The 51,169-nt window shown below is 71.1% G+C and carries 50 protein-coding genes; 23 read left to right on the top strand and 27 right to left on the bottom strand.

Annotated elements, in window-relative coordinates; all coding sequences use genetic code 11:
• The 6 genes from GXY85_00775 to GXY85_00800 all read left to right on the top strand — a co-directional run.
• Positions 1-1,061: ABC-F family ATP-binding cassette domain-containing protein (locus tag GXY85_00775; GenBank protein ID NLW49361.1), on the top strand; the 1,061-nt coding region annotated here is incomplete at its 5' end.
• A 273-nt stretch (positions 1,062-1,334) separates the two neighbouring features.
• Positions 1,335-2,243, top strand: coding sequence for an AsmA family protein (locus GXY85_00780; protein ID NLW49362.1), 909 nt, complete (start codon positions 1,335-1,337; stop codon positions 2,241-2,243).
• A gap of 54 nt (positions 2,244-2,297) precedes the next feature.
• On the top strand, positions 2,298-2,546 hold the full coding sequence (locus GXY85_00785; GenBank protein NLW49363.1) for a GlsB/YeaQ/YmgE family stress response membrane protein: 249 nt from the start codon (positions 2,298-2,300) through the stop codon (positions 2,544-2,546).
• 39 nt (positions 2,547-2,585) lie between these two features.
• Positions 2,586-3,974: a YihY family inner membrane protein gene (locus tag GXY85_00790; GenBank protein ID NLW49364.1), complete on the top strand. Its 1,389-nt coding sequence runs from the start codon at positions 2,586-2,588 to the stop codon at positions 3,972-3,974.
• A 9-nt stretch (positions 3,975-3,983) separates the two neighbouring features.
• Positions 3,984-4,457, top strand: coding sequence for an SsrA-binding protein SmpB (gene smpB, locus GXY85_00795; protein ID NLW49365.1), 474 nt, complete (start codon positions 3,984-3,986; stop codon positions 4,455-4,457).
• A gap of 35 nt (positions 4,458-4,492) precedes the next feature.
• Positions 4,493-5,185 carry a PIG-L family deacetylase gene (locus GXY85_00800; protein ID NLW49366.1) on the top strand — a complete coding sequence of 231 codons (693 nt, stop codon included), beginning with the start codon at positions 4,493-4,495 and terminating at the stop codon, positions 5,183-5,185.
• Between the two features lie 25 nt (positions 5,186-5,210).
• On the opposite strand, the gene GXY85_00805 is transcribed toward GXY85_00800, so the two are convergent.
• From GXY85_00805 to GXY85_00820, 4 genes are all read right to left on the bottom strand, one after another.
• The gene (locus GXY85_00805; GenBank protein ID NLW49367.1) at positions 5,211-6,173 is read right to left on the bottom strand and encodes an aldo/keto reductase; all 963 of its coding nucleotides are present in this window, start codon (positions 6,171-6,173) and stop codon (positions 5,211-5,213) included.
• A 13-nt stretch (positions 6,174-6,186) separates the two neighbouring features.
• Complete coding sequence (locus tag GXY85_00810; GenBank protein ID NLW49368.1) at positions 6,187-7,374, bottom strand: hypothetical protein; 1,188 nt, start codon at positions 7,372-7,374, stop codon at positions 6,187-6,189.
• Between the two features lie 28 nt (positions 7,375-7,402).
• Positions 7,403-8,353 (bottom strand): MoxR family ATPase, encoded by a 951-nt coding sequence (locus GXY85_00815; GenBank protein ID NLW49369.1) that lies wholly within the window; start codon positions 8,351-8,353, stop codon positions 7,403-7,405.
• A 98-nt stretch (positions 8,354-8,451) separates the two neighbouring features.
• A complete protein-coding gene (locus tag GXY85_00820; GenBank protein NLW49370.1) occupies positions 8,452-9,471 on the bottom strand; it encodes a Gfo/Idh/MocA family oxidoreductase in 1,020 nt (339 codons plus the stop codon).
• 273 nt (positions 9,472-9,744) lie between these two features.
• Between GXY85_00820 and rpsO the strand changes: the two genes are divergently transcribed.
• The 4 genes from rpsO to GXY85_00840 all read left to right on the top strand — a co-directional run bounded on the left by rpsO (position 9,745) and on the right by GXY85_00840 (position 15,178).
• The gene (rpsO, locus tag GXY85_00825; protein NLW49371.1) at positions 9,745-10,008 is read left to right on the top strand and encodes a 30S ribosomal protein S15; all 264 of its coding nucleotides are present in this window, start codon (positions 9,745-9,747) and stop codon (positions 10,006-10,008) included.
• 291 nt (positions 10,009-10,299) lie between these two features.
• Positions 10,300-12,396 (top strand): polyribonucleotide nucleotidyltransferase, encoded by a 2,097-nt coding sequence (locus GXY85_00830; GenBank protein NLW49372.1) that lies wholly within the window; start codon positions 10,300-10,302, stop codon positions 12,394-12,396.
• Positions 12,397-12,515: 119 nt separating this feature from the next.
• Positions 12,516-13,880, top strand: a complete 1,365-nt coding sequence (locus GXY85_00835; GenBank protein ID NLW49373.1) for a sigma-54-dependent Fis family transcriptional regulator — start codon at positions 12,516-12,518, stop codon at positions 13,878-13,880.
• Positions 13,881-14,338: 458 nt separating this feature from the next.
• Entirely contained in the window at positions 14,339-15,178 is an 840-nt protein-coding gene (locus tag GXY85_00840) for an ATP-binding cassette domain-containing protein (protein ID NLW49374.1), read from the top strand.
• A gap of 85 nt (positions 15,179-15,263) precedes the next feature.
• Here GXY85_00840 and GXY85_00845 read toward each other — a convergent pair whose 3' ends face one another.
• The 6 genes from GXY85_00845 to GXY85_00870 form a co-directional block, all read right to left on the bottom strand.
• Positions 15,264-15,791: an adenine phosphoribosyltransferase gene (locus tag GXY85_00845; protein NLW49375.1), complete on the bottom strand. Its 528-nt coding sequence runs from the start codon at positions 15,789-15,791 to the stop codon at positions 15,264-15,266.
• 32 nt (positions 15,792-15,823) lie between these two features.
• A complete protein-coding gene (locus tag GXY85_00850; GenBank protein NLW49376.1) occupies positions 15,824-16,657 on the bottom strand; it encodes an RNA polymerase sigma factor RpoD/SigA in 834 nt (277 codons plus the stop codon).
• A gap of 119 nt (positions 16,658-16,776) precedes the next feature.
• Positions 16,777-18,798, bottom strand: a complete 2,022-nt coding sequence (locus tag GXY85_00855) for a 30S ribosomal protein S1 (GenBank protein ID NLW49377.1) — start codon at positions 18,796-18,798, stop codon at positions 16,777-16,779.
• A 108-nt stretch (positions 18,799-18,906) separates the two neighbouring features.
• Positions 18,907-19,560: a 1-acyl-sn-glycerol-3-phosphate acyltransferase gene (locus GXY85_00860; GenBank protein NLW49378.1), complete on the bottom strand. Its 654-nt coding sequence runs from the start codon at positions 19,558-19,560 to the stop codon at positions 18,907-18,909.
• An 18-nt stretch (positions 19,561-19,578) separates the two neighbouring features.
• On the bottom strand, positions 19,579-20,256 hold the full coding sequence (locus GXY85_00865) for a (d)CMP kinase (GenBank protein NLW49379.1): 678 nt from the start codon (positions 20,254-20,256) through the stop codon (positions 19,579-19,581).
• Positions 20,257-20,414: 158 nt separating this feature from the next.
• On the bottom strand, positions 20,415-21,194 hold the full coding sequence (locus GXY85_00870; protein ID NLW49380.1) for a TIGR00730 family Rossman fold protein: 780 nt from the start codon (positions 21,192-21,194) through the stop codon (positions 20,415-20,417).
• A gap of 278 nt (positions 21,195-21,472) precedes the next feature.
• On the opposite strand from GXY85_00870, the gene GXY85_00875 reads away from it, so the two are divergent.
• Complete coding sequence (locus GXY85_00875) at positions 21,473-21,724, top strand: hypothetical protein (GenBank protein NLW49381.1); 252 nt, start codon at positions 21,473-21,475, stop codon at positions 21,722-21,724.
• Positions 21,725-21,821: 97 nt separating this feature from the next.
• On the opposite strand, the gene GXY85_00880 is transcribed toward GXY85_00875, so the two are convergent.
• Both GXY85_00880 and GXY85_00885 read right to left on the bottom strand, forming a co-directional pair.
• On the bottom strand, positions 21,822-22,457 hold the full coding sequence (locus tag GXY85_00880) for a DUF4230 domain-containing protein (protein ID NLW49382.1): 636 nt from the start codon (positions 22,455-22,457) through the stop codon (positions 21,822-21,824).
• A gap of 112 nt (positions 22,458-22,569) precedes the next feature.
• Entirely contained in the window at positions 22,570-23,085 is a 516-nt protein-coding gene (locus GXY85_00885) for a nitroreductase (GenBank protein ID NLW49383.1), read from the bottom strand.
• Positions 23,086-23,246: 161 nt separating this feature from the next.
• On the opposite strand from GXY85_00885, the gene GXY85_00890 reads away from it, so the two are divergent.
• The 12 genes from GXY85_00890 (at position 23,247) to GXY85_00945 (ending at position 34,993) form a co-directional block, all read left to right on the top strand.
• Complete coding sequence (locus GXY85_00890; GenBank protein NLW49384.1) at positions 23,247-24,449, top strand: hypothetical protein; 1,203 nt, start codon at positions 23,247-23,249, stop codon at positions 24,447-24,449.
• Positions 24,450-24,677: 228 nt separating this feature from the next.
• Positions 24,678-25,322: a 50S ribosomal protein L25 gene (locus tag GXY85_00895; GenBank protein ID NLW49385.1), complete on the top strand. Its 645-nt coding sequence runs from the start codon at positions 24,678-24,680 to the stop codon at positions 25,320-25,322.
• A gap of 35 nt (positions 25,323-25,357) precedes the next feature.
• On the top strand, positions 25,358-25,930 hold the full coding sequence (locus GXY85_00900) for an aminoacyl-tRNA hydrolase (GenBank protein NLW49386.1): 573 nt from the start codon (positions 25,358-25,360) through the stop codon (positions 25,928-25,930).
• Between the two features lie 93 nt (positions 25,931-26,023).
• Entirely contained in the window at positions 26,024-26,476 is a 453-nt protein-coding gene (gene rpsF, locus GXY85_00905; protein NLW49387.1) for a 30S ribosomal protein S6, read from the top strand.
• Between the two features lie 60 nt (positions 26,477-26,536).
• On the top strand, positions 26,537-27,007 hold the full coding sequence (ssb, locus tag GXY85_00910; GenBank protein NLW49388.1) for a single-stranded DNA-binding protein: 471 nt from the start codon (positions 26,537-26,539) through the stop codon (positions 27,005-27,007).
• Positions 27,008-27,048: 41 nt separating this feature from the next.
• A complete protein-coding gene (gene rplI, locus GXY85_00915) occupies positions 27,049-27,507 on the top strand; it encodes a 50S ribosomal protein L9 (GenBank protein NLW49389.1) in 459 nt (152 codons plus the stop codon).
• A gap of 58 nt (positions 27,508-27,565) precedes the next feature.
• On the top strand, positions 27,566-28,927 hold the full coding sequence (dnaB, locus tag GXY85_00920; GenBank protein ID NLW49390.1) for a replicative DNA helicase: 1,362 nt from the start codon (positions 27,566-27,568) through the stop codon (positions 28,925-28,927).
• Between the two features lie 11 nt (positions 28,928-28,938).
• Complete coding sequence (bamA, locus tag GXY85_00925; GenBank protein NLW49391.1) at positions 28,939-31,308, top strand: outer membrane protein assembly factor BamA; 2,370 nt, start codon at positions 28,939-28,941, stop codon at positions 31,306-31,308.
• A 124-nt stretch (positions 31,309-31,432) separates the two neighbouring features.
• Complete coding sequence (locus GXY85_00930) at positions 31,433-32,068, top strand: OmpH family outer membrane protein (GenBank protein NLW49392.1); 636 nt, start codon at positions 31,433-31,435, stop codon at positions 32,066-32,068.
• 1 nt (position 32,069) lies between these two features.
• On the top strand, positions 32,070-33,383 hold the full coding sequence (gene fabZ / locus GXY85_00935; protein NLW49393.1) for a 3-hydroxyacyl-ACP dehydratase FabZ: 1,314 nt from the start codon (positions 32,070-32,072) through the stop codon (positions 33,381-33,383).
• Between the two features lie 42 nt (positions 33,384-33,425).
• On the top strand, positions 33,426-34,259 hold the full coding sequence (lpxA, locus tag GXY85_00940; protein NLW49394.1) for an acyl-ACP--UDP-N-acetylglucosamine O-acyltransferase: 834 nt from the start codon (positions 33,426-33,428) through the stop codon (positions 34,257-34,259).
• Between the two features lie 14 nt (positions 34,260-34,273).
• Positions 34,274-34,993: a TrkA family potassium uptake protein gene (locus GXY85_00945; GenBank protein ID NLW49395.1), complete on the top strand. Its 720-nt coding sequence runs from the start codon at positions 34,274-34,276 to the stop codon at positions 34,991-34,993.
• Between the two features lie 22 nt (positions 34,994-35,015).
• Here GXY85_00945 and galE read toward each other — a convergent pair whose 3' ends face one another.
• The 15 genes from galE to GXY85_01020 form a co-directional block, all read right to left on the bottom strand.
• Positions 35,016-36,011 (bottom strand): UDP-glucose 4-epimerase GalE, encoded by a 996-nt coding sequence (gene galE, locus GXY85_00950; GenBank protein ID NLW49396.1) that lies wholly within the window; start codon positions 36,009-36,011, stop codon positions 35,016-35,018.
• Positions 36,012-36,021: 10 nt separating this feature from the next.
• On the bottom strand, positions 36,022-37,107 hold the full coding sequence (locus GXY85_00955; GenBank protein NLW49397.1) for a glycosyltransferase: 1,086 nt from the start codon (positions 37,105-37,107) through the stop codon (positions 36,022-36,024).
• Positions 37,108-37,112: 5 nt separating this feature from the next.
• Positions 37,113-38,504, bottom strand: coding sequence for a sulfatase-like hydrolase/transferase (locus GXY85_00960; GenBank protein ID NLW49398.1), 1,392 nt, complete (start codon positions 38,502-38,504; stop codon positions 37,113-37,115).
• Positions 38,497-39,738, bottom strand: coding sequence for a glycosyltransferase family 4 protein (locus GXY85_00965; GenBank protein ID NLW49399.1), 1,242 nt, complete (start codon positions 39,736-39,738; stop codon positions 38,497-38,499). The genes GXY85_00960 and GXY85_00965 overlap by 8 nt, the downstream gene beginning before the upstream one ends.
• The gene (locus tag GXY85_00970) at positions 39,731-41,755 is read right to left on the bottom strand and encodes a glycosyltransferase (protein NLW49400.1); all 2,025 of its coding nucleotides are present in this window, start codon (positions 41,753-41,755) and stop codon (positions 39,731-39,733) included. Before GXY85_00970 ends, GXY85_00965 begins: the two co-directional genes overlap by 8 nt.
• Positions 41,752-42,735 carry a glycosyltransferase family 2 protein gene (locus tag GXY85_00975; GenBank protein NLW49401.1) on the bottom strand — a complete coding sequence of 328 codons (984 nt, stop codon included), beginning with the start codon at positions 42,733-42,735 and terminating at the stop codon, positions 41,752-41,754. Before GXY85_00975 ends, GXY85_00970 begins: the two co-directional genes overlap by 4 nt.
• The gene (locus GXY85_00980; protein NLW49402.1) at positions 42,732-43,856 is read right to left on the bottom strand and encodes a glycosyltransferase; all 1,125 of its coding nucleotides are present in this window, start codon (positions 43,854-43,856) and stop codon (positions 42,732-42,734) included. The genes GXY85_00975 and GXY85_00980 overlap by 4 nt, the downstream gene beginning before the upstream one ends.
• A 26-nt stretch (positions 43,857-43,882) precedes the next feature.
• Positions 43,883-45,577 (bottom strand): methyltransferase domain-containing protein, encoded by a 1,695-nt coding sequence (locus GXY85_00985; GenBank protein NLW49403.1) that lies wholly within the window; start codon positions 45,575-45,577, stop codon positions 43,883-43,885.
• A gap of 27 nt (positions 45,578-45,604) precedes the next feature.
• The gene (locus GXY85_00990; GenBank protein NLW49404.1) at positions 45,605-46,903 is read right to left on the bottom strand and encodes an ATP-binding cassette domain-containing protein; all 1,299 of its coding nucleotides are present in this window, start codon (positions 46,901-46,903) and stop codon (positions 45,605-45,607) included.
• An 89-nt stretch (positions 46,904-46,992) separates the two neighbouring features.
• The gene (locus GXY85_00995) at positions 46,993-47,868 is read right to left on the bottom strand and encodes an ABC transporter permease (GenBank protein NLW49405.1); all 876 of its coding nucleotides are present in this window, start codon (positions 47,866-47,868) and stop codon (positions 46,993-46,995) included.
• A gap of 69 nt (positions 47,869-47,937) precedes the next feature.
• Entirely contained in the window at positions 47,938-49,047 is a 1,110-nt protein-coding gene (locus GXY85_01000) for a DegT/DnrJ/EryC1/StrS family aminotransferase (protein ID NLW49406.1), read from the bottom strand.
• A gap of 10 nt (positions 49,048-49,057) precedes the next feature.
• Positions 49,058-49,684, bottom strand: coding sequence for a transcriptional regulator (locus tag GXY85_01005; protein ID NLW49407.1), 627 nt, complete (start codon positions 49,682-49,684; stop codon positions 49,058-49,060).
• A gap of 192 nt (positions 49,685-49,876) precedes the next feature.
• Positions 49,877-50,236: a hypothetical protein gene (locus GXY85_01010; protein ID NLW49408.1), complete on the bottom strand. Its 360-nt coding sequence runs from the start codon at positions 50,234-50,236 to the stop codon at positions 49,877-49,879.
• On the bottom strand, positions 50,217-50,396 hold the full coding sequence (locus GXY85_01015) for a hypothetical protein (protein ID NLW49409.1): 180 nt from the start codon (positions 50,394-50,396) through the stop codon (positions 50,217-50,219). The genes GXY85_01010 and GXY85_01015 overlap by 20 nt, the downstream gene beginning before the upstream one ends.
• Position 50,397: 1 nt before the next feature.
• Positions 50,398-51,169 (bottom strand): hypothetical protein (locus GXY85_01020; protein ID NLW49410.1); only part of this gene is annotated, 772 nt, incomplete at its 5' end.

The raw sequence follows: 51,169 nt of genomic DNA on the forward strand, positions 1-51,169 counted from the left end.
AGAAGCTCGTTCAGCGGTTCGCCGACATCGCCCGCGGGCGCAGCGATCCCGCATGGGGCAAGCGGCTGCGCGCACGCCGCAAGCAGCTCGAACGCGAGAAGGCCCAGGCCGTGGAGCGGCCGACGCTCGGGCCGTCCGGCATCAAGCCCGACTTCAGGACCGAGGGCAGCCGGGCCGACATCGCCCTGCAACTGCGCGGCTACAGCAAGGCGTTCGGCGAGCGCCGGCTGTTCGACGCTGTCGACCTGCTCGTCTCCTGCGGCGAACGCGTGGCGCTGGTCGGCCCGAACGGCTGCGGCAAGACCTCCCTCCTGCGCGACGTCATCGAGCAGGGCGACTGGCAGAACGCCACCATCCGCGTCGGCCCCAGCCTGACCATCGGCTACTGCGCCCAGCAGCAGGAGGTCCTGCGCGCCGATCGCCGCGTGGCCGACGAGGTCATGTCGCTCGGCGTGGCCCGGCGCGACGCCTACGGCATCCTGGCCCGGTTCCTGTTCAGCCGGGACGACATGAACAAACGCGTCGGCGACCTGTCGGGCGGCGAACGCAACCGCCTGCAGCTGGCGCGCCTCATGGTGGACCGGCCGAACTTCCTCATCCTGGACGAGCCGACCAACCACCTGGACATCCTGGCGCGCGAGGCCGTCGAGGACGCGCTCGGCGACTATCAGGGGACGCTGCTGGTGGTCTCGCATGACCGCTACTTCCTGGACAAGATCGTCGAGCGGGTCGTCGAGGTGCGGGACCGGCGCCTGCATTCCTACACCGGCGGATTCACCGAGTTCTGGGAGGCTCGCCGGCGCATCTCCCGGACCTCCGGCCGGATCGCCACCCGGGCAAAGGTGCGCGAGCGAGCGGCCAGGGGACGGTCCGCGCCGACGGCCGTGCTGGAGAAGCAGATCGGCGAACTTGAACGGGACAAGGTGTCCCTGGAAGGACGGATGGAGAACGCCTTCCGCCACCGCAACCGCCGGGAGGCGCGGCGGCTGGCCGCCGAACTGGAGCAGTTGCAGGAACGCCTGGACCGCCTCTACCAGGAGTGGCTGGCCGCGAGCGAGTGAACGGCCGGCGGCCGGGGGGGCGCAGCGGCAGGGACCCCCGCCCCCCGGCCGGGCGAACACGCGCGGCGTGCCGGAACGGCGCCGGTCACCCATTGAAGAACCGCCGCGAATCGCATATCCTCATGGGAGTCGATTCTGCGCGGACCGCCCGGTGGTCCCGTCCGGGCGATGCTTCGGAGCCGGGGGGGGGCACCGTGTCGTCTGTCCCCGCAAGAAAGTGCACATCTGCCGGCATGGGCCGGGGAACTGACCATTTCAGGGGGAGGACCGGACGTGAAGAAGAAGCTGCTCATTGCGTTCGTGGTCGTTCTGGTCGTCATCGTGGCCGGGGGGCTCCTTGTCTACTCGAATCTGGACAAGATCATCAAGGTCGGCGTCGAGAAGGGCGGCACGATGGTCCTGGGCGTGTCGACGACGTTGGAGGGGGCGACGGTGGACGTCCCGAACGGCACCGTCGGCCTGGACGGCCTGCTGCTCGGCAGCCCGGAGGGCTTTTCAGAGCCCGGCATGTTCAAGCTGGGCCATGCGCACACGACGGTGGACCTCGGGTCGATTCGGAAGGACGAACTGATCATCCGCGAGGTTGTCATCGACGGCCCCGAGATCACGCTGGAGTTCGACGGCACCCGGACGAACTGGGGCACGTTGCTGGAGAACCTGGAGAGCGAGCCGAAGCAGGAGGAGGCCAGGAAGAAGAGCCAGAAGAGCGTGCGGGTGGACCGGATCGTGTTCTCGAACGGCAAGGTGCGCATCGCGGGCGTGCCTGCCGTGGGCGGCGCGACCGTGCCGCTGCCGCGGCTCGAGATCACCGACCTCGCCCCGGCTGACGGCACCGTGCAGACGGTCGGCGGCGTGCTGGCCGACGTAGTCAGGTCGCTCTACACGTCCGTGGTCGGCGCCGCCGGGAGCGTGCTGCCCCTGGAGCAGGTTCAGGCGCTCGGCCAGGAGGCGCTGGCCGTGGCCGGGCAGGCGGCCCAGGCCGCGACGGAAGCCGCCGGAGCGGCCGCATCAGCGGCCAAGGACGCGGCGGGCAGCGCGGCCGAGGCGGCGAAGGACGCCGGGGCGGCCGCCGCCGGCGCGGCAAAGAGTGCAGGCGACAAGGCGACGGGGCTCATCCGCGGCGTCCTGCCCGGCGGCAAGGACGAGCCGGCCGAGGCGGATGGTGCGGACGAAGGAGAGTGAGCAGCCTGCGGCCGCCGTCGGGGCCGCCCACTGCGGAGGAGAAGATCCGTGGACATGAGCGAGATCATCAGCTTCCTGCTGATCGGGATCGTGGCGGGCTGGATCGCCGGCAAGCTGATGAAGGGCCGGGGCTTCGGCCTGGTCGGGAACATGGTCGTGGGCGTGCTGGGGGCCGCAGCCGGCAGCGTCCTTTTCGGACTGGTGGGCCTGAGGAACGACGGCAGCCTGATCGGCGTGCTGATCACGGCCGTGGTCGGCGCGGTCGTGCTCCTGTTCGTCATCGGCGTCCTGCGAAAGGCGTAGCACGCCCGGCAAGCGTCGGCTCGCATGGGAGAGGGGATGGTGCGGCGCAAGGTCGGTCGTGTGGTGCGGTTCCTGAAGGGCGACGTGTGGCGGGTCCGGTCCAGGGACCTGCCGCCGAGCCGTTCGTTCCTGATCCGGCAGGTCCGCATCGTCCTCCTGGCCCTGCGCGGCTTCCGGACGGACCGCTGCAGCCTCCGGGCGTCGGCGCTGACGTACTTCACGGTCCTCTCCATCGTGCCCGCCGTGGCCATGACGTTCGGCGTGGCCAAGGGGTTCGGCCTGGAGGCGATGCTGGAGGAGCGGATCCGCACGGCGCTGCACGGCCAGCCGGAGGTCGCCGACCACCTCATTCGGTTCTCGCAGTCGCTCCTTGAGAGCGCGCGCGGCGGCGTGATCGCCGGCGTGGGCATCGCGGTGCTGTTCTGGACGGTCATCAAGGTGCTCACGCACGTCGAGAAGTCCTTCAACGCGATCTGGGGCGTGGAGGAGCAGCGCCCGCTGCCGCGCCGCTTCGCCGACTACCTGTCCATGATGCTCATCGGCCCCGTGCTGCTGATCGTGTCCGGCGGCGTGACCGTTCTGGTGGCCGGCAAGGTGCAGGGCTTCGTGCAGGGCGTGAGCCTGCTGGGCTTCCTGGCGCCCGTGGTCACGCGGCTGCTGCGGCTGCTGCCCTACTGCCTCGGCTGGGGCCTGTTCGCGTTCGCCTACATCGTCATGCCGAACACCAGGGTGCGGTTCCGATCCGCGCTGCTGGGCGGCGTCGTGGCGGGCACGCTCTACCAGATCGTGCAGTGGGTCTACATCGCCTTCCAGGTGGGCGTGGCGAAGTACAACGCCGTCTACGGGAGCTTCGCCGCCCTCCCACTCTTCCTGGTCTGGCTGCAGCTCAGTTGGCTCATCGTGCTCTTCGGGGCGGAACTCTCGTTTGCGTCGCAGAACGTGGAGACCTACGAGTTCGAGCCGGACTGCCGGCTGGCCAGCCGCTCGTCCAAACGGCTCGTGGCGCTGCGCATCGTCCAGGTCGTCGTGCAGAGATTCGCGGGCGGCCTGAACCCCCTGACGGCCGCCGAGATCTCGCGCCAGGTGGGCGTGCCCATCCGCCTGACCACCGAGATACTGCACGAGCTGGTCGAGGCCCGCGTCCTGTCGGAGACGCCCATCGAGAACGCCAAGGACCTCGCCCACCTGCCCGCCCGCCCGCCGGAGCAACTGACGATCGCGTTCGTTCTGGAGGCGCTGGACGACCGCGGCGGCGACACGCTGCGCCCCGCCGAGTCGCCCGAACTCGAGGAGCTGGCCGACAGCCTCCGCGCGTTCCGCGAGGAACTCCGCCGCTCGCCCGCGAACACGCCCCTTCTGAGGGCGGCGGCCGGGCCGGACGCAGCACGCCCCGCCCCCCCCTTTGCCCCCCGTCGGCCCCGGCAGTAGAATGCGTCCATGGCCAGACAGGAATCAGGCATCGCGGTGGTCGCGCACAACCGGCGCGCCCGGCACGACTTCGTCATCGAAGACAGCTACGAGGCGGGGATCGTGCTCCAGGGCACCGAGGTGAAGAGCCTGCGCGAGGGCACCTGCAGCCTCAACGAGGCCTACGCGCGGCCCAAGGGGGATGAGGTCTTCCTGTTCGACATGCACATCCCCCCCTACGGCCCGGCCAGCCAGTTCAACCATGACCCCAAGCGGCCGCGAAAGCTCCTGCTCCAGCGCCGTGAGCTGGACCGCATCATCGCCCGCTGCACCGAGCGCGGGTATACGCTGGTGCCGATGCGGCTCTACTTCAAGGGCGGCTACGCAAAGGTGCAGATCGGGCTGGCCCGCCGCCGCAAGCACTGGGACGACCGCGACAAGAAGGAGGCCCGACAGCGCCGCAAGGACACCGCCGCCGAACTCGGCCGGCGGGGCCGCCGGTAAGCGGCCGCGCACAGGACCCCACCAGGAGACTCCCCATGACCGACTCCAGGCCGAACATCGTGTATGTGACCGCCCACCCGGACGACTCCTCCAACGCCATGGGCGCCACGGCCCTGCTGCTCAAGGACCGCTACGACGTCCACGTGCTCTGCGCCACGCGCGGGGAGCGCGGCATCCGCGGCAAGACGTACGCTGAGGCGGGCGCCATCCGGGAAAAGGAAGAGGCCGCCGCCTGTGCCCTGATGGGCGCGCAACTGACCTTCCTGGACAGGGTGAACGGCGAGCTCTACGCCGACAAGGCCATCTGCGACATGGTGGCCGGCATCCTGACCGACCTGCGCCCGGCCGCCGTCTTCACCCTGTGGCCGATCAACGAGCACGAAGACCACACGGCCGTCTACGAGATCACCATGAAGGCGCTGCTGCTGTCCGACCTGCGCGGGACGACCGAGGTCTACATGGGGGAGAACGACATCGGCGGCCAGACGAACCAGTTCGTCCCGGACATCTACGTCGACATCTCCGGCGTGATCGAGCAGAAACGGGCGATGGTCGCCTGCCATCGGTCGCAGTACCCGAGCGAGGAGCGCCGGGAGTACATCATCCGGCGCAACGCGATTCGGGGCATGATGGCGCGGTGCCCCTTTGCGGAGGCATTCAAGACGCTCTACCCCGTGACGACCGGCCGCTGGGGCCGCCCGTCGGGGGCGCTCCTCCTGGACCTGTAGGCCGCACCGCGGCCGCCCGGCCGGTTCAGACGTCCGCCCGCTCCAGGTCCAGCCAGGCGCATTCCTCACGCGTCAGTCTGAGTTCCATGGCCGCGACGTTCTCCTCGAGTTCGCGCGGGGCCATGCAGGCGCAGATGGGGAAGACGTTCAGCCCCTGGCTCACGACGAAGGCCATGGCGATCTGGGCGACCGTGACGCCCTTGCGGCGGGCCAGTTCCATCGCGCGGTCGAGCCGGCGGAAGTTGACCTCGTGGCAGAACCCCCTGCGCGTCGCCTCGTCGATCGCGCCGGGGTCGTGTTCGTACGCCTCCCGCGTGATGCGGCCGGCCATGAAACCGCGGGCCATGCTGCTCCAGGCAAACACGGGCATCTGCGTGCGCCGGTACCACGCGCGCGCATCGGCGCCGGCCGCCCCGCCGATGCTCAGGCAGCCCGCCCAGGTCTCCTCGATCTGCTCGGCCAGGCTGTAGTTGGGGCTGCTGGCGACCAGCGGCGTCAGGCCGTGCGCCTCGGCGTATTCGTTCGCCTGCTGCAGCCGCTGATGGGTCCAGTTGGAGCCGCCGAAGGCGCGGATGAGGCCCGCCTCGCGCTCCCTGTTCAGGGCGTCCACGATCGGGCCGACGGGCACGTCCGGGTTGTCGCGGTGCAGCAGGTAGAGGTCGATGTAGTCCGTGCCCAGCCGCTCGAGGGACTCGCGCAGGTCGGAGGCGATGTCCTCCGGTGTGACCCGCTGCCGATTTGTGGGATGCGCGCCCTTCCCGATAATGACCACCTGCCGGCGCACGCCGCGCTCGGCGATCCACCGCCCGAGTGTCCGCTCCGCCTTCTCTCCGTACACGTGCGCCGTGTCGAACGCCGTGGCGCCGCGCTCGAACAGAGCGTCCATCAGCGGGAACGGTTCGCCGCCATCGGGCCGGCGGGCGACCTCGATGCCCATCACCAGACGCGAAACGTCCTTGTCGATGCCCGGTATCCTGCCGTACTGCATGCCCCACACTCCTTCAACTCGGCCCGGAACGGGCAAGCGCCGCGTCCTGCGCCTCCACGAGCGCGGCCAACTCGGCGTCCCTGTCCGGGGCCAGTCCACAGTGGCCCGCGAGCACCTCCCGCAGTCCCTGATGCGTCTGGCCCGTCTCTCGGGCGATCCGAACGGCCGCTGCCAGGCCCGTGGCGAAGGCGACCGGCTCGACGCCCCGGGCGGCGACCGTCCGCAGGCCATAGACGATGCGCTCGCCCGGTTCGAGCTTGCGCATGATCGCGCGCACGCCGCGCGCGATCGGGTCGTTCAGCAGCGGCGACGTGATCCGGCGCAGGATGGCGTCGCAGTAGTTCATGTACTCGCTGCGCCCCAGCGCCGCCCCGTGCCGGGCCTGCAGGGCGGCCCCCGCTTCGTCGATCAGCAGGCGCCGCCCCAGTTCCAGCAGGTCCGGCTGCACGCGAAGCTCCGGGAACGTCTGCACGCCCCGCAGCCGGCCCAGGCAGGCGAGCACAAAGTGGAGCCCGTTGTGCGAGAGCATCTTCACGTCCTCGGACGCCCGGAAGCGGGCGGGCGCCTGGGGCTCCAGGGCGGCTGGCAGGTTGTCCAGGCCGTCCAGAACATGCTCCTGCACGGGAATGCCATAGAACGGCTCGGCCACGACCGCCCAGTCGAGCCCGGGGGCCGGCGGCTGCAGGGGCGGCCGGACGGGCTGGACGATCGTGCACATCCGCCCCATGACCGTGTCGCCGATCAACGGGGCGGCCGCGAACCCGCCGCCCGCCGCCTGCTCGATGGCGCGGCGCAGCCCCGCGGCGATCTCGACGCCGTTCTCGGCACAGGCGATGCGCAGCGGACGACGGGCCGGGCGCTCGGCCGCCGCACGGGACAGCAGCGGCACCAGGCGGTGCAGATTCGACGCGCCGACGGCCGTGATGACCAGGTCGGCGCCTTCCAGCACCCCGAGCACCTCGGGCGTGGTGCGTGCGTCCAGGCAGAGAGCGTCCACGTTGCCGACCCGGACGGTCCGGAGCGACAGCCCGGCCTCGTTGAACACGTAGCACCCGGCCGCGCGCAGCGGGGCCGCCAGGTCGGCCCGGGCCGGCACGTCCACGAAGACGACCGGGGCCTCGGGGGCCAGTTCCGGCCCCAGGAACCCGAGCCCGAGCGCTCCCGCTCCGAAGACGACGCATCTGAAAGACGTGGCTGCCATGGGGACTCCGCGCGCAGCGCAGACGGCGCTATTCGTACTTCTTGACGTCGGGCTCGGGGATCTCGTCCAGGAGCATGCGCACGATATCGACACTGTCGACCGACTCGGCCTGGGCCTGGAAGTTGCACGCGATTCGATGGCGGAGAACGGGGACGGCCACGGTGCGGATGTCGTCGATGGCCACGTTGAGCCGGCCGTCCATGGCGGCCACGGCCTTGGCCGTCAGCACCAGGTGCTGGCCCGCACGGGGGCCGGCGCCCCAGTCGACCATCTCCCGCACGAACGGCGGGGCCGTGTCGGACGACGGCCGGCTGGCGCGGATCAGGGCCGTGGCATAGCGCATCACGTAGGGGGAGGCGACGATCTCCTCCACCAGGTCCTGCATGGCGAGTATCTGCTGGCCGCCGATGACCTCCTCGAGCCGGGGTCGCCGGCCGCGCGTGGTCTCCTCCAGGACGCGCTGCTCCATGGCCTCGTCCGGGTAGCCCACGTGGATGTTGAGCATGAAGCGGTCGAGCTGGGCCTCGGGCAGGGGATAGGTGCCTTCCTGCTCGATGGGGTTCTGCGTGGCGATGACGAAGAAGGGGCGCGGCAGGTCGTAGGTGGTCTGCCCGACGGTCACCTGGCGTTCCTGCATCGCCTGGAGCAGGGCGGCCTGCGTCTTGGGCGGTGTGCGGTTGATCTCGTCGCCCAGGACGATGTGGGCGAACAGCGGGCCGGGCACGAAGCGGAACTCGCGCTTGCCGGTGCTCTCGTCGAGCACGTTCGTGCCCGTGATGTCGCTGGGCATCAGGTCCGGCGTGAACTGCACGCGCCGGAAGGTCAGCGACGTGATCTGCGCCAGCAGGGAGACCATCATGGTCTTGGCCAGCCCCGGCACCCCGACCATCAGGCAGTGGCCGCGGGCGAGTATCCCGGCCAGAAGCTGCCGCAGGACCTCGTCCTGACCGTAGACGGCGCGCGTCAACTGGCCCAGCATCGCCTCCACGTGCACGCTGAACTCGTCCAGCCGTCTGGCGAAGCCGCTTTCTTTGGACGCCACGTCGGGGCACGCTCCGTGTGCAGGTGTGGGGGGGCCTACGGGGTTCGGTCCGACGCCTCCAGCAGTTCGGCAACCGACACCGGCCGGCGCTCCCGGGACGACTGCGCCACGGCCATGGCCGTGGCCAGGCTGACCAGGTTGTCGCGCCCGCTGGTCTCGGGTTCCCGGCCCTCGGCCACCGCCCGCCGGAACTCGGCCAGGACGGCCGCCTGCCCGCTGACGGGCCCCGGGTCGAGTTCCACCTCGCTGTCCGTGTCCGGGTGCGCCGACGGCCGGACGTGCACCCGGCCGTCGCAGAACTCCAGCAGGGCGTCGCGGCATTCCACGGACCAGTGGCCGTCCCACGCCGTCTGCGGCCCGCGCGAGACCCAGCTCCCTTCGTAGACGACCTTCAGGCCGTCCTCGAACTCCAGCAGCGCGGCCGCGCACGCGTCCTCCTCAAACGGGCTCCAGGAGGGCTGCCACGTGCGCGCGTACACCGTCACCGGGTCCCGGCCCGTCAGGGCGCGCATCAGGTCGAAGTGGTGGATGCTCATGTCGCGCACGAGGGGGCGGTCCAGCCGGGCGCGCAGGGCGTCTCGGAAGCTGACCGACCGCGCAAACCGCACGGAGAGGGCCTCGGGCCGGCCGAACTCGCCCGAACGGATGATCCGGCGCATCGTGCGGGCCCAGGGGCGGAAGCGGTAGTTCTGGCTCACCATCAGGGCGCGCCCCGCCCGGCGCGCCGCCTCTACGACCAGACACGCGTGCGGCATGGAGTCGGCCAGCGGCTTCTCGGTCAGCACGTGCAGCCCGCAGTCGAACGCCGCCAGGGCCACCTCGTGGTGGAGGGGCGCCGGCGTGACGATCAGCACGGCCTCGGCCTGGACGGTCCGGAAGGCCTTGCGGAAGTCCGTCAGGCACGCGGACGGACTCAGGCCGGTCGCCTCCCGGGCGGCATCCAGCGTCGCCTCGTCGACATCGACGAGGGCGGCCAGGGAGACCGTGTCGTCGCTCCGGACGCGGGGCAGCCACGTGCGGCCGAACCCGCCTGCGCCCACCTGGATCACCCTCACGGTCGCGCTCCTGAGTTGGCGGAAATGCGCGCGCGATTCTACCCAAGCCTCGCCCCTGTGGCAAGCAGGCAGCGGACTTCCGGCCGGCGGGACGCCTCCCGACGCCCCCCGTCGGGCAGCGTGGCGGTCTCGGCCGCGCGTGCGGGGGCCTGCCGGATCCGGGGCCGGCACTTGCGGCGCCGTGCATATCCCGCTATAATCGTCGAAGATAGGGCGGCCAGGGAGCCGCCGGGGGTTGGAGCGTCGCCAGAGAGAAGGCGAGTTGCGTCGCAGATGGAAAAGGACCGCAAGACGGCAATAGTCGAGCAGTTTCGGACGCACGAGACCGATACCGGTTCGCCGGACGTGCAGGTGGCCCTGTTGACGGAACGCATCAGGGAGCTGACCGAGCACCTGCGAACCCACAAGAAGGACCACGCATCGCGTCAGGGCCTGTTGAAGATGGTCGGGAAGCGTTCGGCCCTGCTGAAGTACCTGATGCGCGAGAATCCGACCCGGTATCGGGGACTGATCGAGACGCTGAAGTTGAGGAAGTGAGGGAAGATAACTCCGGTTGTCCCACCTGCGCAGTCCGTCGGCGCCGGCAGGCGTAGCGCGTTCGACAGAACGCGGACGGTGCGCACTACGCATTCCCCAGAGTCACCTCACTGCCCCGCACCCGCGGCGGACCGGCTGGTCCGGCGTGTGCGCGCGGGGTCTGCGGGTCGTATGGAGGGCGCACCAGGGCTACTTTCCGGCGGCCGAGCCGCTCCCCTGCGCAGACAGCGACGTCATTGGACGTGTGTGCCGAGTCGGGTCGATTTCCGTTTGTCATCCGAGGGATGAGCATTGAAGACGAGAGTGGAGAAAAGGATCGCGGAGCGCGTGTTGAGCATTGAGACCGGCGAGCTGGCCAAGCAGGCCGATGGCGCCGTGCTGGTGCAGTATGGAGATACGGTCGTGATGGCCGCCGTCATGGCAGTGCCGGACGCGCGGGGCGTGCCGTTCTTCCCCCTGGGGGTCGAATACCGCGAGAAGCAGTACGCCGCCGGGCAGTTCCCGGGCGGCATCATCAAGCGGGAGGGGCGCCCGACCGAGAAGGAAGTGCTGACCTGCCGCATGGTCGACCGCCCGCTGCGGCCCCTGTTCCCCGAAGGCTATCACGAAGAGGTACAGGTCACCGCCTGGGTGCTCAGCAGCGACGGCGAGAACGACCCCGACGTGCTGGCCATGATCGCCTCCTCGGCGGCCCTGGCCATCAGCGACATCCCCTTCCACGGCCCCATCAGCGGCTGTCGCGTGGGCCTGGTCAACGATGAGTTCGTCATCAACCCCACGCACGAACAGCGCGACGGCAGCGAGTTGGACATGGTCGTCGCCAGCGTGGCCGACAGCGTGGTGATGGTCGAAGGGGCGGCGCGGGAGATCCCCGAGGACGACGTGGCAACCGCCATTCAGTGCGCGCACGACGTCAACGCCGAGATCCTCGCCCTGATCCGGTCGCTGGTCGATCAGTGCGGCAGGCCCAAGCGGGAATGGGAGCCGCGCGTGCAGTACGACAGGGCGCTCGAAGCGCTGCGCCCCCGTTACGGCGACCGCTTCGTCGAGGCGCATCGGACCTCCGGCAAGCTGGAACGAGCCCGCGCCGTGCGCGCCCTGCGCGACGAGGCGATCGAGGCACTGGTCGACGACGAAGACCCCGAAACCATCACGGGCGGGGAGGTCTACGCGGCATTCGACGCGCTCGAGAACCGCGCCATGCGCGACCAGCTCGTGGCCGAAGGCCGCCGCGCGGACGGACGGGCGCCGAACCAACTGCGCCCCATCTCCTGCCAGGTCGGCCTGCTGCCCCGCACCCACGGATCGGCCGTCTTCACCCGCGGCGAGACGCAGGTCCTGGCCGTCGCCACCCTCGGCACGGTGCAGGACGAGCAGCGCGTGCTCGATCCGCTGGTCGAAGAACCGTCCAAGAAGTTCATGCTCCACTACAACTTCCCGCCCTTCAGCGTCGGTGAGGTCAAGCCCGCCCGCGGCCCGAGCCGCCGCGACCTCGGGCACGGGGACCTGGCCGAGCGCGCACTGGAGCCGATCCTGCCCGACGGCGAGGCCTTCCCCTACACGATCCGGATCGTGTCCGACGTCCTGGAGTCCAACGGGTCCTCCTCCATGGCCAGCGTCTGCGGCGGCACGCTCTGCCTGATGGACGCCGGCGTGCCGATCACCAACCCCGTTGCCGGGATCGCCATGGGACTGGTCAAGGAAGGCGACAAGACCTTTATCCTGACCGACATCGCGGGCGCCGAGGACCACCACGGCGACATGGACCTGAAGGTGGCCGGCACCCAGCACGGCATCACGTCCATGCAGATGGACCTCAAGGTGCGGGGCATCGGCCTGGACCTGCTGCGCAAGGCGATGGACCAGGCCCGCGAGGCCCGGCTGGAGATACTGCGCGCCATGCTGCGCACGCTGCCCCAGCCGCGCGCCGAGATCTCCCCCTACGCGCCGGTGCTCGTGCAGGTCAAGATCGCCCCGGACATGATCGGCAAGCTCATCGGCCCGGGCGGCAAGACGATCAAGGGCCTCGAAGAGAAGTACGAGTGCAACATCGAGGTGGAAGACGACGGCAGCGTCACCGTCTCCAGCGAACGCGGCGGCCGCGCCGCCGAGGCGGCGGAGTACATCCGCATGCTCGGCCAGTCGGTCACCGTCGGGGCCGTCTACGAAGGCACGGTCACCGAACTGAAGGACTTCGGCGCCATCATCGAGCTCTTCCCGGGCGCCGACGGCCTCTGCCACATCAGCCAGCTCGATGACGGCTACGTCAAGGAGGTCTCCGAGGTCTGCAAGGTCGGCGACCGGATGAAGGTGAAGGTCATCAGTGCGGACGATGGCCGGGTGCGGCTGAGCCGCAAGGCCGCCCTGAAGGACGAGGCGGACGCCTGATCCCAGGCGTTCAGGGGCCGCGTCGGGCCGCCGGGCGCCTGCCCTGCGGCCCGTGCCCACCGGCCGAGACGTCGCCGTCCGGGCGGGCGATCCGTGAGCCGCGGTCAGGGGACGCGCACATGGACGACCACGCAAACGTGCTGGTGGCCGCCGAAGACAGCGAAACGGCCCAGGCGGCCGGCCGGGCACTCCAGGAGGCCGGCCACGCCTGTACGGCCGCCCCCGGCCTGGACGCCGGAATCGAGGAAGCCCGCTCCGGCCGCTATGACGTCGTCGTGGTCGCCCTCGAAGCCGCCGGCGAACGAGGCTTCGCCGTCCTGGCCGCCGCCCGCAACGGCAACCCCGACTGCCAGGTGATCGTCATCACCCCCCATGGCCGGGCCGACGAGGCCGTCGCCGCCATGCGCGCCGGCGCCCTCTACTACCTGGAAGCCCCCGTCAATCCCGCCGAACTGACGATGATCGTCGACCGCGCGGTCGAACGCGTGGCCCTGACCCGCGACCGCGCCCTCATGCAGAGCGAACTGACGCGGCGCTACGGGTTCGACAACATCATCGGCAGCAGCCGCCCGATGCAGAAGGTCTTCGGGCGCGTCGCGCAGGTCGCACGCACCAACGCCACCGTGCTGATCCAGGGCGACACGGGCACCGGCAAGGAGCTGATCGCCCGCGCGATCCACTACAACAGCGACCGCCGCCACAACCGCTTCGTGCCCCTCAACTGCGCCGGCCTGGTCGAGACCATCCTGGAGAGCGAACTCTTCGGGCACGAAAAGGGCGCCTTCACCGGGGCCGTCAGCGCGCGCGTGGGCCTGTTCGAATACGCCAACCACGGCACGCTGTTCCTCGACGAGATCGGCGACATGCCCCTGGCCAGCCAGACCAAGCTGCTCCGCGTGCTGGAACACGGCGAGATCGTCCGCGTGGGCAGCAACGAGCCGATCCGCGTGGACGTCCGCCTGGTGGCCGCCACGAACCAGAATCTGCACCAGAGCATCGCGGACGGCACGTTCCGGCGCGATCTGTTCTACCGCCTCAACGTCGTCACCATCCGCCTGCCCGAACTCAGGGAACGCCAGGGCGACATCCCGCTCCTGGTCGACCACTACCTGCGCGAGTTCGCCCGCGCCTACGGCAAGTCCATCCGCACCCTCAAGCCGTCCGTGCGCAAGGCTCTCTACCGCTACGCATGGCCGGGCAACGTGCGCGAACTCCGCAACTGCATCGAGCACATGGTCGTGGCCACCACCGACGACATCCTGGGCGAGGACGACCTGCCCGACTACATGCTCGAACAGGCCGGGGCGAGCCTTGCCGAACCCTCGCTGGCCGCCCTGGCCGGCCAGCCCCTCGAAGAGGTCGAGAAACGCCACATCGCCCGCACCCTGGAACTGGTCGACGGAAACCGGGAGAAGGCCGCCGAACTCCTCGGAATCGGCGAGCGTACCCTCTACCGGAAGATCGAGAAGTACGGCCTCCGGTGACCTCCGGCGTGCGCAAAATGTTCCGACTCTTCGGCCCGCATCTGAAAAAAAGGGACACACGCTTGCCGAGCGACCCCGGATGTGGTAGTCTATGAATAGCGGAACGGCGATGACGAAATCGCCCTAAGTCGCACGCTCATTGATGCTTAGGCAAAACGCGAGAAGAAGAGGTGGCACGGGACAGTGGCTCGTCTTGACACTGGCATGCTCTTTGCTCTATTCTGCATCAGCTGCCTGTCTCTTAGTCACGACGCTCCCACCTAATGATACAGCGTCGTGAGCTGTCGGGTGAGCGCCCCCCTCCCCGACAGCAGCCCCTCTTGCGGGTGGGCTCACCCCAGCCCACCCGCATTTTTCTTTGGCGCGTCCCGCGACCCCCCCACGCCCACCGGCATGCACGGGCATGCCCGCACACGATGGCCCCTTCGTCGTCCTCAAGCCGCCACGGGAGCACCCCGATGGACCGCGTCGTGCTCAGCCTCGAAGAGGTGACCTTTCGCCGCGCCCATGCCCGGGTCCTCCACGGCGTCTCCTGGACGGTCCGCCGGGGCGAGCACTGGGCCGTCCTCGGGCCGAACGGCGCCGGCAAGACGTCCCTGATCATGATCGCCACCGGATACCAGCCCGCCAGCACCGGCCGCGTGTTCCTGCTGGACGGCTACTTCAGCGAGATCGTGCTCCCACGCGCCCGCGAGCGCGTGGCGCTGGTCAGCGCCGCCCTCGGTGACGTGATGCTCAAGCACCGCGGCGCCACAACGGGCCTGGAGGTCGTCCTGAGCGGCCGCTATGCGTCCCTGGGCTTCTACGCACGCCCGGAGCCGGAGGAGATGGAAAGGGCCCGCGCCGTCCTGCGCCGCATGGGCCTCGAGCACCTGGCCGACGTCCGATACAGCCTGATGTCCACCGGACAGCGCCAGCGGTGCCTGATCGCCCGCAGCGCCATGGCCGACTGCGAACTGGCCATCCTGGACGAGCCCTGCGCCGGGCTGGACGTGGCCGCCCGAGAGGACCTGCTGGCCGCCCTGGAGGCCGCCTGTCGCGAACGCCCCCACGTGCCCCGTGTGCTCGTGACGCACCACCCGGAGGAGATCGTGCCGAGCATCTCGCACGTGCTGCTGCTGCGCAGCGGACGGTCGGTCGCCGCCGGACGCAAGGAGGACGTGCTGACCGAACCGAACCTGGAGGCCACCTTCGGCATCCCGCTGCGCCTCGTGCGCGAACGCGGACGCACGTGGATCATCCCGCGCGGGGGTGACGGGCGCCCCTGCCCCGAGCCGGACCCACCGCGGCCCGGGTAGGCGCCCGGACGCCTTTCACTCCTGCCCGCCGCCCTCCCACTCGGTCACGCCGAAGCGCGCCATCCCGTCCCCCGCCGCGGCGGGCTTACGGTTCCTCGGTCGGGTAGTCCAGGAGTGCCACGACGCGGCGGCCGGCGAGCTTCTCGCGGCCGGGCAGGAAGCTCAGCTCCACCAGGAAGGCGCAGGCGACGACCTCGCCGCCGAGTTCCTCCACCAGGTCGCAGCAGGCGGCGGCCGTGCCGCCGGTCGCCAGCAGGTCGTCCAGCACCAGCACCCGCTGGCCGGGCCGGATCGCGTCGCGGTGGACCGTCAGGGTGTCGGTGCCGTATTCGAGTTCGTAAGACCGCTCCACGGTCTCGGCGGGCAGCTTGCCGGGCTTGCGGACGGGCACGAACCCCGCGCCGAGCCGGCAGGCGACGGCCCCGCCGAAGATGAAGCCGCGGGCCTCGGCGGCCATCACGACATCGACCTGTTCGCCGGCAAACGGCTCGGCGAGGGCGTCGACGGCCGCCTGGAACCCGCTGGCATCCTTGATCAGTGTCGTGATGTCGATGAACACGATCCCGGGCTTCGGGAAGTCGGCGATCTTGCGGATGCGGCTCTTCAGATCCATGTGTTCTCCTTCGTTAGGGCTGGTCCGACACCTCACCCCTGGCCGCCAAGCGCTTCCTTCAGCTTGCCCAGGGCTTCCTTCTCGATCTGCCGGACGCGCTCGCGGCTCAGGCCCATGCGGCGCCCGGCGGCCCGCAGCGTCAGGGGGCCGTCCTCGCCCAGTCCGAAGCGCAATGACAGTATGCGGGCCTCCCGCTCATCGATGGCCTCCAGAACACCGCGCAGGGCCTCCATCTCCATGCGCTCGAACACGAGGCGGTCGGGCCGGTCGGACTCCGGGGCGGCCAGCATGGCGGCCAGGGACATGTCCGACTCAGGGCCGTCGCCCAGGTTCTCATACAGGCTGGCGGGCTCCGCCGCAAGGGCCCTCTGCAGGAACAGCGCCCGCGGGCCGCTGAGGGCCATCTCGTCGGCGAGTTCCTCCATGGAGGGCTCCCGCCCGAGCCGGCCCTGAAGCTCGGCCTGCGTCTGCTTGGCCCGGGCCACGATGTCCGCCATGTAGGCGGGGATGCGGATGGTACGGGCGCTGGAACGGACGGCCCGGCGGATGGCGCGGCGGATCCACCACGTTGCGTGGGTGCTGAAGCGCACGCCCCGCTCGGGGTCGAACCGGTCCACAGCGTGCAGAAGGCCGAGGTTGCCCTCCGCGATCAGGTCCGTCAGCTCCACGCCCCGGCCGGCATACTCGCGCGCGATGCTGACGACGAGGCGGAGGTTGGACAGGATGAGCCGTTCGCGGGCGCCGGCATCGCCGTCCCGCCGGTGGGCGACGGCCAGCTCGCGCTCACGGTCCTTGGTCAGAAGCGGGTGGGCGGCAACCTCGCGCAGGTAGGCCGCCAGTGCGGACTCCTGTCCCTCCGGCCGCATGGCACACCCCCTCCCGGCTCGGGCACGCACAGGCCCCGAAGGCGTCCGCTCCCGCGACGGTGCGGAAGCGGACGCTCGGGCACTCGGCACTGCTGCGGACGCCGAGGCGGTCGCTTGCGTCAGACCCCCTCGGTCCGTCCGGGTTCATCCTCCTCGCCCGGCTCATCGACGACGGTTTCGGACTCACCGCCTTCGCAGGTCTCGTCCTCGACCCCGTCGGCCAGGGCTTCGAGTTCCTCCGTGAGGAAGGAATCGTCCTCCTCCGGGTCCTGCTCCTCGGCCGTTTCGGACGGCGCAGCCTCCGGCGCCTCCTCGTGCCGGGACACAACGCTCAGCGGGATGTTCAGACCGGTGGCGGGCCGTGCGGCCGGCCCGACGCCCTCGCGTCCCCGCTCGAACTGCGGCGCCTGCGACATGGCGTCCTGCACCATCTTGGCGGGGTCCTCGGCCTCCTCCAGCTGGTCGCTGCGGATGACGATCCTCGGGGCGCCCTCATCCTCGACGGGGCCGTCGGTGCGCAGGCTGAGGCCGATCTTGCGTGCCTCGGCATCGACGCGGATGACGCGCACGTCGAGCACGTCGCCGACGTCCACGATCTCCTCCGGAGACGGGATCTTCTTCTCGCTCAGCTCGCTGACGTGGAGCAGGCCCTCCAGGCCTTCCTCGACCTCAACGAAGGCTCCAAAGCTGGTGAGCTTCGTGACACGGCCGCGCACCAGGTCGCCGGACTGGTAGCGGGACGGGATGTCCTGCTCCCAGGGGTCCGCCTCGAGCTGCTTCAGCCCCAGCGCGACGCGCCGCTTGGCCGGGTCGACCTCCAGCACGACGGTCCGGACCGTCTCGCCCTTCTGCACGACCTCCGACGGGTGCGAGACCTTGCGGGTCCAGGACATGTCGCTGACGTGGAGCAGACCGTCGATACCCTCTTCGATCTCGATGAAGGCACCGTAGCTGGTCAGGTTGCGCACACGGCCGACCACCTCGGTTCCCGGCGGGTAGTTCTTCTGGACCAGCTCCCAGGGGTTCTGCTCGGTCTGCTTCATCCCCAGGCTGATCTCCTCCTTCTCCTTGTTGATGCCCAGCACGACCACGTCCACGGCGTCGCCGATGGCCACCACCTCGCTGGGGTGATTGATGCGGCGGGTCCAGGACATCTCGCTGATGTGCACGAGCCCCTCGACGCCCTCCTCGATCTTCACGAAGGCCCCGTAGCTCATCAGGTTGACGACCTCGCCGCTGACCTCGGCGCCGACCGGGTACTTCTGCTCGATGTTCTCCCAGGGGCTGGCCGTCTTCTGCTTCAGCCCGAGGGCCACCTTCTCCTTCTCCACGTCCACGTTGAGGATCATCACCTCGATCAGGTCGTCGATGGCGACGATCTCGCTGGGATGGCTGATGCGACCCCAGCTCATGTCCGTGATGTGCAGCAGACCGTCGATGCCGCCCAGGTCGACGAACGCGCCGAAGTCGACGATGTTCTTCACCTTGCCCGGGCGGATCTGGCCCTTGGCAAGCTGCCTGAGCATGCGCGCCTTCATGATCTTGCGCTGGTTCTCGATGAGCTGCCGGCGCGAGACGACGATGTTGCGGCGGTCTTCGTCGACCTTGAGGATGCGGCAGGTCAGCTTCGTGCCGATGTAGTCGGCAATCTCGCCCGGCCGCCGGATGTCCACCTGACTGGCCGGCAGGAAGACGGGCACGCCGATGTCCACGAGCAGGCCGCCCTTGATCTTGCGCATGACGGCGCCGGTGACGACGTCGCCCTCGTCGTAGCGGGCGACAACTCGCTCCCAGTTCCGAATGCGGTCGGCCTTGCGCTTGGAGAGCTGCACCAGGCCCGCATCGTCCTCGATGGCCTCCAGCAGCACCTCGACGACGTCGCCGACCTTCGGCTCCTCACGCTCCCACTCGTGCCGCGGCACGGCTCCTTCGCTCTTGTAGCCCACGTCCACCATCACTTCGTCGCCGCTGACACCGATCACGCGGCCCTCCAGGATGGTGTCCAGGCTGTAGTCCCTGACCGATTCGTCCAGGCTCTTCTCGAGCTCCTCCGCCGTCAGACTGCGCAGGGCCTGCTGTAGCTCCTTCTCGATCCCCTCGGGATCGATACCGAATTCTCCAAGAATGTCGCGTCGAGCCATGTTACACCTGGGTACGTAGAAAAAGTTGTCGTCTGTGGCACACAGCCACGGGCGAAACGCCGGAAGCCGCCGGAAGCGGCCGCCTCCGCCCGACAGAACGGCAGGCCGTCATTGCGCCGGCACCGGGTCCAGGCCCAGATACAGCCGCAGAAAGGCCCGAAGCCGACGGACCTCGGCACGCAATCGCGCCGTCAATTCGTCCGGATCCACGCCGCGCGAAACCATCGGCTCCCCGTAGGCCACGGCGGTGCGCCCGGTGCGCGGCAGCACGCGCGAGGCCGGCCAGGCCTCCCGCGCGCCCGCCACGGCCACCGGCAGCACCGGCACGCCCACGCGCGCGGCCACGGCGGCCACGCCGCGCTTGAACGGCCCCAGAGAGCCGTCGCGCGTGCGCGTCCCCTCCGGGAACATCAGCAGCCGCTGCCCCTTCCGCAGCAGCGTCAGCATCAGCCGCAACGACTGGCTGTCCACCGCGTCCCGGCTGACCGGCCGGGCACCGACGGTATGGATGAGCTGGCCGAACACAGGCACCCGGAACAGGCTCCGCCGCGCCAGGTAGTAGATCGGCACGGGCAGCCCCATGCCGACCAGCACCGGGTCGAAGAAGCTCTCGTGGTTCGAGGCGATCAGCAGGCCGCCCCGGAACCGGCGCAGGTCGGGCACGTTGAAGTGCCGCGGCCGCAGCCAGGCCGTCATCGGGGCGCGAACCACCACGACCCCGACCGAGCGAGTCGCCCAACTGACGCGTCTGCCGAGGTCCACGGCCCGGTGCCACCGCTGCTAAGAGAGCCCCGGCAGCAGCCCGCGCCGGGAGATTTCGGCCGCCATCACCTCGACGACCTCGTCCACACTCATCCGTGTGCTGTCAATCCAGATCATCTCGTCGGTGCGCCGCAACGCCCCGACAGGCCGGGTGCGGTCGCGATCGTCGCGGCCGGCCACCTGCCGCATCACCTCGTCGGCGCTCAGGGGGCAGTCGGCCCGCGCCATGTCCGCCAGACGGCGCCGCGCCCGCTCCTCGAGCGAGGCGTCCAGGTAGAACTTCACGTCGGCATCCGGGAACACCTCCGTGCCCTGGTCGCGGCCCTCGGCCACCAGGTCGAACCGCGTTCCCAGCCGGCGCTGCTCCTCGATCAGCGGCCTGCGCGCGGCCGGCAGGTCGGCGACGTGGTAGATGCTCTCGGTCACCTCGGGGGTGCGGATCGCCTCCGTCACGTCGCATCCCTCGCAGATCACCCGCAGGCCGTCTCCGTCCGGCACCAGCTCGATACGCACACCCGCCGCCACGGCGGCAACGGCCGCCGCGTCCGCCATGTCCACTCCGGCCTGCAGCGCCTTCCAGGTCGCCGCACGGTACATCGCGCCCGTATCCAGGTAACGGAACCCCAGACGCCGCGCAAGCCGTCGCGCTACGGTGCTCTTGCCGGCGGCCGCCGGCCCGTCCACAGTGATCACCAACGGCCCGGTCCTCGCGTGGCTGGACAACGGCGGGTCGCATGGCGCCGGAACGGTACCGGCCCACACGGGCATCCCGGAACGTCACTATACCCGACCGGGCGCGGCCGCGCAACCGGACAACGCGCGCCTCGGCCGCGCGCCTACGCGTGCGCGCGCGCCTACGCCTGCGCGTCGTCCTGGCGCGCGGCACGCCTGGCCACCTCGTGCAGCCGCCGGCGCACGCACGCCACGGCCTCGGCCGGGTCGTCGGTCAGCTTCATGATATCGATGTCGCCGGGGGCGATGTAGCCGCCCCCGAGCGGCTGGACCTTCAGCCAATCCAGGAGCCCCTGCCAGTAGGAGCGCCCGACCAGCACCACGCCGAAGTTCGGGTTGCGCTTCGTCTGCACCAGCGTGAGGGCCTCGAACATCTCATCCAGCGTCCCGAAGCCCCCGGGGAGCAGGATGAAGCCGACCGAGTACTTCAGGAACATCACCTTGCGCACGAAGAAGTAGTGGAACTCCAGCATCTGGTCGGTGTAGGGGTTCGGGGCCTGCTCGTGCGGCAGCTCGATGTTGAGCCCGACCGAGATCCCCCCGCCCTCGCGCGCGCCGCGGTTGGCCGCCTCCATGATGCCGGGGCCCCCGCCGGTGATGACCGTGATGCTGCTCTCGGCCAGCAGGCGGGCCGTCTGCCGGGCCACGTCGTACCAGGGGTCGCTCTCCGTGACCCGCGCCCCCCCGAAGACCGAGACCGCAGGACCGAGCCGCGACAGCTCCTCGAAGCCCTCCACGAACTCGCTCATGATCCGGAAGACACGCCACGTGTCCGTGCCCGTGAACTCCCGCGTCTGCCGCGAGGCGTCCAGCAGCTCGAAATCGGCCCGCACGCTGCGCGTGCCGCTGCGCGGCGCCCTCACCGGCCTCCCCGACGAACCGTCCCGACCGCTTCCACCCATATGCACAGATCCCCTGAAAATTGGCCTTCATGCGATTCTAAGGCCGCGCGGTCTCGCGATGCAACGCCGCCCGGCGATCGGGCGGGGAATCCGCGACGGGTTTCGTTTGACACGCTTCCGTTTTCCGATATAACCACGGGAGGAACTGAGGAACGACCCCGCAGATCGGCCGGGAGGCAGAAACGATGAGCGACGAAGGCCTGGAAACGTTCGAAGTGTCCGGCCCGCCGGAACCCGAACCGAAGCGCAGACCCAGCGCGGAAAGGAGAGCAGGAGGAATGGCTGACGGACGATTCCTGTGCGTCACGGTCGTGGATCACAACGCCGTCATCGAACAGACCGGCGAACAGTCCTACATCAACATGCGCATACCCGTCGCCCTGGCGGAGCAGGCGCTCCGGATGCTGCCCGAGGGCAAGCTCGGCGGAATCGACCCCCAACTGATCGTCGAGATGATCCAGGAAGGGGCCAGCGGAGAGCTCATTAATCTGAGCGAAGAGAAGAAGACCATCTCCATCCGCGTGGAATAGACGGCTCGAAGCCCGGGGCCTCCGCCGGCCGGAGGCCCCGCAGGCGGCCGGTTCAAGCCGCGAGGCGAACCCGCAGGTTCGCCTCTGTGCCATACCCTCACCGGAAGCGCACGCCGGCGTTCACCTGGGCCGCAAGCAGCGGCGCCGCCCACTCGTTCAGCCGCCGTACCATGTCGTCCCGGCCCGGCAGCAGCCGCTCCTCCCGCGCGAACGCCCGCGCCCGCACCTCCAGTTGCCTCTCCAACTCGGCGCGCACGTCCCGCTTCGAAAGCTGGTCCCTGAGCGCGATCAGCCCGCTGCGCTTGCTGAACAGCGTCAGCGAACCCGTGTCCACGGCCACCTTCAGCACCTCCGGGTCCGGCACCGTCACCACGACCGTACCGTCCTGCCACGCCAGCGCGTCCGGCCCGATCCGCGCAAGGTCGATCCCGCAGAAGAACTCCACGGTCCCGATCAGCACGCTCTCGCGCCAGCCCATGAGCAGGCTGCCCTCCTTGAGGCTCACGTCCAGGCGCGTCACGACGCGGTCCGTCACCAGGAACAGAAGCTGCTCCTGCCGCAGGAACTCCATCGTGGCGTCCTGCACCGTGTGCCACTCGAACGGCGCCGCACGCAGCTTCACCAGCCCCCTGGCGGCCACCGCGCCGAAGGCCAGCAGCACCACGACCCCCACGACCCGCAGCAGCCCCCGCAGGCCGAACGTCGACGCACGCGGCTCATTCGGCGTGCCCATGCCCCCCCCGGCTCAGCAGGAGACCAGACGCAGAGCCATGTAGACGCACAACACGACGAGCAGGATGATGCCGGCCCATTTCATCCCGGCCAGGTCCCTCCCAGGCAGGCGGTCAGTCGCTCCAGCGGTCGCAGCAGACGACCTCGTCGAAGGCCTTGCGGCCACGCGGGCCGGGCCAGGCCGCCGGATACCCCAGCGGCATCAGCTCCACGACCTGCACCGAGTCCGGAATGCCCAGGATCCGGCGCACCGCGTCCTGGCTGAACGCCCCGACCCAGCAGGTCCCCAGCCCGACCGCCCGCGCCGCCAGCGCGATGTGTTCGAGCGCAATCGACAGGTCCACAAGGAAGCTCGGGTGCCCGCACGACATCACGTGGTCGTGCGACGTCGCGCACGCCGCAATGACCACGGGCGCGTCCCCGACGAACGCCTGCCCGTTGGCCGCCTCGGTCAACTGCCGCCGCAGCTCGGCGTCCCGGACGACCACGAACTTCCACTCCTGGAGGTTCCGCGCAGACGGCGCCAGCCGGGCCGCCTCGAGCACGCGGCGCACCTTCTCGTCCTCCACGGGACGGTCGGCCCAGGCCCGCACGCTGCGACGCAACTCGATCGCCTCGAACACGTCCATGTGACACCTCTCTGCTCTGTATGCAAGCGAGCACGGTCGAACACGTTGGATTATACGGGCGGGCCGAAGGCACCGTCAAACCGGAGCGGCCCTGACCGCGGTGGCCCCCGGCGCGTCGATCCGCGTATAATGCCCCCCGGAACCCACGGGAGGAGCCCGGATTGCTCTCCGCGCTGATCTGCTTCATCGCCGCATCGGCCGCCGCTGCCGCCACGCCCCCCGTCGAATGCCGCCGCGTCGCCTGGGGGGCCGAGAGCGGCCTGCTGGTCTCGGTCGACGCCGGGACCGTCGTGCTCCTTCAGGACGGCCGTCGGACGTCGCACCCGCTGGACGCCTTCCGCGATCTGGTCCTGGCCCCCGTCTCCGAGCCCCCCCTGCCGCCCCCTCTGACCGTTTGGACGGCCGGCGGCCACCGCCTGGCGGTGCGTCGCGTCCGGACCGAACCGGCGCCCGGCGGGGCTCTGACGCTGCTCGGATACGGGTGGCGTGCCGAGGGCATGCCCCTCGGTTCGCTCCGGGGCCTTGCAACCCGCGCCGCCCTGCAGGCGCCGGCGGAGGACCGCCGCGCATTCGAGGCCGCGATGGCAGACCCGCCGACGGGCCATGACCTGCTGAGGGCGGAGCGCGGACCGCATGGCCAGGTCCTGGCCTGCACGGTGGAGGCCCTGGGAGAGGACGGTGTGGAGTTGACGATCGGCGGCGGCCGCCGCCGCTCCCTGGGGTGGGACGCCGTGGGATGGATCGTGCTCGGCCCGGTGGGCGACCGGGCGCCGGCGCCCGTCCACCGGGTGCTGCTGGCCGACGGCACGGCGGTTCCGCTGGACGCCTTCGAGCTGAGGGGCGGGCGGCTCAGCGGCCTCGGCGCCGGCGCGCGATGGACGATCGAGGCCGCGCGCCTGGCGCGGGTCCGTGTCGCGTCCGAACGCCACCGCTGCCTGAGCGACCTTCAACCGGCCCGCGTGGCCACGACCCCCCTGCTGGACGTCGTCTGGCCCCCCCGGTTCGACGCCTCGGTCGCAGGGCCTCCGCTGCGGATGGGCGGTGAGGCGTTCTCGACGGGCATCGGGATGCACGTGCGCACGGAGATGGAGTTTGCGCCGGACGGGGACTACACGCACCTGTGCGCCCTCGTCGGGGTGGACGACGCCGCCGGGGCCTCGGGCGCGGTGGTCTTCCGGGTGGAGGCCGACGGCCGCGCCGTCTTCCGGAGCGATGCGCTGCACGGCGGGGACGCCCCGATCGCGGTGACGGCGGACATCGCCGGCGCACGCCGGGTGACGCTGATCGCCGAGTCGGCCGACCCGACCGCCCTGAGCGGCCAGTTCGCGGACTGGGCGGAGGCGCGGTTCGTCCGCGCCCCGTAGCCGGGCGCGTTCGGCCCGTGCGGCGCGCAGGAAGGCGCTCGCGTTCGTTGACAGGCACCGCCGGCTCTGGTATAAGGTAGTGCGGAAAGCGGCGACCCGCGCGGCAGCGTCCGCCTGGCTCATCCCCTGCACGTCTTCCCCAACGAAGGCCTCTGCGGGGCGGCACTGTGGCGGAACGGCCCCGTCGTCAGGGCAAGCCGTGTCTTCACCGAGCAGAGAGCGATTCCCATGGATATAGCACAACTGCAAGCTCAGCCGCGCGATGCCAGCGGGTTGAGGGGCTGCCGGAGACTGCGCAAGCAGGGCCTGGTGCCCGCCGTCGTGTACGGACGCGGCGAACCCAACGCGATGCTCAGCGTGCGGCGTGGCGACGTCGAGAAGCTCCTGGCAGAGCACAGCCTGATCGTGCAGGTCCTCTGGGACGGCCACGAGGAGAACACGCAGGTCAGGGAGATTCAGTTCGACGCCCTCGGCGACCACATCCTGCACGTGGACCTGCAGCGCATCTCCCTGACGGAGGTCATCGTCGTCCGCGTGCCCATCGAGGTGCACGGCGAGGCCGCCGGCGTGAAGGCCGGAGGCGTGCTGGACGTCCAGCTCCACGAGGTGGAGGTGGAGTGCATGCCCACGGCGGTGCCCGAGAAGCTGCGCGCGGAGGTGGCGGCGCTGGAGATCGGCGACGACATCCGCGTCAGCGACCTGAAGCTGCCCGACGGTGTGAAGGTCATCGACGACGCGGACGCCGTCGTGGTCGCCGTGGCCCCGCCGGCCGACCTGGAAGAGAAGGAAGCCGAAGGGCTGGGCGAGGAGACGTCGGCCGAGCCCGAGGTCATCGGCCGGGCGGCCGCTGAAGGCGCGGGCGACGAGGAATAGCGCCCGTCCGCACCGCCGCAGAGTGGGAGACAGCGGTGAGGATCGTGGTAGGCCTGGGCAACCCCGGCAGCAAGTACCGGCACACCCGGCACAACGTCGGCTGGATGGCGTTGGACGAGGTGGCCGCCCGTCGGGGCGGATGCCGGGAGGAGGACGTGCCGGGAGGCGTGTTGGGCCGATGCGGCCAGTTGTGGCTGTTCAAACCGCTCGCCTACATGAACGTGTGCGGGCCGGCCATCGCCGGGTTCTGTCGCCGGGCGGGAGCGGACCTGACAGACCTGCTGGTGCTCGTGGACGACCTGAACCTGGCCTTGGGCGCCCTGCGGCTGCGGCCGCGGGGCTCCAGCGGCGGGCATAACGGCCTCGAATCGCTGATCGCCGCCCTCGGGACGGATGGATTCGCGCGCCTTCGGCTGGGCATCGGGCCGGTCCCGGACGGGGTGCCCTGGCGCGATTTCGTGCTGGGGACGTTCCTGCCCGAGCAGCGACCGGTGGTGGAGGAAATGGCCGGGCAGGCCGCCCGCGCCGCGCTGTGCTGGGCGGACTCGGGCGTTGTCGAGGCCATGAACCGATTCAACGCCGTCGTGCGCACCGAGCCGGACTCGTAGGGCGGGCGTTGCCCCGCCGGCTCGACCGCGGCCCGCCCATTGAAAGGGCAACGACCCGGATCGCCGCCACACGCAGACAACGGAGGATTCGCATTGGCACCCAATCTGTATGAAGCCATGTTCGTGGTCGACGCGGCCAGAGGCACCTCGGCCGTTCCCGACATCGTGCGTCACATCGCCGGCCTCCTGACCCGGCACGAAGCGCAGATCGAGCGCATCGAACTCTGGGAAGAGCGCAAACTGGCCTACCCGATCCAGAAGGCCAAGCGCGGCATGTACTTCCTCGTCTACTTCCAGGCCGAGCCCGACGCCATCGCCCAGATCCGCCACACCGTTCGGCTCTCGGAGCAGATCCTGCGCGTGCTGGTCCTGCGGGCCGAGCAGGTCGTGCCGCCCAAGGGACAGATGTACACCCCCGAGGGCGAACCCGTCGCCGCGCCGGAAGGCGCCGCTGCGCCCGTGCGGGCGCCGGAGGCGGCGGCCGGCCAGGACGGCAGCCCCTCCGAGGACGACGAAGACGACGAGGACGATTCGGACGACGAGTAGCCGGAATGCGCCGCGTCGCCGCTACGGCCGCCGTCCCCGCACATCCACGAGGAGAACGCCATGGCAAGCCTCAACAGGGTCTTCCTGATGGGCAACTTGACCCGCGATCCGGAACTCCGCTACACTCCGAGCGGCACTCCCGTCTGTGAGTTCGGCCTGGCCGTCAACAGGCGCTACGCAACACGCGAGGGCGAGCAGCGCGAGGAAGTGTGCTTTGTGGACATCACCATGTGGGGCAAGCGCGGCGTCGTCATCAGCGAGTACTTCACCAAGGGCCAGCCGATCTTCATCGAGGGACGCCTGAAGTACGACAGCTGGGAAAGCGCCGAAGGCCGGCGCAGCAAGCTGGTCGTCGTGGCGGAGAACTTCGAGTTCCTGGGCGGCCGGGGCGGTTCCGGCGGCCCCGGCGAGCCCGCCGGCGGCCGGCGCCCCGCGCGCGGCTCGGACCGGCGCCCGGGCCCGCCGCCCGACCGTGACGAGCCGCCCCCGGACGAGGGATACGACGTGGCGGACGACGAGATTCCGTTCTGAGGCAACGTCCCCGCCGCACAGCAGGTAGAACGAGGTCAACCATGGAAGTGCTTCTCCGCAAGGACATCGAACAGCTCGGCCGCATGGGCGAGGTCGTGCGCGTCGCCGACGGCTATGCCCGCAACTACCTCCTGCCGCGCCGGATGGCCGTCCCCGTGACGCCCGACAACGTGCAGGAGATCCAGAAGGCCCGCCAGGCCCGCCTGCAGCGCGAGCAGGAGGAACTCGCCCGGGTCGGCCGCCAGGCCGAGATGCTCGACGGCCACCTCTGCTACATCACGGCGCGTGCCACCGACAAGGGCCACCTGTTCGGCTCGGTCAGCGCCCAGCAGATCGTCGACCACCTCGCCCAGGGCGGCTTCGAGGGCATCCGCGCCACCGGCGTGAGCCTGGATCGGCCGATCCAGGAACTGGGCGACTACAACGTGGAGATCATGCTCCACCCCAAGGTGCGGGTCACCGTCCTGGTGCGCGTCGCCAGGGAAGACGAGGAGGAGTAGCGGCCCGCCGGGCGGTTCGGCGGCTGGAGCCCGGCCGACATCTGCGAGGTGTGCTGACATGTCAGACGCCAACGCTGCGCCGCTCGTGCCGCCCCACGACCTGCAGGCCGAGATGGGCGTGCTCGGCTCGATGCTCCTGAGCCAGGACGCCGCCTACATCGCCCGCGAGCGCCTCGCCGAGGCCAGCTTCTACAAGCTGGCCCACCAGGACGTCTTCCGGGCCATCCTGGCCCTGGCCGACAGCCACGGCGCGGTCGACCTCATCCTGCTCTGCGACGAACTCGAACGCGAGGGGCGCCTGGAAAAGGCCGGCGGACGCGACTACCTCCTGGAACTCATGGAGGCCGTGCCCACCAGCGCCAACGTCGAATACTACGTCGAGATCGTCCGGGAGAACGCCATCCGGCGCCTCCTGATCCAGACGGCCGGCGAGATCGAGAAACGCTCCTTCGTGCCCGCCGAAGCAGTCGACCACCTGCTGGACGAAGCCGAAAGCCAGATCCTGGCCGTGCGCAGCCAGAAGGACTCCGGGCAGGTCCGCAACGTCACCGACGTCCTGCAGAGCATCGTCGCCCGCCTGGAGGAGCTCCACCAGCACCCGGGCCAGTTGACCGGCCTGGCCAGCGGCTACTACGACCTGGACGACCTGACCGGCGGCTTCCAGCCCGGCGAGTTCATCGTCATCGCCGCACGCCCCAGCATGGGCAAGACCACCCTGACCCTGAACATCCTCCACCACGTCTGCGCCGTCCAGCGCCGCCCGGCCGCCCTCTACAGCCTGGAGATGCCCGCCGAGCAGATCGTCAGCAACTTCCTGTGCATCCACAACCGCATCGATTCGCACGACTTCCGCCGCGGCACGCTCAAGGACAAGGACTGGAAGGCCCTGGAGGACTCCCTCGGCGACCTGAGCGAAATGCCCCTGTTCATCGACGACAGCCCGTCCCTGCGCATCCTCGACCTGCGGGCACGCGCCCGCCGCCTGGCGCATCGCCACCGGATCGAGCTGATCGCGGTCGACTACCTGCAGCTCCTCTCCGCCAACAAGGGCCATGAGAACCGGGCCACCGAGGTGGCCGAGATCAGCCAGGGCCTCAAGGCCCTGGCCCGCGAACTGCGCGTGCCACTGATCGCCGTGGCCCAGCTCAGCCGCCGCGTCGAGCAGGAACAGCGCCGGCCCCGCCTCAGCGACCTGCGCGAGAGCGGAGCCATCGAGCAGGACGCCGACGTGGTCCTGATGCTGCACAGACCGCAGGAGGCCGGCGAGGAGATCGACGACGTCGCCGGCAACGAGGCCGACCTGATCATCGGCAAACAGCGCAACGGACCCATCGGGCAGGCCCGCCTGATCTTCCAGAAACGCTTCCTCCGGTTCGAGTCGCGCGCCACAAGCGCCGCTCCGTCCACCGTTCCCTACTGAGTGACGAGTTGATGAACTCGACCCCAAGGACGGCCGTCCGGACCCTGGCAGTCATCCTCCTGGGTGCGGCGACCCTCTGTGTCCCCGCCCTCGCCGCACAGGCCGAGCCCCCGCCCCTGCGGCGCCTGACCGTGCAGGGGAACGTGCTGCTGACGCGCGAACAGGTGCTGAACGCGCTCGGCCTGCGCGAAGGCGACGCCTTCGACGCGCAGCGCGTGGAGGCCGCCGTGCGCCGCTTCAACGAGGCCGGCCTCCTGGGCACGGCCGGATTCCGCGTGGAGCCGTCCGAAGACGGCGTCGAGGTGGCCGTGAGCATCTCGGAGGCCCTCCGGCTGACGGCCGTGCGGTTCTCCGGCAACGAACGCTTCTCGGGCCAGCGCCTGCAGGAACTCTCCGGCTTGAGCCCGGGCTCCGTTCTGCGCGCCATCGACCTGGATGCCGCACGGCGACGCATCGTCGGCGCCTATCGGGACGAGGGCTACCCCGGCGTGAGCGTCGAGGGCCGCGTGCTGGCGGCCACCGAGCACGCCCGCGTCGTGGCCTTCCAGATCCAGGAAGGCACCCGCTCCTGGGTGGCCCGCATCGAGTTCGAGGGGAACGAACAGGTGGCGTCCGACGAACTCCGCAAGACCCTCGAGAGCGGCACGCGCCGCTGGCCGAGCTGGATCTGGCCCGGGTGGTTCGACGAGACGACGTTCCGCGCCGACCTGATCGCCCTGGAACACGCCTGCCGCAACCGCGGCTACCTGGACGCGCGCCTGGACGGCGACCTGGAGCCCGGCGAGGAGCCCGGCAGCGTCGTGCTGCGCATCAAGGTCTCCGAAGGCCCGCTCTACACCATCCGGGAGGTCACCTTCGAGGGAAACACGCTCTTCCGCGACGACGAACTCCTGGCCGCCATCCCCACCCTGCCCGGAGAACCATACCGGCCCGACGACGTCGACAATGCCCTGCAGACCATCTCCGACCTCTACGCCGACCAGGGCTACTGGGACGTCACCGAGGCCAGGGGCAACCTGGAGGTGCAGGACGTCCTGGCCGAGACCGGCACCGACGTCTCCATGCGCTACCGCATCCGCGAGGGCGAGCCGGTGGCCATCGGCCAGATCCACGTGCACGGCCTCACGAAGACGAACGAGATGGTCGTGCGCCGGAACCTGACCTTCTACCCCGGGGAACGCGCCGCCCGCCGGAAGCTGATCGAGAGCGAGCGCATGCTCCTGAACTCCGGCTACTTCGACTTCGCCGCGCCCCGCCCCGTGGAGATCACCCTCGAGCCCTCCGAAGGCGCCCTCCGCGACGCCGTCGTGCGCGTGCAGGAAGGCCCCACCGGCCGCCTGATGCTGACCGGCGGCGTCGGCAGCGAGACCGGCCTGATGGCCGGCGTGGCCATCGAGGAGAACAACTTCGACCTCTGGAACTGGCCCTCCAGTTGGGACGACTTCTGGCACGGCAACGCCCTGCGCGGCGCCGGCCACCGCCTGTCCATCTCGCTGAACACCGGCACCAGGCGCTCCTACTACGCCGTCACCTTCGAGAACCCCGCCCTCTGGAACTCCGAATACAGCTTCGGCACGAGCCTCTACTCGCGCGGAATCGCCCGCAACGACTTCGACGAAACCCGCACCGGACTCAGCCTCACCTTCGGCCATCGGCTGACCAGGTACACGCACCGAAGCGTCACGGTCGGATACGAGTCCATCGACCTGGACGACCTCACCAACCCGGCGCCCCGCGAACTGCGCCGCGAACGCGGCCGCCACGGCAAACCCTACATCCGCGCCGATGCCTCGGTGGACCGCCGCGACAACCGCTTCCTGCCCTCCGAAGGCCACTACCTGGGCGGAAGCGTCGAACTGGCCCTGGGCGACGTCGGCGCCGTCACCGCCCGCCTGCAGGGCGAGCAGTACCGGACGATCCACCAGCGGCGCGGGCGCCACCGGCACGTCGTCGGCGTGCGCGGGCAACTGGCCACGATCCTCGGCGACGCCCCCATCTACGAGCGCCTCTACGCCGGCGGGTTCAGCAGCCTGCGCGGCTTCGCCTTCGAAGGCGTCTCGCCGTCCCACGACCCCACCGACGTCCTGGTCGGCGGCAAGTCCATGGCGGTCGGCTCGCTGGAGTACAGCATGCCGCTCACCGAGAGCGACGCCCTGCGCCTGGTCACCTTCTGCGATGCCGGCACCGTGCAGCCCAACAGCACCGGCGCCATCCTCCCGTTCCGCGACCTGCGCATGTCGGTCGGCACCGGCCTCCGGTGGCAGGTGCCCGCGCTGGGACCGGCCGCGCTGGAACTCGACTTCGCCCTGCCGGTCATGAAGGAGTCCGACGACCGGACGCAGTACTTCCATTTCTCGCTGGCCGCCCAGCGGCGGTTCTGAGGCGGCCGCCGCCCACTGCGCCGCTGCCCCGGGCGTCCGAGAGCCCGCTTGGCCGTTGCTCCGCACCGTGCATTGCGGTAGATTATGGGGCGAGCCATCCGCCCCCGGGAGGACGCATCCCGCGATGACACACACACAGGCGCTCAAGGCATGGGGCGCCGCCGTGCTCTGCGCAACCGCGGTCCTGTCCGTCGCGGTCGGCGGGGCACGCGGAGCCGACAGGGAAACGCCCGCCCCCGCCGCCGGCGGCATCCGGATCGCCGTGGTGGACATGGAGGGCGTGCTGCGCGGCTGCCGACAGTGGCGCGACAGCGCCGATGAGCGCATGCGCGCGCTCGAGCGCGTCCGCCGCACTCTGACGCAGCTCTCGCGCGAGGTCCAGGTGCTGCGCAACGACTACGAGAACCTGCCCCCGGGCACGGACGAACGCGCGCGCAAGGGCGCCGAGGTCGACGCCGCACTTCGGAACCTGGAGCAACAGCGCTCGGAAGGCGAGATGGAGATGGCCCGGTTCCAGAACGAATCCGTGCGCGCCTTCTTCGCCGAACTCACGCGCGTCGTGTCCGAATACGCGCAGGAGCACGACGTCCACCTGGTCCTGAAGAAGCAGGCCCTGGACCTGGCCGCGCCGGACTCCATGGAACAGAACCTGCAGATCGCCACGGCCGAGGTCCTCTACGCCGCCGGCGCGCTGGACATCACGCCGCAGATCGTCGAACGCCTGAACGCGGCCTATCTTGCACCCATCGAGGCGAAGTAGCGTGGCTCGCTTCCAGAGAACCATCGGCAAGGCCACCGAAGTCGCGGGCACGGCGACGTTCTCGGGACGCGCCGTCCGGGCGCGCCTTCTGCCGGCAGAGCCCGGGACCGGCTACCTGTTCCTGCGCACGGACCTGCCCGACAGCCCCGTCGTGCCGGGCACGGCCGAGGCGGTGTCCGAGGGATTCCGCTGCACCACGCTGAACTGGAACGACGTGGAGGTCCAGGCCGTCGAGCACGTGCTGGCCGCCTGCGCCGGCCTTCGCATCGACAACCTGATCATCGAGCTGGACGGCCCCGAGCTGCCGGCCATGGGCGGCTGCGCGGCGGAGTTCGCACGGGTCCTCCAGGCCGCCGGCGCGGTGGAGCAGAACGACGAACGCCCCACACTGACCGTCACCGAGCCCCTCAGCGTGCACGAGGGCGAAGCCTCCATCGTGGCCATGCCGAACAGCGACCGGCTCTCGGCCAGCTACGTGCTGAACCTGGCCGACGGATACGGCCACACGCAGGCGTTCACGGCCGACATCAGCCCTGAGACGTTCCTGCGCGAGCTGGCCCCGGCCCGCACCTTCGGGCTCGAGGACGACTACCAGGAGTTCGAGAAGCTCTCGCTGGGCGGGGGCATCGACGACGGCAACGCGTTCGTGCTCTGCCGCGGCGGCGCCGTGCGCACCCCCCTGTCGCGCCGGGACACACAGATGCGATTCCCGGAGGAAGCCGCCCGCCACAAGCTGGTCGACCTGCTGGGCGACCTGGCCCTGGCGGGGCTCGACCTGGAAGCCCGCGTGCTCGCCTTCCGCAGCGGCCACCGCCTCAACGCCCTGTTCGCCCAGCGCCTCCGGAGCCAGTTGGAGGGAGAGACGGCTCCGGCGCAGTACATGGACATCGGCGAGATCCGCCGCATCCTCCCCCACCGCTACCCCTTCCTGATGGTGGACCGCGTCCTGCAGGTGGAGGGCGACAGCAAGGTGCTGGCCGTCAAGAACGTCTCGGTCAACGAACCGTTCTTCCAGGGCCACTATCCGAATCAGCCCATCATGCCGGGCGTCCTGCAGCTCGAAGCGCTGGCCCAGGCGGCCGGCGTGCTGTTCCTGCGCAGGCTCGAACACGCCAACAAGGTCCCCATGCTGGTGGGCCTCGACAGCGTGAAGCTGCGCCGCCCCGTACTGCCCGGCGACCAGCTCCAACTGGAAGCCGAGGCCCTGCGCTTCCGTTCCCGGCTCGCCATGGTCAGAGCGCGCGCCACGGTGAACGGGGAAGTAACGTGCGAAGCTGAAATGACCTTCATGCTCGCGGACGCCGACGCCATCTGAAAGCCGGCGCATCCGCGGACCTCACCAGACAACCAGAACACCATGAAGATACATCCATCCGCCGTGGTCGAGAGCGGTGCCCGGATCGGGAGCGGCGTCGAGATCGGCCCCCATGCATACGTCGGCCCCCACGTCGCCATCGGGAATGACTGCACGATCGGGCACGGCTGCCATCTCTCGGGCCGCGTCACGATGGGCTGCAACAACATCCTCGGGCCCCACGTCGTCGTCGGCACGCCGCCGCAGGACCTGAAGCACCACGGCAATTCCACCGAGATACTCATCGGCGACGACAACGTGATCCGCGAATTCGCCACCATCAACACCGGCTCCTCGACCGGCAGCGGCGTCACGCGCATCGGCCACCGCAACTACCTGATGATCTTCTCGCACGTCGGCCATGACTGCGTCGTCGAGGACGAGACCATCCTGGTCAACGGCGTCCTGCTGGGCGGCCACTGCCACGTGGAGTCGGGCGCGAAGCTCATGGGCGGGGCCGCACTGAACCCGTTCGTCACCGTCGGCACGCAGGCCTACGTCGGCGGCCTCAGCCGCATCGTCCACGACGTGCCGCCGTACATGATCGTCGAGGGCAACCCCGCGCGCGTGCGCGGCGTCAACGAAGTCGGCCTGCAGCGCTCCGGCTACGACCGCCAGGTCATCGAGGAACTCTGGGGCGCCTACAAGGCCATCTACAGGACGCGCGAACTGAACCGCTCGCCCATCTACGAGATGCTCCAGGCCCGGCCGGGCGTCCACGCCGAAACGGTGAACCTGGTGGAGTTCCTGCGACGCTCCCAGAAGGGCGTGCACGGACGCTACCTGGAAAGCCTGCGCGCGAACGCCCGCCGACCGTCCGAGCAGAACGGCGCATGAGAAGGGGAGAGACCATGGAGCGCTCTTCGAACCGCACGGGCGCACTGCGCATCGCCGTCTTCGGTCTGGGCCGCTTCGGCTTCGATTTCGCCGTGCGGCTGGCCCAGCTCGGCGCCGAAGTCCTCGCCGTCGACTCCGACTCCGAACGCGTGCAGGAGATCGACCAGCGCGTCTCGCGTGCCGTCGCGCTCGACGCCACCAACGAGTTCGCCATGCGCAGGATCAGCGCCGGCGACATCGACCTCGCCTGCGTCTGCATCGGCCGCAACATCGAGGCCAGCCTGCTGGTCACCGCCGTCCTGCAGCGCCTCGGCGTCAAGGACATCTGGGTGCGCGCCATCGACCAGACCCAGGCCCAGATACTCGAGGCCATGGGCATCACGCGCATCATCAGCCTGGAGCGCGAAATGGCCCGCCAGGTCGCCCAGCAGATCGCCATGCCCGGCATGCAGATCATCGCCCCCATCACCACCGATCACTCCCTGGCGGAGGTGAAGGCCCGCGCGGAGTTCGCCGGCAAGACCCTCCAGCAGCTCGACCTGCGCAACCGCTTCGGCCTGAACGTCGTCGCCATCAAGTCCCGAGAGGTCGCCACCGGCCCCGACGGCCCCGAGAAGGTCGAGATCCGCGTCAACGATCTGCCCCACGCCGACGACGTGATCCGCGAAGGCGACGTGCTGGTGGTCATCGGCTCCGACGAGAAGATCGCCGAACTCCAGGCCGACTTCATGTGAGCGGCGCGCACGCGGCGCAACCTCACCGCGCGCCCTGCCCCCCGTAGCCCTCCGGATGCGTGCTGTGCCAGCGCCAGGCCGTGCCGACGATCGCCTCCAGCGACGCCAGCCGCGGCGACCAGCCCAGTTCCCGCCGGATCCGCTCCGACGAACCGACCAGCACGGGCGCGTCGCCCGGCCGGCGCGGCTCCTCGCGCACCGGGACGTCCGCGCCGCTCACGGCCTTGACCGCCTCGATCACCTCGCGCACCGAATGGCCCCGGCCGGTGCTCAGGTTGTAGGCGGCCCGCGGCCGCTCGTCCAGGCCCTCCATCGCCAGCACGTGCGCCGTCGCCAGGTCCTCCACGTGCACGTAGTCGCGGATGCACGTACCGTCGGGCGTCGGGTAGTCCGTGCCGTAGATGGCCACGCCGTCGCGCCGCCCCAGCGCGGCCTGGATCACCAGCGGGATCAGGTGCGTCTCCGGATCATGGTCCTCCCCGGTCAGCCCGTCGGAGGCCGCCCCGGCCGCGTTGAAGTAGCGCAGGCACGCCGAACGCAGCCCGTAAGCCTCCGCGTAGTCGGCCAGGATGCCCTCCACCGCCGCCTTCGTGCGCCCGTAGGGGCTGAGCGGACGGATGGGCTGGTCCTCGTCCACGGGCACGGTGTCCGGAACGCCGTACAGCGTGCACGAACTGGAGAAGACGAGGCGCTCCACGCCCGCCTCGCGCATGGCGCGCAGCAGCGCCAGCGAGTTCACCACGTTGTTGTAGTAGTACTTCTCCGGCTCGCGCACGGACTCGCCCACGTACGCGCTGGCCGCGAAGTGCATCACCGCCTCGGCGCCGCACTCCCGCAGCGTCCTGAGCACGCCGTCTGCGTCGCTCAGGTCGCCGCACACCGTCGGACACCCCTGCACGGCCGCGGCGTGCCCGACCGACAGGTTGTCGAGCACCGTCGGCTCGTGTCCGCACCGCACGAGTTCGCGCACCGCATGGCTGCCCACGTATCCCGCCCCGCCGGTCACAAGCACTCTCATCGGCTCTCGCTCACGTAGCTGAAGGAGAACGGCGGCGTCCATCGCAGAGCGCGCGATAGACGCCCATGTAGCGGTCCGTCATCGTCTCCCGGCCGAACGCCGACACCCGGCTGCGTTGCCGCCGCACCCGCTCGGGGTCAAACGGCCGCCGCCCCACCCGCTCCATCGCACCGCACAACGCCCCCGCGTCGCCCGGCGGCACCCAGTCCACCAGGTCGCCCCCCACCTCGACCAGGCCGCCCACGCGCGAGGCGATGCACGGCAGACCGGCCGCGAGCGCCTCCACCAGCGTCAAGCCGAATGACTCCCAGCGCGAGGGCGCCACGAACGCGTTCAGCCCGGCCAGGAACCCGGGCACGTCGTCCACAAACCCGACCAGAGAGGCCCGGCCCGCCAGCCCCAGGCCACCGAGCAGCCGCTCCAGCACCGCCCGCTCCGGGCCGTCGCCCGCGATCAGAAGGCGCGCCTCCGGCCGACCGGCCGCCAGCCGCGCAAAGGCTCGCAGCAGTATATCATGCCCCTTCTCGGGCGCCAGTCGCCCCACGGCCCCGAACACCGGCCCGGCCCCCGGCTCCACGCACAGAAACGGCGCCAGGTCGATGCCGTTCGCGATGACCTCCTCCCACGGCGCCCGGCCGCCGCGCCCCCGCTGGAACCTCGCCGCCGCTTCGGACACGTACACGTGACAGGCCGCCGCGCCGGAGAAGAACCGGTAGAAGGCCGCACGCGCCGGACGCCGCGGGTCCACCGAATGGTGCGTCCACACCTGCGGACACCGCAGCCCGCACGCACGCAACAGGCTGCCCACACAGTGCGCGTGGGCCAGGTGCGCGTGGAGCACGTCCGGCCGCCACGCGCGCACGAACCGCGTCAGCCGCCCGATCCGCCGGACGTCCAGGCGCCGCCGCATGCCGGCCGATCCCACCTCCACCCCGTCGGCCTCCAGCACCGCGCGCAGCCGCCCGCCCCCCGGTCGCTCCGCCAGACCGCCGACGGCCGCCTGCACGCCCCGCGCACGCAAGCAGCGCACCAGGTCGACGATCACGCGCTCGGCGCCGCCCAGGTCCAGGTCCGTCGTCAGGTGCATGACGCGCATGCCGGCTATCCCCCTGCCCCCGGGCCGTCGGCCTCGTCCATGTAGCCCAGGGCCCGCAGGCGGGCCTTGACCGCCTCGCCGTCGGCCGCCGACCGCCCGCACGGCCCCGACGCCGCCGCGCGCGTGCGCCGCCGATGCGCTTCGAGCAGCACGCGCAGCCGCTCGGCCTCCTGCGCATGCCCGGCCGCCTCGTTGCGGAGTTCGCCGGGGTCCAGCGCCACGTGGTACAGCTCCTCCGCGCCGCCCTCGTAGTCCACCAGCAGCTTCCATTCGGGCGTCCGCACGGCCGCGCGCTTGGGGCGCTCGGACACGAACAGACGGTAGGCCGTCTCGGCGAACGCCGCCTCGCGCTGCGCCGCGAGCAGCGACCGGCCCTCGAACTCCGCCGGCGCCGCAAGGCCCGCCGCCTCGCACATCGCCGGCGCCAGATCGATCAGCGACGCCACCCCGGGCCGGCGCGCCGGCCGGATGCCGGGCACCCGCACGATCAGCGGCACGCGGAGCAGCTCGTCGTAGAGCACGTCGCCGTGGAAGGTCCGGCCGTGCTCGCCGAACGCCTGGCCGTGGTCGGCCGTGAAGAACACCGCCGTGTCGGCCCACAAACCCCGCGCCCGCAACGCGTCGAACAGCGCCCCCAGGCAGCGGTCCAGGTAGCCCACCTCGGCACGGTAGTATCCGCGCAACCGCTCGCAGTCGTCCGCATTCAGGCGGTCGGGATGGCGCAACGCCCGGTCCGAGAGCCGCATCGCCTCGGCGCGTTCCGACTCGGACAGCCCGGGCAGGCGCGTTGCATAGGGCCAGTGCGGGTCCATGTAGTGCAGCCACAGGAACCAGCACGGACCGGCGCCCGGCAGCCACTCGAGCGCGCGCTCGTTCAGGCGCTCGGCCGGCTCATGGGGCAGCTCGACATGCCGCACCCGCCGGGCCGCCGCCCGGTAGCCCCGGCGCGCCAGGCGGAACAGCGGCGCGCAGTGCCGCGCCGCAAGCCTCCCCAGGCGGTCGACGGCGCGCGGCACGGCCCCCGTCGGCGAGCCACCCTCGGGCAGCGAGTCCCAGAACACGTCGAAACCCCGCCCGTAGCCCCGGCTGCGCGACAGCAACGGATTCGAATGGAACCCCGCCGTGGGCCGGCCGGCGGACTGGAAGACCTCGGCGACGGACCGTCGGCCCGCCAGGTTCTGCACCGTGCCGCCCGTGGTCGGGTAGTTCGAGGCCAGGATGCCCGGGAAGGACTGGGTCGTGTGCGGTCCGGTGGCGAATGCCTGCTCGAACACCACCGCCTCAGCGCCCAGACCGTCGAGCACCGGCGTCGGCTCGGACGCGCCGTAGAGGCCCAGGGCGTCGGCCCGGAGGCTGTCCACCGTGATCAGCAGGACCCGTGTCGCCGCCTCAGCCATGCGCGCCCGCCTCCCTGAGCCGCTCCAGAAGCACCTCGAACTGCGCCTGCTGGCTGAACTCCGTCGGGTCCAGGTCCGGCTCCAGTTCGCGCAGTCCGTCGGCGCGGACCCGCTGGAACGCCTCGCACAGCGCCTCCGGCGAACGGGCCGCCCTGCCGGCCGGGAAGCCCTCCACAAGCCGCCCCGCAGCCGATTCAGGCGTCACAAGCGCCACCACCGGCCGGTTCAGGTAGATGTAATCATACAGCTTGGCCGGAAGCGACACGTCGGAGATGGCGTTCAGCACCAGCGCGTCCTGCGCGGCCAGCAGGGCCATCCCCTCGGCATAGGGCAGGCGCCCGGCGGCATGAAAGCACCCCGACAGACCCTCCCGCCGGAACGCCTCCGCCAGGGCGGGTTCCGGATCGCCCACCTGCGTCACAAACACGCGCGTGCGCGCGTGGAGCAGCGCCACCGCCGTGGCCAGGGACCGGGCGTCCGCGCCGCCGTAGGCCGCGAACTTGCCGAAGATGCCGACGCGGAACACATCGTCGTCCGGCCGCCGGCAGGGCGCGACGGCACGCACGGCCTCGGCATCGTAGCCCCACCGGACGGTCGCGAACCGCCCGGCCGGCACGGCCGGGTAGCGCCTGCGGTAGAGGGCCGTCTGGGCCTCGGACGTGTGCACGACCAGCATCGCTCCGGCGACGGCCCGCGCCTCCGCCCGCCGGTCCACGACCGTGCGCAGCCCGCGCCGCCGGCCCAGCCGGTAGTGCACGCCCCTGGCGTAGAACACGTCGGGAAAGTCGAGCACATACGGCAGGCCCGCGCGGCGGCGGAAGTAGGCTCCCAGGGGAAAGAGCCAGAAGGGGTTGCCGCAGATGTAAAGGAAGTCCGGCCGCTCACCGTGCTCGAGCCGCTCCGCGATGAGCCGCCGGTAGGCGCGCAGGAGGGCGGCGTTCAGCAGCCAGCGCCCGGCCGCCCCCAGCCGCCCGAGGGTCCGATGCAGCCGCGTGCGCCTCACCTCGCACACGTCCGCCAACTCGTCGCGGAGGCACGGGCCGGCGCCCACGGCCCGCCCGTAGAACGCCGGCGCAGCGGTCACCAGCGTCGGCGGCGCACCCCGCGCGAGCAGGAAGCGTGCCAGCCGCGTGGGCCGCCGCGCGCCCGTCCCCGCGAACGGCTCGGTGAAATGCGCCGCGATCATCAGCCGCGGCGGCCGGTCCGACGCGCCGTTCTTCCACCCGTCACCCATCGGCCCGTCCCCTCCCGGGCCGGGTCCGCTCCTCGTAGTCGCAGAGCGGCCGGCCCAGCAGCTTCTTCACAAACACCCAGAACAGCTCCGGAAGCACGGCCGGCAGCGCCCCGCCGTACCGGCACATGCGCCCGGCGATGCGATCGACGCCGCCCGGCAGGCGTGCGCCCTCGCGCCGGTCAACCATCACCAGCGCCAGCCCCCTGCAGAGCTGCCGCTGCCTGAGCGCGTCCAGCCCGCGTGCGCGCGCCCACTTCAGCACGGACCAGACGTAGGCACAGCCGGCTCCCGGCCAGTGCGGGTTGTCGACCCGCGTGTCGTTCGTCGAATGCCGGCGCCACAGCGCGCCCGGCTCCTTCAGGTCGCCGGCCGCGAGCCGGCAGGTGGCCGACAGCTTCAGCCACATGGCCGAGTCCTCGGTCAGCACCAGGCGCTCGTCGAACAGCCCGGCCCTCTCGAACGTGCTCCGCCGCAACGTGATGCCCGCCGTATGGAAGGTGCCGCGGGCGCCGAGAAGAAGCGTCGCGAACAGTTCGTCGGAGTCCACCGGCCGGTCCAGCGTGGTCAACACGCGGTCGCCCCCGGGCATGGCGGCATGGCCGTCCTCGAACAGGGTCCGCACCGCCCCGTAGACGCCGTCCAGGGCCGGATCCGCTTCGAGCAGGGCCAGGGGGACGTCCAGCCGGTTCGGCAGGTAGAGGTCGTCGGCGTCCAGAAAGGCCACGTAACGCCCGCGCGCGGCCCGGATGCCCGCATTGCGCGAGGCGGCTGCCCCCCGGTTGCGTCCGCCGCGGTGCCGGAGCACCCGCACCGCAGGGTACCGGGCGGCCAGCCCACGGCAGACGCCCAGGCTGCCGTCCCGCGAGCCGTCCTCGACCAGCAGCACCTCCACGGCGTGCGGGAGCGCCACCACGGACTGCACGGCCTCGGCCACGTATCGCTCGGCATTGTAGACGGGGATGACCACGCTGACCGGCGGGCCGGGGGCATGGCGCGGCAGCCTCACGCCGACGGGCCGCCGCCCGCGCAGCGGGGGCTCGGGAGGCCGCCCGGCGCGCGGCCGGCCGGCCAGCTTCCGTGCGGCGATCAACGCCAGGTCGGCCAGCAGCGGCGGATGCCGGAACCCGTACTGCAGCGTGCGCCGCACGATGCGCACGGCGCGCGGCAACAGGGCGGCCCCTTCGCGCCGCCCGACGATGGCCAGGGCCAGGCCGCGCCGCAGGTCGGCCACCCGCCCGGCCGGCTGCCCGCTCGCCTGCGCCCATCGGAGCACGGACCAGACGTAGGCGCAGCCCGCCCGCCGCCATTCCGGGCTCTCGCGACGCGACCGGTTGCCCGGGTGCCGCCGCCAGACGCCGATCGGCTCGTCGATGCTGCCGGGCGCCAGGCGGCAGGTCGCGGCCAGCTTCAGCCACATCGCCGAGTCCTGGGCCTGGGGCAGGCGCGTGTCGAAGCAGCCGGCACGCCGGAACACGTCGCGCCGCAGCGTGATGCCGTCCGTGCAGAACTCGCCCCGCGTGCCGAACAGGAGCACATCGAACAGGTCTTCCGGCGCGACGGGCCCGTCCAGCGTCCGGTCGCCCTTCGCCGGCCACGGCATCGGCGTGGCGCCCTCGTCGTAGCGGATCTCGACCTTGCCGTAGACGCCGTCCAGGCCCGGGTCGGCCTCCAGCATGGGCACGTCCGCGTCGAAGCGGTTCGGCAGGTAGTAGTCGTCGGCGTCCAGGAACGCCACGTAGCGGCCGCGCGCGGCGCGGATGCCCAGGTTACGCGAGGCGCTCGCGCCGTGGTTGCCGCCGTCCGGATGCCGCAGCAGGCGCACGCGCGGATGGCGGGCGGCCAGCGCGCGGCAGACGGCCAGGCTGTCGTCCCGCGATCCGTCCTCCACCAGGATCACCTCCAGCCCCGGGGGGAACTCGGGCACGGAGCGCACGGCGTCCTCGACGTAGGGGGCCGCGTTGTAGACGGGGATCACGACGCTCAGGAGCGGCGGGCCGGCCTGACGCACTCTCATCATGTCCGCCACCTCCTGACCCCCAGGCGGGCGGCCAGCCACCGCGCGGCGATCGTCGGCAGCAGCAGCGGATCGCGGGCCTGGCAGCGCAGCGTGCGGCGCCACACGCGCAGGAACGCCTCGGCGCGCCCCAGCCCCCTCAGACGCCGGTGCCGCAGCGCCAGGATCAGCGCCTCGCGCAGCCGGTGCCTCTTCCACGCCTCCAGGCCGACGCATCCCGCCCACTCCAGCGTGGTCGAGTAGACCTCGCACTCGGCGTCGCGCCAGAGCGGATGCTCGAGGCGCGCGCGGTTGCCGGGATGGCGCCGGCAGACGGCGATGGGCTCGACGATGCTGCCGCCGGCCAGTCGGCACGCGGCGGCCATACGCAGCCACATGGCCCGGTCCTGGGCGATCGGCAGACGCTCGTCGAAGAGCCCGACCGCGTCGAACACCTCGCGCCGGACGGTGATGCCCTCCACGCGGAACCACCCGCGGTCGCCCCGCACGAACGCCTCGAACAGGTCCTCCGGCAGGATCACGCCGTCCACCGTCACCCGGTGGCGTTCGGGCGACGACGCCGGCGGCCCTCCGGGCTCGTAGACGACCCCCACGGCGCCGTAGACGCCGTCCAGGCCCGGGTCGGCCTCCAGCATGGGCACGTCCACGTCGAAGCGGTTCGGCAGGTAGTAGTCGTCGGCGTCCAGGAACGCCACGTAATCGCCCCGGGCGGCCCGGATGGCCGCGTTCCGCGACGCCGAGCAGCCGTGATTCGCATGGTCGGCGTGCCGCAGCAGCCGCACGGCCTCGTGCTGCGCCGCCAGTTGCCGGCAGACGGCCAGGCAGCCGTCGGGCGACCCGTCCTCGACCAGCAGCACCTCCGTGCGCACGGACAGATCCAGCGCCGAGAGCACCGCCTGCCGGAGGTACCGCTCGGCGTTGTACACGGGCAGGACCACGCTCACCAGCGGCCCGCCGTCCCGTCCGGCCTGCCGTTCATTCATCGCGTCGCCGCGTCCTCCAGGATCGCCGCCAGGCGGCCGATGCGCTTTCCCATGCTGAACTCCGAGCAGATGCGCTCGCGCGCCGCCCGCCCCAGGCGGGCCGCCAGGGCCGGGTCGCGCGCCAGCTCGATCATGCGGTCCGCCATCCCATCCACGTCGCGCTCCTCCACGAGCAGCCCCGTCACACCGTCCAGCACCGTCTCCGGAATGCCCGCGTGGCGGGTGGCCACCGCCGGCAGCCCGGCCGCACCGGCCTCCGCCACGGCCACGGGGCTGCCCTCGCAGTCGCCGTCGCCTGCTCGCACCGAGTGCTGCACGAACGCACGCGCGCCGCGCATGGCGGCGGCCACGTCGGCGTGGGGGCGTGTGCCCTGCAGCGCGACGGCGCCCTCCATACCCAGCGCCCCGACCATGTCCCTGCAGACGGCCATCAACGGGCCCTCGCCGATCATCTGCAGCCGGGCCTCCGGGCAGGCGTCGAGCACCTTCCGGAACGCCAGCAGCGTCAGGTGCGGCGCCTTCTTCTCCACCAACCGCCCGACCGCCGCGAAGACCGGAGGATTCGCCGCCGGGTCCGTCGGCCGGAACATGTCGCAGTCGACTCCGCACGGGTTCACGTGCACCTTCTCGCCCGGTGCGCCCAGGGACCGAAGCTGCTCGGCCATCGGCCCCGACACGGCGACCACGGCGGCGCAGGTGCGGAACATGCGCCGATACTCCGCCCCGCAACTCGTCAGGACGTCCTGCCGGTAGGCATCGTAGCCGTGGAAGTGCACGACCAGCGGGATGCCCGTGCGCCGGCACGGCCCCGCCAGCAGCACGCCCGTGGGGCCGAACTCGGCCAGCACGACCCGGAAACGGTGGCGCCGGAGGAAGCGCCGCAGCGTCCAGCCCACCAGCGCCCGGTCGACCGGCCGCCCGGACGCACGCGAGAGAAACGCCGCCGCCCGCCGCGCCAGCGGATGCGGCCCCGAACGCCCGCCCGCGCGCGTCCGCTCCAGTTCCGAGCCGCACAGAGCCTCCCGGCAGCCCGGCAGCCGCTCCGCATGGGCGACGATGAACGTCTGCGCCTCCGCCATCGCGTGCGGGGCGGCGATGGCGATCATCATGTCCGCCGTCATCTCGTCTCTCCACTTCCCCCAACCCCTCAGACATAGCCGAGCGCGCGGAGCCTCTCCCGAATCAGGTCGTCGGCCGGCTGCGGCGTCTCCAGTCGGATGGGCGCCGGCTCGAAGGCCCCTCCGTCGTGCTCCCACCAGGGCACGCGCCGCAGAAGCTCCGTGCTCCACCGACATTCATGCCCGAAATGCCCGTCCTCGCCAAGCAGTTCCCCGTGGTCCGCCGTCACGATCGCACGCCCCTTCAGATGCGGCAGCAGACCGCGCACCGATTCCCAGACCAGCCTCAGGTTGCCGTCGTAGGCACGGCGGACCTCGCCCCAGTCCAGCTCGCCCCGGAGCACGGCCTCCTCGGGGTCGGGCAGGCGCCTGAGCGCCTGCAGGAAGGGGTCGCGCGCCGTGCCCGTGCGGCCGGCCCCCAGCTCGGGGCTGCCGATGTACGGCGCGTGCGGCTGCATGTAGTGCACGATCATGCGGGCCGGCTGGCCGTGCGCGGCCAGGTACGCCCGCAGTTCGTCGCCGAGCGCGTCCGGGTGCACGGTCGGGATGCCGGCCGCGCCGTGGCGGTCCCAACGCGTGCGCCAGGCGCTCAGCAGCCGCACGCCGCGCACGCCGCAGGCCGCGCAGTCCCGGTCGATCACCGGGTTGGCCGTCACCCAGAGGATGTCCGGCCAGTCGGTCCGGCGCGCGGTCAGACGCCCGAACTCATGCACCCACACACGCGTGCACGGCGCGAGCGACCGCACCGTGCGCACGCGCGGGTCGATCACCCGCCGGAACGCCTCCGCACGGCAGGCGTCCAGCACGATCAGGACGTTCCACTCGGAGTCCAGCAGGCGCCTCTGGGAAGGCAGGAAGTAGTAGCCCGTGCCGGCGCGCCGGGCCATCACGGGCAGGTGCGCGGCCAACTGCCGTGCACGCGTGACCGTCGCGCGCACGCGCCCCGCGCCCTGCTCGGACGCACCGCCCTCGGGACGGCGCCCCTCCGGCTCGGCCGCCGGCCGCTCGGCGCGCACGCAGGAGACGACCACCTGCACGCCGAAGAGCCCCACGAAACGACGCTCCAGCCATGCCCGCAGCCGGCCCGGAAGAAGCTCCAGGATCCACGGGCACCGGTACTTCGCCGCGACGGTCTCGACCCGGAACCCGCAGGACGCGAGCAACTCGCGGAACGAGTCCGGCGTGAACCAGTGCAGATGCTCTCCGACGTCGTAAATCCAGTCCCGGGGCGCCTTTCCGCGCAGGAGCCGCGCCCGGTGGCCGTACCACACGATGTTCGGAAACGAAAAGACGAACCGCGTGGCCGGCCCGCATTCGTCGGCCAGCCGGCGCAGCAGGGCCTGCGGATAGCGGAGATGCTCCAGCACCTCGAGCGCCACAACGTAGTCGGCGTCCGCCAGATCGAGCGCGGCCAGCTCCCCGGGCTCCTCGTCCAGGTCGCAGCGGACGGTGCGCGCGTAGTTCGGGTCCGCCAGCGCCGGGGCCTCGGCGGACACGTCGGCGCCGTACACCTCGAAGGCGCCGCCGCGACGCGCCAGCAGGTCGCCCAGGCCCCCGTCGCCGCAGCCCAGGTCGACCACGCGCGTCGGCCGCCCGGGCACGGGCTCCAGGAACCCGGCCGCCAGCGCGATGCGCTCCGGCAGACGGCCGCCCCGGCCGTCGAGCGTCCGGCCGGCCGCCTTCCGGTGCCGCCAGTAGCCGTCGTAGAAATCCGCCGTCTTCATCGTTGCGCGTCGTCCCCGTCCGTGCGTTTACCCGATCTCACGCAGTCCCGACTCGCCGGCCGGCACCTCCCAACTGTGCGGCAGCGCGATGGGCGACCATCGCACGCTCGGCGGGTCGCCGCTCCCGTAGATGTCCCGGGGTGAGACCTCGAACTCGCCCGCGTGCGCGGCCTCGTGCACCAGGCCCTCGCCCTGCACGCGCAGCGCCGCGCCCAGGACGTGCCGGCCCGCCGACAGCGGCAGGCCGGGCACGACGACGTCCACCCGGTGCGTGCCCGCCTCGCAGTCGAGCTGGCGCCCGGCCCCGGCCCGCAGGCCGAACCCCAGCAGGCGCGCGCCCTCCGGCGTCGAGACCGTCACCAGGGGCGTCACGGTCACGCGCCCCGCGCACTCGAAGTGCACGCGCAGGCGCACGCAGTCGCCCGTGCAGACCGCGGCGGGGGGCTCGCCGTGCTCGTCGAGCACCTCCACGCAGGCCACCCGGGCGGGCGGAGGCGGCTCCGGGCGCGCCACGGGGAACCGGAACCCCGACGCCCCGGCCTCCGGCGCCTCCGCGCGCATGCGCGCCAGGTAGGCGTCCACGGCCTCGTCCGCATCGCCCAGGGCGAGCACCCGCCCGTCGTGCAGCGCCAGGCCGCGCGTACACAAATGCCGCACCGCCGCCATGTTATGGCTGACGAACAGCACCGTCCGGCCGCCGCGCCCGATGTCCTCCATCTTGCCCAGGCACCTGCGCTGGAAGGCCACGTCGCCGACGGCCAGGACCTCGTCGATCAGCAGGATCTCCGGTTCCAGATGGGCCGCCACGGCAAACCCCAGCCGCACGCGCATGCCGCTCGAGTACCGCTTCACCGGCGTGTCGATGAACGTCTCGATGCCGCTGAAGTCGATGATCTCGTCCAGCTTGCGGTCGATCTCCGCTTTGCGCATGCCCAGGATCGCGCCGCTCAGGTAGACGTTCTCCCGGCCGGTCAGCTCCAGGTGGAAGCCCGTGCCGACCTCCAGCAGGCTGCCGATGCGGCCGGCCAGCTCGGCCGTCCCCTCGGTCGGGTCCGTGATGCGCGAGAGGATCTTCAGCAGCGTGGACTTGCCCGCGCCGTTGCGCCCGACCACGCCCAGCACCTCGCCGGGCGCCACCTCGAACGAGACCTCCCGCAGCGCCCAGATGGCGTCCTCCGGCCGGTGAGACGAACGCCCGAAGCTCCGCAGCCGGTGCACCGGCCCCAGCACCGCGTCCGTCAGCGCCTCGCGCACCGTGCGGTCGCGCACGCGCGCGCCGATCTGGTAGCGCTTCGAAAGGCCCGAAACCGTGATCGCCGAAGCCATGCAGACGGCCTCTGGTTCAGGAGGCGCGGAGACGCGCGCCGCGTGCGGGCGCCGTGCCCTGCGCCCCGCCGCGCAACGCCCCATCTCCGCTACAGTATGTCCGCAAACGAGATCTCCACCTTCCGGAAGTACCTCAGCCCGACCAGCAGCAGAAGGGCCGTCGACGCCGCCGAGACCGCCAGCAGCGTGCCGTCGAGCGGCCAGCCGGGCAGGATGGCCCGCCGGTAGCCCTCGACGATGCCGCACATGGGGTTCAGCGCGATCAGAAGGCGCAGCCTCGGCGCCTCCACGATCCGCGCCGACCAGATCAACGGCGTGGCGTAGAACCAGACCTGCAGCAGGAAGGGGACGATGTGCCGGAAGTCCCGGTAGGCGGCGTTCAGCGCGCTGATCAGCACCCCGACGCCCGTCGCCGCCATCGCCGTCAGCACCGCCAGCGGCACCACCGCCAGCAGGCCGACGCCCGGCGCGTGCCCATACCAGACCATCAGCCCGGCCAGCACCAGCAGGCTCAACGCAAAGTCCATGGCGGCCCCGGCCACGGCCGACAGCGGGATGACAAGGCGCGGGAAGTAGACCTTCTGCACCAGGTTCGCGCTGACCACCACGCTCTCGCTGGAACGCCGCAGCGACTCGCTGAAGAACTGCCACGGAAGCAGGCCGGCGAACAGGAAGACGGGGTACGGATACCCCTCCGACGTCGTGCCCATCAGCCGCCGGTCGATCCCCAGCAGGCTCCGGAACACGAGCGTGAGCACGACCATGGACACCAGCGGCTGCAGGATGGCCCAGAGCGCGCCCAGCACCGTCTGCTTGTAGCGCACCTTCACGTCGCGCCAGGCCAGGAAGAACAGCAGCTCCCGGCCGTGCCAGAGCTCGCGCCAGTTGACGGCCGGCCATCCCCCGCGCGGCCGGATGACCACGCGCTCGGGCAGTGCGCGCAGATTGCCGGGTGAACTCGCCACAACTCGTCCTTTCGCAGCGGCCCGTGGGCCGCGGCCCGTCGTCCGCACCGGGCGGGCCGTGCCGCCGGCCTACGCGCCGAGGGACCGCTTCACCGTCTTGATCACGTACTCCACCTGCTCGTCCGACAGGTCCGGATGGATCGGCAGGCTCAGTTCCTCCCGCGCCCAGGCGGCCGCCTCGGGCAGGCCGGCGGGCGCGCAGCGCGGGGCCGGCTCGCGCATCGCCTCCAGGTCCGGGATGGGGATCGGGTAGTGGATGCCCGTGCCGACACCCGCCTCGGTCAGCCGCTTCTGCAGCGCGTCTCGCCGGTCCGTGCGGATGGCGTACTGATGCCAGACGCACGAGGCCCACTCGGCCTCATGCGGCGTCGCCACCCCCGTGTCGGCCAGGGCCTTCGTGTAGCGGGCGGCGATGCGCCGGCGCACGCCGTTCCAGGTGTCCAGATGCGGCAGCTTCACGTTCAGGACGGCCCCCTGGAAGCCGGTCATGCGGTAGTTGTAGCCGACCCGTGCATGGCGGTAGCGCGCGTTCTGGCCGTGGTTGCGCAGCATGCGCGCCCGCTCGGCCAGCTCGGGGTCGTCGGTCACCAGGGCGCCGCCCTCGCCGTAGGCGCCCAGGTTCTTCGTCGGGTAGAAGCTGAAGGCACCCGCCCGCCCGAGCGCGCCGACCTTGTGCCCCTTGTAGAGCGCCCCGTGCGCCTGGCAGGCGTCCTCGACGACCGGCACGCCGTGCGCGTCGGCCAGCGCGAGCAGCGGGTCCATGTCCGCCGGATGCCCGAACAGGTGCACGGGCATGATCGCGCGCGTGCGCTCGGTGATGAGTTCCTCCACGCGCGCCACGTCGATGCAGGCCGTGCGGCGGTCCACGTCGGCGAAGACCGGCCGGGCGCCGGTGTAGAGGATCACCTCGGCGGTGGCGAAGAAGCTCATCGGCGTCGTGATCACCTCGTCCCCCTCGCCCACGTCCAGGGCCAGCAGGGCCAGGTGCAGCGCGGCCGTGCCGGACTGCACGGCCACGCAGTGCCCGGCCTCGCAGTAGGCGGCCCAGTCGCGCTCGAACTGCTCCACCTCCGGCCCGAGCGCGAACGCCGAGCTTCGGCATACGCGCCTGAGCGCCGCGTCGATCTCCGCCTCCAGCCCCGCATACTGCGCCTTCAGGTCCAGTATCGGTACGTTCATCGGTGCTCTCTCACAGGGTCACTGACCCGCCCGCCTCCGGACGGGCGAAGATCCATACCATCCGCTGCTCGGCCGCCACGCGCTCCGGCAGGAAACGCGGCCCCATCGGGTTGTGCGGATCGAACGCCGTGACGATGATCCGCTCGGCCTCCGAACGGGCCGCCTCCGAGGGCGATCGCACGGTACAGTCGAAGAACGTGCGCCCGGCCCGCACGGGGTCGAAGACGTCCACCAGCTCCAGCCCCCACTCGCGCACCCCGAGGTAGGCGATCTCGGCGAGTTCGCCGACGCCCAGAAAGGCCACGCGGCGCACGCCGGACTCGCGCAGGTCGCGACACACCTGGGCCGAGCGGCGCCGGGCCTCCCGGTAGAACTCGAAGCTGAACTCCAGGAACTCGCGCGTCAGCCGGGCCTTCTCGGCGATGCCGCGGGGCGTCAGGAAGTAGCGCCAGCGCCGCGCGTTCTCCTTGCGCACGTGCACCAGACCGCGCTCGACCAGCCCGCCGAGCAGCTTGTGGGCCAGCTTGACGCTCACGCCGAGCTTCGAGGCCGCCACGCGCCGGGGCAGTTCCTCGGCCTGCTCCAGGTGCTCGAGCAGCTTCAGCTCGTAGTAGCGATGGGAGTCGGGCGAATCCATGGCGCCTTCCGTAACGTTACCGCCTGTAACGTTACCGCAAAGCGCGCCCCGGTGTCAATGGTCACGGCCACGCAATTTGTCCCAACTGGACACGCAATTTGTCCCAAACTTCCGCAAACTCGGGGCGGTGGGCGTACACACCATCAGCGCGACCGGGGGGCCGGCCTGCCAAAAGGATACTATACAAACGCCTCAGCGCGGGGGCCGCGCGGGGGCGCCTCTGTGGTGCGTGCGGCCTGCCGGTACACCGCCGCTGCAGAGGGCGTGCAGGGCCGCCGCATGGCCCGTGCCGAGGGCCTGCACGGCCGCGTCATAGCGCTCCCGGCCATAGCGGCCCAGCACCATGAGCCGGGGCGCTATGCCCAGGACGCCGCACATGGCCCGCTCGCCGTCTGACAGCGCCGAGTTGAGCACGGCCGCGGGCAAGGGGGCCTCGGCTTCCTGTGCGCCGCCTGGGGCCGCTGTGGGCCGCCTGGCGGCGCGTCCTCGCTCGAACGTCGCGCGGTCGATGCCCAGAAGCCGGCAGATCCCGTCAATGCTCAGGTCCGACATGCTCGGTCTCCTCATCCTGCTCCTGCAGCTCGCGGCGCGCCTCCGCTTCCGTCTTGGCGCGCCGGCTGCACCCGTAGGCAATCGTGCCCACCAGGCGCGTCGAGTTGCGCCGGGTGCGCTCAATCAGGCGGTCGAGGAACTCTGTGCGCTCATTGCGCATATCACGCTCCCGCCGTTCCCAGGGCCTTCAGGCGGCGTTCCAGCTTCGCCTGGTCGCGCTGCAGGATCTTCATCTCCGAGGCGACGTTGAACAGTTGCTGTCCCACCTCCCCCAGGGTCTGCCGCGTCTCCCGGATCGCGTCGACAGCCGCCTGGCCGTGCTCCTTGACGCCCGCGCTGATCTCGTCGATCCGCCCGGCCTCCTCGCTCAGCCGCCGCCCGGCATCGCTGACACCCACGGCGACCTGGCCCAGCAGGTCGGCGCCGGCACGGGCCAGGTCGAACCCTCCCGCCTCCGCGCGCGAGAGCCTCGCCCCCCGCAGGTAGTATTCGCGCTCGTCGGGCGTGAGGTTCTCCCACGGCCCCTCCGGCGCGCGCCAGGCCCCCCGGCGCCGATCTTCCTCGTAGTACTTCCTCGCCCGCCCCTCCAGGATGCGTTCCTCCGCGCGCCGGAGGGACACGGACACCGACGCCCCCATGCGGGCCAGCACCTTGGCCAGGGACTGCGCCAGGCCGGCGCCCACGTAATCCCACAGGCGCAGGAAGATCACGCGGATCTCGCCCGCCGCCCAGCGGAACGCCTCGACCAGCGCCGTGGCCAGCGGGCCGAACTCCCAGCCCTCATCGCCCTTGCGCGCGAACAGGCCGGCCAGCGTGCCCAGCTGCGAGCGCACGAACCCTGCCAGGTCGGACAGCGCCGCCTTCAGGTTGTCGAACGACCAGTCCCGCGTGGTCAGCCACTCCAGGCTGCGCCGCAGGCCCCGATCCAGCGCA

This window comes from Candidatus Brocadiaceae bacterium, from assembly GCA_012728835.1.
Classification (GTDB): Bacteria; Planctomycetota; Brocadiia; order SM23-32; family SM23-32; genus JAAYEJ01.

Excerpts from the sequence above, each read along its gene's own strand:
- smpB (NLW49365.1), top strand. The coding sequence starts at position 3,984 with ATGGCCAGACAGGAATCAGGCATCGCGGTGGTCGCGCACAACCGGCGC.
- GXY85_00815 (NLW49369.1), bottom strand. The coding sequence starts at position 8,353 with ATGCTGGGCCAGTTGACGCGCGCCGTCTACGGTCAGGACGAGGTCCTG.
- GXY85_00975 (NLW49401.1), bottom strand. The coding sequence starts at position 42,735 with ATGAATGAACGGCAGGCCGGACGGGACGGCGGGCCGCTGGTGAGCGTG.
- GXY85_00895 (NLW49385.1), top strand. The coding sequence starts at position 24,678 with ATGGATATAGCACAACTGCAAGCTCAGCCGCGCGATGCCAGCGGGTTG.
- rplI (NLW49389.1), top strand. The coding sequence starts at position 27,049 with ATGGAAGTGCTTCTCCGCAAGGACATCGAACAGCTCGGCCGCATGGGC.
- GXY85_00845 (NLW49375.1), bottom strand. The coding sequence starts at position 15,791 with ATGGATCTGAAGAGCCGCATCCGCAAGATCGCCGACTTCCCGAAGCCC.
- GXY85_01015 (NLW49409.1), bottom strand. The coding sequence starts at position 50,396 with ATGCGCAATGAGCGCACAGAGTTCCTCGACCGCCTGATTGAGCGCACC.
- GXY85_00805 (NLW49367.1), bottom strand. The coding sequence starts at position 6,173 with ATGCAGTACGGCAGGATACCGGGCATCGACAAGGACGTTTCGCGTCTG.
- GXY85_01005 (NLW49407.1), bottom strand. The coding sequence starts at position 49,684 with ATGGATTCGCCCGACTCCCATCGCTACTACGAGCTGAAGCTGCTCGAG.
- GXY85_00835 (NLW49373.1), top strand. The coding sequence starts at position 12,516 with ATGGACGACCACGCAAACGTGCTGGTGGCCGCCGAAGACAGCGAAACG.
- GXY85_00990 (NLW49404.1), bottom strand. The coding sequence starts at position 46,903 with ATGGCTTCGGCGATCACGGTTTCGGGCCTTTCGAAGCGCTACCAGATC.
- GXY85_00965 (NLW49399.1), bottom strand. The coding sequence starts at position 39,738 with ATGGGTGACGGGTGGAAGAACGGCGCGTCGGACCGGCCGCCGCGGCTG.
- bamA (NLW49391.1), top strand. The coding sequence starts at position 28,939 with ATGAACTCGACCCCAAGGACGGCCGTCCGGACCCTGGCAGTCATCCTC.
- GXY85_00880 (NLW49382.1), bottom strand. The coding sequence starts at position 22,457 with ATGGGCACGCCGAATGAGCCGCGTGCGTCGACGTTCGGCCTGCGGGGG.
- GXY85_01000 (NLW49406.1), bottom strand. The coding sequence starts at position 49,047 with ATGAACGTACCGATACTGGACCTGAAGGCGCAGTATGCGGGGCTGGAG.
- dnaB (NLW49390.1), top strand. The coding sequence starts at position 27,566 with ATGTCAGACGCCAACGCTGCGCCGCTCGTGCCGCCCCACGACCTGCAG.
- lpxA (NLW49394.1), top strand. The coding sequence starts at position 33,426 with ATGAAGATACATCCATCCGCCGTGGTCGAGAGCGGTGCCCGGATCGGG.
- GXY85_00930 (NLW49392.1), top strand. The coding sequence starts at position 31,433 with ATGACACACACACAGGCGCTCAAGGCATGGGGCGCCGCCGTGCTCTGC.
- GXY85_00945 (NLW49395.1), top strand. The coding sequence starts at position 34,274 with ATGGAGCGCTCTTCGAACCGCACGGGCGCACTGCGCATCGCCGTCTTC.
- GXY85_00960 (NLW49398.1), bottom strand. The coding sequence starts at position 38,504 with ATGGCTGAGGCGGCGACACGGGTCCTGCTGATCACGGTGGACAGCCTC.
- GXY85_01010 (NLW49408.1), bottom strand. The coding sequence starts at position 50,236 with ATGTCGGACCTGAGCATTGACGGGATCTGCCGGCTTCTGGGCATCGAC.
- GXY85_00850 (NLW49376.1), bottom strand. The coding sequence starts at position 16,657 with ATGCGGCCGGAGGGACAGGAGTCCGCACTGGCGGCCTACCTGCGCGAG.
- GXY85_00955 (NLW49397.1), bottom strand. The coding sequence starts at position 37,107 with ATGCGCGTCATGCACCTGACGACGGACCTGGACCTGGGCGGCGCCGAG.
- GXY85_00980 (NLW49402.1), bottom strand. The coding sequence starts at position 43,856 with ATGACGGCGGACATGATGATCGCCATCGCCGCCCCGCACGCGATGGCG.
- GXY85_00870 (NLW49380.1), bottom strand. The coding sequence starts at position 21,194 with ATGGGTGGAAGCGGTCGGGACGGTTCGTCGGGGAGGCCGGTGAGGGCG.
- GXY85_00840 (NLW49374.1), top strand. The coding sequence starts at position 14,339 with ATGGACCGCGTCGTGCTCAGCCTCGAAGAGGTGACCTTTCGCCGCGCC.
- GXY85_00970 (NLW49400.1), bottom strand. The coding sequence starts at position 41,755 with ATGATGAGAGTGCGTCAGGCCGGCCCGCCGCTCCTGAGCGTCGTGATC.
- galE (NLW49396.1), bottom strand. The coding sequence starts at position 36,011 with ATGAGAGTGCTTGTGACCGGCGGGGCGGGATACGTGGGCAGCCATGCG.
- GXY85_00810 (NLW49368.1), bottom strand. The coding sequence starts at position 7,374 with ATGGCAGCCACGTCTTTCAGATGCGTCGTCTTCGGAGCGGGAGCGCTC.
- GXY85_00885 (NLW49383.1), bottom strand. The coding sequence starts at position 23,085 with ATGGACGTGTTCGAGGCGATCGAGTTGCGTCGCAGCGTGCGGGCCTGG.
- GXY85_00785 (NLW49363.1), top strand. The coding sequence starts at position 2,298 with ATGAGCGAGATCATCAGCTTCCTGCTGATCGGGATCGTGGCGGGCTGG.
- GXY85_00855 (NLW49377.1), bottom strand. The coding sequence starts at position 18,798 with ATGGCTCGACGCGACATTCTTGGAGAATTCGGTATCGATCCCGAGGGG.
- GXY85_00875 (NLW49381.1), top strand. The coding sequence starts at position 21,473 with ATGGCTGACGGACGATTCCTGTGCGTCACGGTCGTGGATCACAACGCC.
- rpsO (NLW49371.1), top strand. The coding sequence starts at position 9,745 with ATGGAAAAGGACCGCAAGACGGCAATAGTCGAGCAGTTTCGGACGCAC.
- GXY85_00985 (NLW49403.1), bottom strand. The coding sequence starts at position 45,577 with ATGAAGACGGCGGATTTCTACGACGGCTACTGGCGGCACCGGAAGGCG.
- GXY85_00800 (NLW49366.1), top strand. The coding sequence starts at position 4,493 with ATGACCGACTCCAGGCCGAACATCGTGTATGTGACCGCCCACCCGGAC.
- ssb (NLW49388.1), top strand. The coding sequence starts at position 26,537 with ATGGCAAGCCTCAACAGGGTCTTCCTGATGGGCAACTTGACCCGCGAT.